The sequence below is a fragment of the Nocardiopsis oceani genome, from assembly GCF_054777395.1.
This window is the reverse complement of record NZ_BAAHAR010000058.1, coordinates 1-44960: the sequence shown is the minus strand read 5'-3', so window position 1 is coordinate 44960 and position 44960 is coordinate 1. Positions and strand designations below refer to the sequence as shown.

Sequence of the window (44960 nt, the reverse complement as noted above, 5' to 3'; positions counted from 1 at the left end):
GCACCGACCTCTGCCCACCGGCCTCCAACAGGGTGCCGGCCGCCTCCAGCTGGGCCAGGCGCAGCAGCATCGCCAGCTGGGCCTGTTCCATGTCCTCGCACACCTGCGAGATCACATCCAGGACCTCACCGGCCGCACCCGCCGGAGGCACCTCCGCCATTTCCGAAGCGATGTTCTTCCGGGCAGCACCCATGGCGGCCACGGCGGGGGTATTGCCCGCCGTGTTCCCACACTGCCCGAAAGAAGAAGTCATGGTTCAAGCATATCAAGAAAGGCACAGAAAGGACCTATCCTGGGGGTGATAAAAACCTTACCCAGCCACCCAGACCCGCCTTTCTGCTTCCCAAGGAGAAGCCTTCCAGGGAAAGGGGGCCGACCCCCTGTTCGCATTCCCAGGCAAAGCGGACATATGCATACCAGAATGGTGGTGATCTTGCCCCTGTCCCCACTCTCGACGGCCGAGGGTGGAGACAGGGGCAAGATCATCGGGGTTTTCGCCTCCCGCATTGACCGGCCGCGACCCCCGACCCGTCAGCGCTCCGGAGGAGTGGCCCACCCGGCCGCAGGCCGCGCTGTTCGGCGTTCGCAGCAGAGCATGACCAGCCGCGACACCGCCAGGCGTCAACGCTCCGGCGCAGGTGCAGGGATCGGCCGCCAGGCCGACAGAATGAGTTTTTCGGGCGAAGCCCGAAATGGCTCGGACCTCAACCACCCGTCCCCCTTTCCCAACAGCCGCCAACCCGCCGTCGTAGCGAAGCGTGTCAAGGTGGAGCGCCAATGACGCGCGAAGCGCTCGATGGCGACGACCTTGACGCGCGTAGCGGAGACGGCCACAATCGAGCGGCGGGAAAGGAGGGAACCCCAACCCGAAAAGCAACCCCAACCAGCCCCACCGAATACATCCCCACCGAACGCATCCCCACGGGATCCAGCCCCACGGGATTGTCGCCCAATCACAGAAAACCACCACCGCGAAAGTCGGGACATGGAACCGAATTCGGCGCTGGAAACAAGATTACGTCGGGAGGAGGCAGGAGAAGGCAAGAGGAAGCAGGTGTCAGCCCCCCGGGTCGCCTCAGCCCTCCGAGTCGCCTCAGTCCCCCGCTGCGGCCTCCAGGGCCTCCGGGGGCAGGATCTCCAACTCCACCAAGAGCTCACGGCCCAGCTCTTCGCGCAGGGCCACGTCGCTGTCCTCCTCGACCTCCAGGCGCAGGGCGAACGTGTGCAGGTCGTCCTCGCCCTCGACCCAGCCGACCCACCAGCCCGGGACCGGATCGGCGTCCGCACCCAGACCGGTCCGGCCGAACAGCTGGTAGCCGTTGCCCTCCTCCATGGCCAGCAGCTCGTGGAGCGCTTCCTGGTGCTCCACGTCGACGGGCAGCTCGGTGCGGGCCAGTTCGGAGATGAACGTGCTCTGCTCCATGGCGGAGATCTCCAGCGGACCGTCGAGCCAGAACCGGTCCATCACGTCCTCGTCGCCGACCTGGCGGTTGCCGTAGTCGAACCGGTCCACCCAGGTGGACATCCGGTCGAACCCGATCCGGTCGGCCACTTCCTGGTGGACCGGCACGTCCGTCGTCGGCAGGGCCTCACGCAGACTCAGCTCGTCCTCGCCCTCGGGTGCGACGACCTCGTCGACGCTCTCCACCGCCCCGGTCTGGAGGGCGATCAGCGTGTTCGGCAGCTTGAAGGTGGACGCGGGCACAGCGCGCTCGTCGGCCTCGTCGAGGTTGACGACGACCGCGGAGCTGTCTCCGGCGTCGAAGAGCACGAACGTGCCGTCGACCCCGGCGTCCTCGAAGACCGAAGCGAGGTCCTCCCGCTCCATGGTCTGTACGTCACCCAGTTCCACAGGATTGCCGGCCAGCCCATCGTCGGGTTCGGCCTCGTCGTCGGTCCCGCCGCAGGCGATCCCGGCGACCAGTGTGAAGGCGCAACCCGCAGCGAGAGTGAGCCCTCGGGCACGCGCGGTCCGCCCGGGAGCGTGTTCGGTCTCGGTACTCACTCGTCTCCTCCACAGGGTGTCCGAAGGAACGTTCACCCCCACACGCTAGGGCATGCGCCCCCTTGGTGGGCCGGGTTGCTCTCGGGGTACCGCCAAGCCGTCAGGCACCCTTGGGCGCCCTGTGTCGCCGCTGCTAGGCTGAGCGTGTTGCTGACCCCGTACGGGAGAGTGCCCGCGTAGCCAACACGGGCCGCCGAAGGAGCAATCCCCTCCCCGATGACAACCTCTCAGGCACAGCGGACCGTACGGGCGAGACCACTCTGGAAAGCAGGGGCAGTGTTCCCTCGCCGAAGGTGCAAACCACGCCGAGCGCGCGGTGAAGCTCTCAGGCACCCATGACAGAGGGGGAGGATGGCAACGCCTTACGCACGACACGACGCCCATCCTCCGGGAGTGCCCATGTCAGACCCCACCTCCGCGCCGCGCCGCACCGCCCTTCACAAGATCCACGAAGAGGCCGGGGCGACGCTGGTCGACTTCGCGGGGTGGCTCATGCCGCTCCGCTACGGCAGTGAGACCGCCGAACACAACGCCGTCCGCGAGGCCGCCGGGCTCTTCGACCTCTCCCACATGGGCGAGATCCGGCTCACCGGGCCGCAGGCCGCCGAGGCCCTCGACTACGCCATGGTCGGCTTCCTGTCCAAGGTCAAGGTCGGTCGCGCCCGCTACAGCATGATCACCACCGAGGACGGCGGGGTCCTGGACGACCTCATCACGTACCGGCTCGGTGAGCAGGAGTACCTCGTCGTCGCGAACGCGGCCAACGTGCCCGTCGTCGCCTCCGCCCTGGCCGAGCGCGCCGAGGGCTTCGACGTCGAGGTGGTCGACGAGTCCGCCGACTACTCGCTCATCGCCGTCCAAGGACCGCGCGCCGTGGACATCCTCGCGCCGCTCACCGACGCCGACCTCAGCGAGATCCGCTACTACGCCGGGTACCAGCACACCGTGGCCGGTCAGCCGGTCCTGCTCGCCCGTACCGGCTACACCGGCGAGGACGGCTTCGAGATCTTCGTCAAGCCCGCCGACAAGGCGCCGGAGATCTGGCAGGCGCTCATGGCCGAGGGCAGCAAGCACGGTCTGGTCCCGGCCGGGCTCTCCTCCCGCGACACCCTCCGCCTCGAGGCCGGAATGCCGCTGTACGGCCAAGAGCTCACCGCCGACCTCACGCCCTTCGACGCCGGAATGGGCCGCGTGGTCAAGTTCGAGAAGCCGGGCGGCTTCGTCGGCCGCGCCGCCCTGGAAGAGGCCTCGCGTACCGCGCGGGCACGGCGCCTGATCGGGATCGCCGCCCGGGGCCGCCGCCCGCTGCGCAAGGGTCAGGACGTGCTGCGCGACGGTGCCGTCATCGGGACGATCAGCAGTGGCGCCCCCTCACCCACACTGGGCCGCCCCATCGCCATGGCCTACGTGGACGGCGACCTCGACACCGCGAGCGGAACGTTCTCCGTTGACGTGCGCGGGCGCAGCGAGGAAGTCGACGTGGTCGAGCTGCCGTTCTACAAGCGGCAGTCGTAGGAAACGGGGGTCACCCACGACCCCTTGAGAACCTGAACGCACCGTCCGGCCGGATCCCCACGAAGGACCGGCACTGTCGGGGCGTGACCAGGCGTAGGCCGGGCCGGTTCGCCGCATCAGGCGCACGGCAGACAAATGGAACACCTCCAAGGAGAGTTGAAGTGAGCGTTCCCACGGAGCTGGGTTACACCGCCAAACACGAGTGGGTCGTGGTCAAGGACGGGATCGCCACCGTCGGGATCACCTCGTTCGCCGCCGAGGCACTGGGCGACATCGTCTACGTCGAGGCCCCCGAGGTCGGCAGTGAGGTCACCGCCGACGAGCCCGCGGGCGAGGTGGAGTCCACCAAGTCCGTCAGCGACATCTACTCCCCCGTGAGCGGGGAGGTCGTGGAGATCAACGAGTCCCTCGAGGACTCCCCCGAGACGATCAACTCCGCCCCCTTCGAAGGCGGATGGCTGTTCAAGGTGCGGGTATCCGAGGAGCCCACCGGTCTTCTCTCCGCCGAGGAGTACAACAAGCTGACCGAAGGCGAGGCCTAGTATGACCAGCGACAACCTGCTCAACCAGAGCCTGAGTGAGCTGGACCCCGAGGTGTCGTCCGCCGTTGACGCCGAGCTGTCCCGCCAGCGCGACACCCTCGAGATGATCGCCTCGGAGAACTTCGCCCCGCAGGCGGTCCTCGAGGCCCAGGGCACCGTCCTCACCAACAAGTACGCGGAGGGCTACCCCGGCCGCCGCTACTACGGCGGCTGCGAGCACGTCGACGTCGTCGAGCAGCTTGCCATCGACCGCGCCAAGGAGCTCTTCGGCGCCGAGTACGCCAACGTGCAGCCGCACTCCGGCGCGCAGGCCAACACGGCCGTGTACTTCGCACTGCTCAAGCCGGGCGACACGATCCTGGGCCTGGACCTGGCCCACGGCGGTCACCTCACCCACGGCATGCGGATCAACTACTCCGGCAAGATCCTCAACGCCGTGGCCTACCACGTGCGCGACGAGGACGGCACCGTCGACTACGACGAGGTCGCCGCGCTCGCCAAGGAGTACCAGCCGAAGATGATCGTCGCGGGCTGGTCCGCCTACCCGCGCCAGCTCGACTTCGCGAAGTTCCGCCAGATCGCCGACGAGACCGGTGCGCTCCTCATGGTGGACATGGCGCACTTCGCCGGCCTGGTCGCGTCCGGCCTGCACCCCAACCCGGTGCCGTACGCCGACGTGGTCACCACCACCACGCACAAGACCCTGGGCGGCCCGCGCGGCGGCATGATCCTGGCCAAGGCCGAGTACGCCAAGAAGCTCAACTCCGCGGTCTTCCCCGGCATGCAGGGCGGCCCGCTGGAGCACGTGATCGCGGCCAAGGCGGTCTCGTTCAAGGTCGCGGCGAGCGAGGAGTTCGGCGATCGCCAGCGCCGCACGGTGGCGGGCGCCCGCATCCTCGCCGAGCGGCTGACCCAGCCGGACGCGGCGGAGGTCGGCGTCAAGGTCCTGACCGGCGGCACGGACGTGCACCTGGTCCTGGTGGACCTGGTCAACTCCGAGCTCAACGGCCAAGAGGCCGAGGACCGGCTGCACGCCGTGGGTATCACGGTCAACCGCAACGCGGTCCCGAACGACCCGCGCCCGCCGATGGTGACCTCCGGTCTCCGGATCGGTACCCCGGCTCTGGCCACCCGCGGCTTCGACGAGGGCGACTTCACCGAGGTCGCCGACGTCATCGCCCAGGCCCTCAAGCCCGAGTTCGACGAGGCCGCCCTGCGCGACCGCGTCAGCGCTCTGGCCGCCAAGCGTCCGCTCTACCCGAACCTGTAGCTGCAACACCCCGCCGTGTGGGCCGCCAGCGGGCCCACACGGCCCGGCCCACGGCCCGCACCCTGTGCTCAATGAGGAGGACAGCCATGGCCATCAGCGTCTTCGACCTGTTCAAGATCGGTATCGGACCGTCCAGTTCACACACCGTCGGCCCGATGAAGGCGGCTAAGACGTTCGTGTCCTGGCTGCGCTCCGAAGGCGTCCTTCCCGAAGTCGCCCACGTGCGCGCGGAGCTGTACGGCTCACTGGCCCTCACCGGCAAGGGGCACGGCAGTGACACCGCCGTGATCCTGGGGCTGATGGGACACACCCCCGAGGACGTGGACGTGGACGCCGTCCCGCGCCTGGTGGAGGAGGTCCGATCGGCCAGGACTCTGTACTTGGGCGGGCCGAACAGCGAGCCGGTCGCGTTCGACCCCAAGGTGGACGTGGACTTCCGCCGCAAGGAGAGCCTGCCGGACCACCCGAACGGGATGCGGTTCGTGGCACTGGACGACGTCGGCGTCGAGGTCTCCGCGAAGGTGTACTACTCCGTCGGCGGCGGTTTCGTGGTGGACGAGCAGGCCGCGGGCGCGGACCGGATCAAGGCCGACGACACCGTGGTCCCCTACCCCTTCGAGAGCGCCGAAGGGCTGCTGGAACTCTGTGCGCAGACGGACATGTCCATCAGCGCCCTGATGCTCGCCAACGAGCAGGCCTTCGGCAGGACCCCGGAGGAGATCCGCGCGGAGTTGTTGGAGATCTGGACGGCGATGCGCCAGTGCGTACGCCGGGGCGTCATGACCGAGGGCAGCCTCCCCGGCGGTCTCAAGGTGCCCCGAAGGTCGCACCGGCTGTACCGCCAGCTGGGCGGCAACTGCGACGAGCACGGGCTGCTCGCGCCCACACACGTGGACCCGGACCCGATGCGCGGCAGCGACTGGATCACGCTGTACGCCTTGGCCGTCAACGAGGAGAACGCCGCGGGCGGCCGGGTGGTCACGGCCCCGACCAACGGCGCCGCCGGCATCGTCCCGGCGGTGCTGCACTACTACCTGCACTTCAGTCCGGGCGCGAGTGACGACGGCGTGGTCCGGTTCCTGCTGACGGCCGCGGCCATCGGCATACTGTTCAAGCAGAACGCGTCGATCTCCGGTGCCGAGGTGGGCTGCCAGGGCGAGGTGGGCTCCGCCTCCTCGATGGCGGCCGCCGGACTCGCCGAGGTGCTGGGCGGCTCCCCCGCGCAGGTGGAGAACGCCGCCGAGATCGCCATGGAGCACAACCTCGGCCTGACCTGCGACCCGATCGGGGGCTTGGTCCAGATCCCGTGCATCGAGCGCAACGCGCTCGCCTCGGTCAAGGCCATCAGCGCCACCCGCATGGCCCTGCGCGGCGACGGGAGCCATTTCGTGAGCCTGGACAAGGTCATCAGGACCATGCGGGACACCGGCCGCGACATGCACGACAAGTACAAGGAGACGAGCCGCGGCGGCCTCGCCGTCAACGTCATCGAGTGCTGAGTTCGATGCGGTGAGGCCGCTGGACAGCGTGCTTTCCGCTCGGCGCATGGAAGCGAAGGAATTCTCCGGACTCGTCCCGAGTTGTACGGGACGCACGGCCGGGAACCGGGCTTGAGCTCCCACCCGCTCGCCCTCTCCGGCCGTCACCCAGGGTCTGGTGGCTTGAGCTCAGCTCGCCGCCAGACCCGCCCCACACCGGAATCACCCTCCGAACCATTACCCGATAAACATGAATCGTGAAGGAAATCCTTTATCCTTCACTGCAAATCGCACTCCTGAAAGCAGGGCCAGTTAAAGGAAAACGGCGCGTTCGTGGTAGAAAATCCTCCCGTGGATACCCTTACCAAACCCCGCTGCTTCACCCTTCTCGCCCCAGTGGCCGCACTCTCCCTCCTCCTCTCCGCCTGCGGCTCCTCTGACGAGGGCCCCGCCTCGCCCGACGAAGGCGGCCCCGAGGCCGAGGAGCACAACGAAGAACCAGACGAGCCGTCGCTGGGCGACCCCGGCATCCTCGTGTCGGACTGCAGCGACGGCACCAGTGTCACTTCCCCGGACTCGCTGTCCCTGACCCTGTTCTCCGCCGAGGACGGTTCCGAGATCCTCGAAACCGAATTCGCGGGCGAGGGCATCGAGCACGGCGAATCCGATGCCCTCTCCCACGGCCGCGCTGTGCAGCCGACCGAAGAAATCGACCTCCCCGTGGACTGCACGATTCTCGAGCGGCGGCTGGTGCCCGAGCACGACCTCCTCCTCGCCACCTACGAGGAAGAGGTCAGCGGGAACTCCGTCACGGGCTTCGGCGCCCTGTCCCCGGACGGCACGTTCACCGCGCTGAGCCCCGAGCAGGAGCTGTCCGACTTCGACGCCGCCGCCGACTACCTCAACCCCGTGTACGACGCCGTGGAGGACCGGGTCGTCTTCGTCGAACAGCTGGACGACGACAGCACCTTCCAAGCCATGGACCTCGAGAACGGTGAGGTCACTGAGCTGGGTACCTGTGGCTCCCAGCAGTGCGAGAACGCCTCCGTCCCGGAAGGTTCCGGTACGCCCGTGATCGTCACGGACGTCCACGGGTCGGACGAGCGCGCTCAGGCCTCCCCGGACGGCTCATCGCTGATCGTGTCCGAGAACGCCATGAACAGCGGCAGCCTCCTGACCGTTCTCGACCTGGACGCCATGGACGACACGGCCCCGCTGGTCCTGGACCGGGAAGTCCTCGATCCTGAAGACGGCCCCGGCGACCCGGTCGTCGTGGAGCCGCCCGAAGGGGTGGCCGCCTTCGTGGACGAGGGCACCGTGCTGATGGACGACAACGAGCTGAGCGTGTGGGAGTTCGACGACGCGACCCTGGCTGACTTCGCCGACGAGTGGGTTGGCGAACCGGAGCACAGCTGGGAGGGCTTGCCCACCGAACGCTCCCTGATCCCCGAGGGCCCGCGTACGAACTCGCACCCCGCCCCGTCCCCTGACGGCTCGGAAGTCGCCTTCCGTTCCGAGTCGGACACCGGCGAGACCAGCCTGTACACGGTCCCCTTCGACGGTTCCGACGACCCCGCCGAGCTCACCGCGCTGAGTGACGACAGCATCGTCCACAGCTGGCACTAGCCCAAGGGTGGACGCGCACCCCCGGCGCGTCCACCCTTGTCCTTCATGGGCGCCCGTCTAGTCGTAGGCGGTGGACCTGTGCCCCACCTGCACGACAACGATGACCAGTTGCCCGTTGGCGACCGTATAGATGACCCGGTAGTCACCTACCCGCAGGCGCCGGTGTCCGGCGACTCCGACGAGAACGGTGGCCCCAAAGGCATAAGGGTCGGCCTCCAGCTCCGCGAGCTTACGCAGAATGGCCATGGCGTGTTCCCTGGGAACCTTGCGGAGCTCGGCCTGGGCTTCGACCTTGAAAATGGTGGTGTACTTATTCATCACGCGCCAAGGTCTCGGCCATGACATCGGCGAGCGGCACCGTCGGGGAATCGCGCCGCTCCTCAATGAGACGGCGGAGTTCCTCCTCTTCGCGCTCTCTCGCCTGTTCCAGGACCTCCATCGGCACAAACGCCCCGACCGCTCTGCCGTTGCGCGTGACCACGGTGGCATCACCCGACCGGGCCCGGTCGATCGCCTCGGAGAGGTGGGCGCGGAACTCTCGAGAAGTCAGCGTCTCAGTCATGTACTCATGATACCTTGAGATCATTGTGTACACAAAGTACGCTTCGCCACGGCGAAGGCCGGTGCCCCGGATACAGGGCACCGGCCTTTACCGCTACGGTTCCGCTCAGGCCAGGCTGCGCCTGGGGTTCTTGGCGGGAGTGGTCATCGACATGCGGATGACCGCGGGCACGCGGTCCAGTTCGAGGGATCCGCGCAGGTTGGCGAGCGCCTCCGAACGCACACGCTTCCACACGCTCGCCACGTCGGCGTCCTCGTCGAGGGTCAGCGCCAGGCGCAGGTGCGGTTCGTCGCTCGACTCGGTGAGGCGGGCGCGCACCCTGCGAACACCCGGGTAGTGGGAGACTTCCTGCTCCAAGGCCCCGCGGGCCACCCCCTCGGACATCTCGACGTTGCCCGCGTCGTTGCGTTCCAGGAACAGTCGGCCCACGGTGTCGTTCATGCCCTGCACCATCAGCCATCTCAGGGCGAGGAAGCCGGACAGGAAGGCGACGGCCACCCCCGCGTACGGGACCCACTGTTGTCCGAGCACCTCGTTGACCCGGTCGCTGAGCAGCGGCGTAGCCGCCAGTTCGGCGCCGAGGAACCCCTGCCCCACCGCCAGTGCGGCCAGGCCCACCGCCAGCAGCACCGCCCCCACGATCACCAGGCCCAGCCGGTTCCCCCGGGCCGACCTCCGGCACCTGTCGCGCGCCATCGTCAGGCCTCCCCGTATCGGACGTAGGTGGCGATCCGCATGCTGCGCAGCGGGGCCAGCTCCTCCAGTCGCTGCTCCACCGCGGCGGTCACCTCACCGGGCATCCCTGTGGAGTCGCGCATGCCGGTACGCACGTGGACCCGGATGCGCTTGCCGCGCACCGCCACGTGCACACCGTCGACCCCGCTGATGCCCTGGGCCGCGGCAGCCACGGTCCGGCGCAGCGCAGTCCTGGTCAGCCCCACGACGAGCGCGGGGTCGTCGGTGCGAAGAACGGTCCACCGGCTCCGGCCGGGGGCCAACGCCACCACGATCAGGGACAACCCGATCAGGGCCAGGACCGCCGAGGCGATCTGCACGGACGGCTCGGACCAGGTGGCGGCACCCGCGTAGTCGGTGGCCGCCCCGACGGGGATCAGCCGTAGCGGGTTTCCAGCCAGTGCCGCGATGACTTCGGCTGCGGCCACAACGGCCACCGCCAGGATCACGATCCCGGTGAGCACCGCGGGCCAGGACCGGCGCGGCCGGAACGTGTGGACGGCGACCCGCCTGGCCCTGCGGTCGATGCCCTGGCTCGGACGGCCGAGCACCTCTTCCACGGTGGTCATGTCAGCGCACCAACTCCGCGATCTCGATGTCGATGTGGTGGACCTGTTTGCCGGTGATCGATTCGACCCGGCCCTTCACGTGTTCGCGTACGGCAGTGGCGATCTGGCGCGCCGAACGCGGATAGCTCACCTCGACACGCAATCTCAGGAGGACGACCTCCCCGCTGACCCGGGCTCGGGCCGCCCGCGAGCGCGCGGCCCGAGCCCCGGGCACCTCCCCACTGGCTCTGGCGGCCACCTTCTCGATGACGGAACCGGGGATCTCGGTGCGCCCTCCGGGGTCCCGTGCGCGCGCGTGCCTTCCAGCGGCCTCCCTCGTGGGTGCGGCCTCCCGCTGGCGAGGGACCGTATCGCTCCGAACCCCGACCACGACTCACCCCTGTCTACGCCGACCGCCGTGTGAACATCTCGGCGAGGTCGATCTCACCCTCCATCGCCCGGCCCGCGACGAACCCGACGAGGCCGAGGACCAATACCAGCGCGAAGGCGAAGAACCCGCCGAATGCCGCCGCGAGCCCGAGCACCGTCCCGTAAGACAGTCCAACGATGGGCCACATGGCTACCCCCTCTCATCAAACGCCCTGCTCATAGCTTTCTCAGCTGGCCGTGCGCGCACCGTCACCGAGTCCGGCGACCACGTCCTCCACTGACACGTGGACGGCGCGACCGCCGGTCAACGGGGTCAGGCCCCGGCGAATCTCGGCGGCGATCTCCAGCAGCGGACGCCCGTAGCGGACCACCACACCGACCTCGACGTACTCGTCGCGTATCGCCACCCCGCGGATCCTTCCCCCCGGCACCGCCGTACTCAGCGTGCCGAAGTATCCGGAGGACAGCTCGACCACGTCCGGAAAGCGTGTGGCCTCCTCCGCGATGGTCTGCGCGGACTCGCCCGGTGTGTCGCTGCCGGCCACGGCTACTTGACCCTGGGCTCGGTGTCGCCGTCGTCGGAGTCATCGTCCTCGGGCAGGTGGATGTCGTCCACGTTGATGTTGATCTCGGTGACCTCGAGTCCCGTCATCCGCTCGACCGCGGTCGTAACGTTGCGGCGCACTGCGGCGGCGAGGTCCTGGATCGCCGCGCCGTACTCGACGACGAGATCGATGTCGACGGCGGCCTGCCGCTCGCCGACCTCCACCGAGACGCCCTGGGCCACCGACCCTCCGGCGGAGCTACCCCTGCTCACAGCGTCGCGTACTGCCCCAACCACGCGTGCGGTTCCGCCGCCCATGGCGTAGACGCCACCGATCTCACGCGCGGCCATCCCGGCGATCTTGGCCACGACTCCGTCGGCGATCTGCGTGTGCCCCTGGTCGCTCTTGCTCACCGAGTCGCGCCTCGCACCCGCCTCGCGGGCGCTCGGCACCGCGGCTTCGGTCTTCATGTCCGACACTGGTCCCCCTACGCAGTGTGCAAACCGGCCTGGTTGTCCCTATTTCTTCTTGAAGGCGTCCTTAGCCTTGTCGCCCGCGGACTCGAAGGCCCCCTCCGCCTTCTCCTTGAGCTCCTCGGCCTTCTCCTTGACCCGGTCCGCCTTGTCCTTGGCCGTTGCCTTGGCCTGGTCGGCCTTACCCTCGGCCTCGGTGCCGCGGTCACCGGCGGCCTTGCCGAAGGCCTCCTTGCCCTTGCCCGCAGCGTCGTCGAAGTGCTTGCCCATTTGTGCCCCCTCTTCGGAGCCTTTTGGCTCAGGGATTGTGGACCGAAACCGGGCCACCTCGCGTCAAGGCGGCCGGTGAGGTTTCGACCTCATCACACCTTATACGCACTCTCTGTAGTCAACAAGGCACTCAAAGCAATAAGAGCCTGGTCGAACAGGCTATGGTCCTACCATCTTTGCCCCAATCCCACCCCCGGAACCCCACCGACACAAGAAAAACGCCAGGGGTGCCCGTAGGCACCCCTGAGCGTCCGAAACCGGTATTGCCCCGGGCCGCGTCGCCGGAGCGGGCGGCCACTGGAAGGCGTCTAGTCGAAGATGACCGTCTTCTCCCCGTTGAGCAGGACCCGTCGCTGGGCGTGCCAGTTCACGGCGCGCGCAAGGGACACCGATTCGAGGTCGCGGCCGATCGCGGTGAGCTGCTCCGGGCTCTGGGTGTGGCCCACCCGGGAGACCTCCTGCTCGATGATCGGGCCCTCGTCCAGGTCGGCCGTGACGTAGTGGGCCGTGGCACCGATCAGCTTCACACCGCGCGAGTGTGCCTGGTGGTAGGGGCGCGCACCCTTGAAACTCGGGAGGAACGAGTGGTGGATGTTGATGATGCGCCCGGACATCTTGGTGCAGAGCTGCTCGGAGAGCACCTGCATGTAGCGGGCCAGCACCACCAGGTCGACGTCATAGGAGTCGACGAGCTCCAGGATCCGCCCCTCCTGCTCCCGCTTGGTCTCCGGGGTGACCGGCAGGTGGTGGAAGTCCACCCCGTAGGAGTTGGCGAGGAACTCCAGGTCGGGGTGGTTGGAGACCACCGCGGCGATGTCGATGTCGAGCAGCCCGCTGCGCTGGCGGTAGAGGAGGTCGTTCAGGCAGTGGCCGAACTTGGACACCATGACGATCATGCGCGGCCGTACGTCACGCGCTTGGAGGGCCCACTCGACGGAGGAGTCGCCGGGGCCACGCCCGAAGTCGCTGGCGAGAGCGGCGAAGGCGCCCCGGAGTTCGTCCTCGCTCACCGGCCCGGAGGCTCCGGCTTCCGTCACGAACTGCATCCGGAGGAAGAAGCGCCCGGTGAAGTTGTCACCGTACTGCTGGCTCTCGGTGATGTTGCACCCGTGGCCGGCCAGTAGGTTGGCCACCCCCGCAACAATGCCCCGGCTGTCGGGGCAGGCAAGGGTCAGGACGTACTCGCGCTCGTTCATGAAGAGAACCACTCCCGGGGTCGACCGGCTGATCAGCCGTGACACCCCAGGATATCGAGGACCGGGATCCTGCGGGGCCGTTCCCGGCGTAGCCCGTGTCACCTGCGGGTGTACCCGAACGCGAGAAATACGCCCCATCAGACAATATGAAAGACATTCATGTTCTGGCATCCTCAGGGGCATGACAAGCCTGCGTGAGAAGTACGAGGCCGCGACGCGCGAAATCCAGGCCCCCTTCGCCATGGTCGACCTGGCCGCCTTCCGCGCCAACGCCGCGGACCTGACCCGGCGCGCCCACGGCCGCCCCATCCGGGTCGCCAGCAAGTCCGTCCGCAGCCGCGCGCTGCTGCGGGAGGCCCTGGCACAGCCCGGCTACGCGGGGATCATGGCCTTCACCCTGCCCGAAGCGCTCTGGCTGGCCACCGACGACCCCCAAGGCCCGCTCAGCGACGACATCCTCGTCGCCTACCCCACCGCGGACCGCGCCGCCCTGGCCGAACTCGCGCGCACCCCCGCCGCCGCGCGCGTCATCACCCTGATGGTCGACGACAGCGCCCACCTGGACCTCATCTCCGCCGCCGTCGCCGACGCCGGCCCCGACGCCCCGCGCGTCCGCGTGTGCCTGGACATCGACACCAGCTGGCAGCCCCTGGGACCCGGCATGCGTATCGGAACCCTCCGCTCCCCCGTGCGCACGCCTTCCCAGGCCGCCGAGCTGGCCCGCGCCGTCGTGCGCCGCCCCGAACTGGAACTCGACGGGATCATGGCCTACGAAGGGCAGATCGCGGGAGTGGGCGACGCACCTCCCGGCAGGCCCCTCTACGGCCGTCTGCTGCGTGCCGTCCAGCGCCGGTCCGCCGTGGAACTGGCCAAGCGCCGAGCGGCCATCACCCGAGCCGTCCGCGCCGTCGCCGACGTACGCTTCGTCAACGGCGGGGGCACCGGGAGCCTGCACACCACCGGTCGCGAAAGGGCCGTCACCGAGCTGGCCGCCGGGTCCGGGCTCTACCAGCCCCACCTGTTCGACCACTACCGGTCCTTCCAGGGCCGCCCAGCGGCCCTGTTCGCGCTGCCCGTCGTACGCCGCCCCGCCCCCGGGGTGGCCACGGCCCTCGGCGGCGGCTACCCGGCCTCCGGGCCGACCGACGCCCAGCGCGCACCGATCCCCCACCTGCCCGAGGGCCTGTCCTACAGCGCCAACGAGGGCGCGGGCGAGGTCCAGACACCGCTCATCGGTGTGCCCGCCCGCGGGTTGGCCCTCGGTGACCGGGTGTGGATGCGCCACGCCAAGGCCGGCGAGCTCTGCGAACGCTTCAACACGCTGCACCTCATCGACTCCGACACCGGTACCTACGAGGGCGCCGTCCCCACCTACAGGGGGGAGGGCCAGGCCTTCCTCTGAGCCGACGCCCCGCGTCGGCAGACCTGGGGCAAGAGCGCGACCAAGAGCGACGGGGCCCGCGCGTGCACCGCGCGGGCCCCGTCGAAGTCATTGCGGGGGTTGGGGCGTGTCCGGTGGATGCTGCCCGACCGTTCCTACTTCCTCTTGCGGCGCACCGCCCAGGCGATGACACCGACGGCAACAACGGTTCCGACACCGGCCGCGAGGATCAGCGCCTCGGGGGGCAGCTGGCCGCGCGACTGGTAGGTGGTCACCACCTTGTCGTCACCCTTGAGCACGATGCTGCCCTCTTCGGGCTCCACCAGGTGGCTCTCTACTCGGACGGCACCGCCGCCGACCACGAGCGCGCGGGCCTCGTCGAAGATCCGGGTCCCGTGGTCCTTGGCCTTCGCGAACTGGCGCCGGGCGATGTTCCCGGGCTTGGCCTGTTCGCTGAGCACGTCCAGGGTCTCCGCCAGCCTCCGCTGTTCGCGGTCGATCTCGGCCTTGACCTCCGCCGGCGTCTGGCGCGGTTCGGTGTCGCGTCCCGTCATATGGGGCTGCCTCTCTCCACTAGCGGGCGGTCGTCTGAGAGCCCGTGTCCGAGCCGGTGTCCCGGTCCTGCTCCTCCGCGCCGTCGGACGGACCAGAGAATCTCAGCGCACCGTCGATTCCGTCGACCACACGGAAGAAGTCCCGTGTGGACAACCACAGTTTATAGATGATGGCGATCTCGAAGGCGAGGAGCAAAACGCCCACAAACGCCGTGATCCAGCCGATCGCGGGGGGCCCGAAGACGACCGCCGCGATCGGGGCCGCCACGAAGACCGCTATCTGGAACTCGATCCCACCCACGAGGTGGGTCCGCACCCGACGGGCGTTGAGGGCCGCCCAGAACCGCTGGTACCAGGGGAAACGGGTGCGGAACTCCTGGTGCAGGTCCACCTTGGGCAGGGTGAGGTCCGGCTGTTTGCCCGCGGCGCGCTGGTTGCGCGCCTCCCGCTCGTTCTGGCTGCGCAGAATGTGCTCCAACACCCCGATGCCGTGTCGCAGCACCGCCTGCTCGCCGCCGTCGCTCATCGTCCGGCCGCCACCGCCGGTCGCGGTACCGGTGGCGTCGCCTTCGGGCTCCAGCATCGACAGGGCCGCCCGGGCGCGCTCCAGTGCCGCCGCCAGGTGGGAGCGCATCTCGCGGCGCACCTTGTACACCTGGAGCGCGTTCAGGTAGCGCAGCATGTCCAGGAAGACCACCGCCAGGGCCAGCCAGACGAACGCCACGTGCCCGGTCTCCCTGTACTGGCCGCCCATGAGGGCCACCACGCACACCAGGACCCGGAAACGGTCCGAGACGTAGTCCATCCAGGCGCCGAACAGCGTTTCCGCCCCCGTCAGCCTGGCGAGCTTGCCGTCCGCGCAGTCCACGAGGAAGCACAAGTAGTACAGCGCCGCACCGAGGATGAGGAGGGGCCAGTAGCCGAAGGCGAAACAGACAGCGGCGCCCAGGCCCAGGAAGAGGGCGGACACGGTCATCTGGTTGGGTGTGACCGCCGTGCGGTTGGCGAGCTGTCGCACGAGCCGGACCGCGAGCGGGTCCGCGAGATAGACCGTCAGCCAGGAGTCGCGCTCCTTGAGGGTACGAGCCCTGACCTCGTCGAGTGTGAATCCAGGCATCGTGGCGAACTACTCCCAAAGCGAAGCGGATGTGTCCCGGTCCGGTGGTCGCCGGACACACCATCGGGTCGTGGGCGACCCGCGCACGCTACGGCATCTCACCGAGAGCGGGCCAACCAAGAGCGCAAGGCCAACGATAGGTGATCGAATCGTTGGTCACTCCCAAAGCGGATGAACCGAACCGGAATCGCAACCGAAGCACCTCCCCCGAGCCGACCAGCACCGACCGTGCTGCCACCCCCGGACCGGGCCCACATCTCGTACTGTGAGGCAGGAACGACGCGGGCCCCTGCCGGGCCCGCCTGAAGCAGACAGGAAGACCACAAGTGAGCGAGCCCATCCGCCTGGAGCCCGGCGACCAGGCACCCGACTTCACCCTCAGCGACGCAGACGGCCAGACCGTTACCCTCAGTAAGGTTCTGGCCGACACCGGAAACAGCGTCGTCCTGTACTTCTACCCGGCTGCCATGACGCCCGGGTGCACGACCCAGGCCTGCGACTTCCGGGACAACCTCACCGAGTTCGCCGACGCGGGCTTCACCGTGCTGGGCGTCTCCCCGGACAAGCCCGAGAAGCTCGCCGAGTTCCGCGAGAAGGAGAGCCTGACCTTCACCCTGCTCGGCGACCCCGACAAGGACACCCTGAGCGCCTACGGCGCCTTCGGCGAGAAGAAGAACTACGGCCGCCTCGTCCAGGGCGTCATCCGGTCCACCGTCATCGTGGGCACCGACGGCAAGGTGCAGAAGGCCTTCTACAACGTGAAGGCCACCGGCCACGTCGACCGGATCAAGAAGGAGCTCGGGCTCTAGGGCGAAAGGGCCGGTCGTCCGGTAACCACGGGGCCGGACGACCGGTCATGTCCCCAATCCCGGTAGAGTGACCCCTCGGGGGCCGTAGTCCAACTGGCAGGAGACGGCAGCTTTAGGTGCTGTACAGTGCGGGTTCGAATCCCGCCGGCCCCACCAGGGCCTCTCCCCGTGTTCAACCAGGGGACCCCGACACCACCGAAGGCGCGCGAAACCGGTTCGCGCGCCTTCGTCGTTCTTCTGCCGCGCGGCTGCTGCCTCGTGGCTGTCAAAGGCCCAGCAGGGCCCACATGACCAGGGCCAGCAGGGCCAGCACGCCCACACCCACACCGGCGACCACCGGTAGGCGGCTCCTCTCGGCGTGCTTGCCCGAGCTGGTCAGGCCCAGCGTGTCAGTGGACTCCCGGATGGAGACCATGATCGAGTTCATCGCGTCAGGACTGTGCCGGAGCCGCTCGCTGATGGACTCCGCCAACACGTGCGCGCCCGCGCGGAAGTGCTCCCGGGCCGACTCCCGCTCCTCCGCCATCACCCCCGTTTCGGAGTCCGAGGACTCCTCCTCCGAGGAACCCTCCCCTGACTCCGCCGCCGACGCGTCCCCGGAGTCCGCGGCACCCGCGTCCCCACTTCCCGCGTCCGAGTTGCTCGCGTTGTAGGGGGGCTGCCCCGGGGACCAGGGCGCCAGGGCCGCGATCCGCAGCATCTTGGTGGTGTTCTCCGCGGTCAGCCGCTCGCCGGGCTCGACCTTGAGCATGCCGGCCAGGACCGGGGCGAGCGGGCCCGCGTTGGCGGCCTCCTTAGGCTCGTCCAACTGTTCCTGGCGCAGGATCTTGATGTAGCCCTTGCGGTCGTAGGGCGGGTAACCCTCGACCGCCGCGTACAGGGTGGCGCCCAGCGACCAGAGGTCGGACTCGGGGCCGACCGGGCCCGCTTTGGCGCGCTCCGGCGGGATGTAGGCGGGGGAGCCGATGATGCGGCCCGAGGAGCTCAGCGCGGACTCGCCGTTCCAGGCGGCCAGCCCGAAGTCGGTCAGCACTACGCGTCCGGCCTCGCTGATCATCACATTGTCCGGCTTGACGTCGCGGTGGACGATGCCCTCGCCGTGCGCGACCTTGAGCGCGTCGATCAGCTGGAGCCCGATCTCGGCCACCCTCTGGTAGGGCAGCGGCCCGCCCACCTGGATGATCTCCTCCAGGGTGGAGGCCTCCAGGAGCTCCATGACGATCCACGGCCGCTCGTCCTCGTCCACGACGTCCAGGACGGTGACGAGGCTGGGATGGATGAGGCGCCCGGCGACCCGGGCCTCACGGGTGGTGCGCTGGACGAGCGACTCGCGCTCGGAGCGGCTCAGGTCCGACGGCAGGCGGAGTTCCTTGACCGCGACCTCGCGCTTCATGACCAGGTCGGTGGCGCGCCAGACCGTGCCGACACCGCCGCGGGCGATTTCGGAGGTCAGCTGGTAGCGACCCTTCAGCAATCGACCACCGGACTCCGGTTCAGCCACGGCGGCCTCCGGACGCGAGGTGTCGAGCGGCGTCTCCGGCCGCTGCGTGTGGGGGTTGTCTAGGGAGGACACGGTTATCCACGGGTCCATTCACCGGCCATGGTGGCCTCCTGCGGAGCATTGCGGTCGCTGTCACCACGTAGGTGCACGGATCACTCGTTATACCAGCACGGACTGCAGGCCAAGTTGGTGGTTGCCTGATGGCAGACACATAGGTTCGTTTTCGTTATGTCCGAGGAAAGCCCTCACATGCCGTGACGAGGGTCTCCCTTGCAAAGCCTTGACCTGGGACGGGTTTCGTGCACGAGCATCAGCGCGTGCACGAAACCCCAGACACTCAGCTCCAGAGGGATTCCGGCGAGCGCACCTCGACCGGCCCGATACCCGTCTTCGTGAGCGGCCCACGCAGAGTCTCCGCGTCCCCGACCGCCACCACGACGGCCTCCTCGGGACGAAGGTACTCGACGGCGGCACTGTCGAGATCCGCCGCGGTCAGCTTCTCGAACCCGGCACGGGTCCGGTCCACATGATCCTCCGGCAGGTCGTGTACCACCATGTCGACGAGCGGCCCCGCCATGGCGCGCGCTGTCGAGTAGCTGACCGGCAGGCCCACGGTGTTGGACTCGCGGACAGCGGCCAGCTCGTCCTGTGTGACGCCGGAGTCGCGCAGTTTGTTCATCTGTTCCAGCGACGAAGTGACCGAATGGGCCGTAGTGCCTGCCTCGACCTGTGTGCTCATGAAGAACACACCGCTGTCGCGGCGCAGGTCGAACCGGCTCCCGGCACCGTAGGTGTAGCCCAGGCGCTCACGCAGCTCCATGTTGAGGCGGGAGGTGAACATCCCGCCGAGGACCTCGCTGACGCCCTCGACGAGCGGCAGCTCCACCCGCGAACGCGCGGGGGCGCGGTGCGCGATGACCAGGGCCGTCTGGACCGAACCGGGGCGGTCGACGATGAGCACGCGCGGCAGCTCGCCGGGGGGCGGAGCCGGCTCACCGGTGGGGCGCTCGGGCGTCGGCGCGGCGTCGCCGAAGACGGTCCGGCCCAGCTCTTCGAGGTCGACGTTGGCCAGGTCGCCCACGACCACGAGAGTCCCGGCGATCGAGGCGATGGAGTCGGCGTGGAAGCTCGCGACCCTCTCGGGGGTGATGTCGGCCAGCTTGACCGGGCCTCCGGAGAGCGGGGTGGCGTAGCGGCCGGTGAACAGCTGCCCGCCGAGGCTGCGCATGGCCAGGACACCCGCGGACGAGGCGTCGAGCCAGAAGCGCTCCAGCAGCTGTTCGCGGCGGCGCACCACGTCGTCGGGGTTCAGGGCCGGACGGCGTACGGCGTCGGCGAACAGGTGGACGGCGTCGCCGAGGCGGTTCGTGGGGGCGTCCAGGCCGGTGATGAAGCCGTCCCAGTTGACGCGGGAGATCCACTCGGCTCCGTGGCGCTCCAGGGCCGGGGCCAGCGAGCTGTTGCCTGCTGGGCCGTCCTCGAGGGCTTCGCTGGTCAGCACGCTGACGCCCATGGCGTCGAGGGGCTCGGCGGCGCCGCCGAAGGGGTGTACGAGGCGGATGGAGGCCAGCTGCTGGCCGGGGACGTCGATGGCGACGATGGTGCCGCCCCCGACGCGGATCCGCTGGGGCTTGGGAAAGGTGTAGGACGCGGCGGCACCGATGTCCGGACGGGTCTGCTGCATGCTCTGCGGCTCTTTCTGCGGCTTGACGGTAACGGAGCTTCGGTGGCTAGGCCTGGTTGGCCGCGGCGTCCGCCTCGGCTTCCACCTCGAGCGTCTCAGCCTCGGTGGCGGCCTCGGGGTCGAAGCGGACGACGAGCATGTTGCCGTCGACGAGCAGGCGCTCGGCGGTGACCCGGACCTCCTCCGCGGTGATGTCGGCCCACCGCTTGGGCCAGGTGTAGGCGAGCTCGGGGTCGCCGAGCAGCTGGGTGCAGTTGCCGATGGAGTCGGCCAGTCCTGAAGGGCTGGCGATGGAGTGCAGGTGCTCGCGCTCCAGGACGGCGCGGGCGCGGTCCAGCTCCTCGTCGGTGATCCCGCTGGCGAGCTTGGCGACCTCTTCGCGGATGGCCTGTTCCAGGACGTCCCCGTCCACGCCCTCACGGGCGAGCATGTTCACCAGCAGCAGGCTGTCCGTGTAGCGGAACGGCAGGATGTCCGCGGAGCCGCCGCCGTCGTCGGCGGCGATGGGCCGGTCCACGACCAGCGAGCGGTACAGGCGGCTGCCCTGCCCCTGCCCGAGGACGGCCGAGGCCAGGTGGGCGACGTCGTGCTCGCGCTCGCCGTAGGAGGGGACGCGGAAGCCGATGAACACGCCGGCGGCCGGGACCGTCTCGGTGACGGAGTCGCGCACCGGACCGCCCAGCGGCGCGCGCAGCGCGGAGTCGGGGACCTCGGGGAGGGACTCCCGGGCGGGGATGCCGCCGAAGTACTTTTCGACCCGGGCGAGCACGTCCGCGGACTCCAGGTCGCTGACGATGGTCAGGACGCAGTTGTCCGGCCCGTAGTGCGCCTTGTGGAACGACTTGACGTAGTCCAGGTCGGCGGCGTCCAGGTCGTCCATGGAGCCGATCGTGGAGTGGTGGTACGGGTGCCCCTCGGGGTAGGCCAGGCGCAGGATGCGTTCCAGGGCCGTTCCGTAGGGCTGGTTGTCGTAGCGCTGGCGGCGCTCGTTCTTGACGACGTCGCGCTGGTTGTCCAGGACCTCCTGGGTCATGCCCTCGCGCAGCGTCGACAGGCGGTCCGCCTCCAGCCACAGGATGGCGTCCAGGGCGTGCGTGGGGACCGTCTCGAAGTAGTTGGTCCGGTCGGTCGAGGTGGAAGCGTTGATGTCACCGCCCAAGCGCTCGACCACGTCGAAGTGCTCGCCCTTGGTGACGTTGCCGCTGCCCTGGAACATCAAGTGTTCGAACAGGTGCGCGAAGCCGGTGCGCCCGGGCACCTCGTGGCGGGACCCGACTCCGTACCAGAGGTTGACCGAGGCGACCTGACCTGTGGAGGCCGGGGCCGTCACCAGGCGCAACCCGTTCTCCAGCGTGTACTGATCGACCCGTCCAGCCGTTCCCATGGTGGTCACCTGCGCATGCACCCCATCAAGTTCCGTTGACCGCTTCAGTGTTTCCGACTCTATGGCCTAAGCACACTGCGAAGACACTCAGTTCCAGCAATCCGTGGGGGCTGGCGGGGGAGGTTGGGCCGTTAGGAGTCGGCCCGGTAGGCGGTGGTGTCCATCGACGCGGCGATCTCTTCGTAGACGGCGCTGTGCTGAGCGTCGGCGGACCAGACGTAGAGCAGCACGTCGCTCTCCGGGAGGAACCACATGCGCACCTCGAAGGTGTCGCCGTTGTCGCAGGTCACGTCCCAGACCGAGTGGTGGGATTTGAGGCCGTCCGCGTGCTCGAAGACGTTGCCGTGCCCGGAGGTGAGCTGGGCGTCGTCGACCCCGATGTTGCCGGAGGCGGCGGTGTTGAGGCTGCGGCAGCTGTCGGTGTTGTCAGCCCAGCCGTCGGCGTCGTAGAAGGCGTCGTCCTCCTTGGGCCAGTCCTCGGGATGGTTCGCGGCCTGTTCGGGAACCAGCTGGATCGACCCGTAGGCGCAGGCGCTCTGCCCGGGAGGCGTCATGCACAGCTCGCCGCCCTCGTTCTGGATCTCCCAGTCCTCGGGCGTGTCGATGGTGATCCCGGCGACGTCGGCGCTGTCGAACCCCTCCGGACCCGGGGGCTCGACCGCGGGCATCATGCCGCTCTCGCCGCGCTCCAGTTCGGCCTCCCCGGACGCCTCAGCCGAGCAGGCACCCACGGCCAGCAGGGCCGCCGCCGCGGCCGCGGCCGCGGTCGCGATCACGCGGCCGCTCCTCGCCCGCTGCCGCACCTTGTCCGTCGTGCCCGCCATCGCTTGCCCGCCCTTCTCTACGTTCTCCGGACCACCCGACTGACTGACCGGAGCACAGTTGACCTTAGCGTCCCCAACACACCTGCCGCACCGGGGAACCTCCATGACTACTCTGGGGCCATGGTGGACCTCGCGAAGATCACGGAACCCTTGTCCCTCAACCGGTTCGGCCCGCGGCGCCAAGGCCCGTTGGTGCTCGAGCTGGACCTGACGGAGGGTGTCGCCGACGAAGCGCCATCCAATCCGGTCAGCCAGATCATGAACCGCCGCAAGCAGCGGTACCTCGACATCATCGAGGGGATCCGCAGAGGCGCGCGCGACCCCGGGGTCGCCGCCTTGATCGTGCGGGTCGACGCCAGGTCCCTCGGTATCGCCAAGGTGCAGGAGCTCCGGGACGCCGTCGCGGACTTCCGTTCCACGGGCAAGCCCACCGTCGCCTGGGCCGACACCTTCGGTGAGGCCGGGGACGGGAACCTGCCGTACTACCTGGCCAGTGCCTTCGCCAAGGTCGTGCTCGCCCCGACCGGACTGGTCGGGCTCAGCGGCCTGGTGATGCGGAGTACCTTCCTCAAGGGCGCCCTGGACAAGCTCGACGTCACCTTCGAGGCCGGGGCGCGCCACGAGTACAAGAACGCGGTCAACGTCTACACCGAGACCGCCTTCACGGACGCGCACCGTGAGGCCTCGGAGCGCATCGTCGTGTCCACGTCGGACCAGCTGGTCGAGGCCGTGGCCAAGGGGCGCGGGCTGACCGAGAAGCGGGTACGCGAGCTGATCGACCGCGCACCGGTCCTGGGGCAGGAGTCCCTGGACGCGGGCTTGGTGGACCGGCTCGCGTACCGGGACGAGGTGTACACGGAACTGAACGAGCAGGTCAGAGCGGAGAACGACGGCCGCGAGCCCGCCCTGCAGTTCGTCTCCCGCTACCACCGCAAGCACACACCGCCGCCCCGCCCGAAGATGGCGGGCGGCCCCGGCTACATCGCACTGATCTCCGCCAATGGTGCCATCAACCTGGGTAGGAGCCGCCGCTCGCCGCTCGGCGGCGGTACGGTGATGGGCTCGGACACCGTCTGCGCGGCCTTCCGCGCCGCGCGACAGGACCCGCAGGTCAAGGCGGTGGTGTTCCGGGTGGACAGCGGCGGCGGTTCCGCGATCGCCTCCGACGCCATCCGCCGCGAGACCGAGCTGACCTCGAAGGCGGGCAAGCCCGTCATCACCGCGATGGGCGACATCGCGGGTTCGGGCGGCTACTACGTGGCCCTGGGCTCGGACTCGATCGTGGCCCAGCCCGCCACGATCACGGGGTCGATCGGTGTGCTCACCGGCAAACCGGTCCTGGGCAAGCTCAAGGAGCGCTTCGGGATCACGACCGACTCCGTCCAGACCGGCGCGCACGCGGCCATGTTCGACAGCGAGGAGGGGTTCAGCGACTCCGAGTGGGAGCGGGTGAACACCCTCCTGGACTCCGTCTACGAGGACTTCGTCGGCAAGGTCGCTGCGGCCCGGGGCATGACCTGGGACCAGACGCACGAGGTCGCCAAGGGGCGGATCTGGAGCGGCGCGGACGCGCGCGAGCGGGGTCTGGTCGACGACCTCGGCGGGATCGAGACCGCGGTGCGTCTGGCGCGCGCCAAGGCGGGCCAGGGCGCGCTGCCGCTGCGGGCGTTCCCGCGCTCGCACCCGTTGGACCAGCTGCGCCAGCACGAGTCCAGCGAGGACCTGGCCTCGTCCGAGCCGCAGACGGCACTCAACCCCTGGGGGTCCTTGGCGCACGCGGCCGCACACCTGGGGCTGCCGGCGACCGGCCCGCTGACGATGCCCTCCCTGGAGATCCGTTGAGTGTTCCGAGCGGCGCCTACCTGGAGAGCATGGCGCTGTTGCCGAGCGGGGTGAGCGTGGTGACCGTCGCGGACGGCCGCGACGACATCGGGGCGACGGTGAGCGCCTTCGTCTCGGTGTCCGCGGATCCGCCGATCGTGATGCTGAGCGTGGCCGGTGACGGCTATGTCGCTGAGGTGGTCGAGGAGGTCGGCGCCTTCGCGGTGAGTGTCCTCGCCGGTGACCTGCGGGCGATCGCCGGCCGGTTCTCCGCCGAGGGCCGGCCGAGTGCCCGGCTGCTGGTGTCGGGCGAACCGCACCACCGCGGCGAGCGCACCCGGGCGATCGTCCTCGACGGGGCCCTGGCCGCCCTGGAGTGCTCGGTGCGGCGCCGCGTGGAGGTCGGCGACCACATGGTGTTCTTCGCCGACGTGATCGGCCTGCCCGAGGTGGGCTCGGGCAGCCCCGCCCCGGCGATGGTCCGCTGGAACGGCCGGTACCACTCCGTCGGCTGACCAACCGCGAACGGCGGGGCCCGGACCGACCAGCATCGTTGTTCGGATCCGGGCCCCGCCGTGGCGGTCGTCCCCGGTGGAGGCCGGGCTGGCGGAGGCCCGCACCGTGCTTGCCGCGGCTACGTCGCAGATACGTCGCGGCTACGAGGCCAAGCCCTGTTCCTCCAACCACTCCTGTGCGACGTCGGCGGGGTTCTCGTCGTCGATGATGACCCGCTCGTTGAGCTCGGTGAGCTCCTCGGTCGTCAGGGCGCCGGACACCGTGTCGAGTGCCCCCCGTGCGGTCTCGTCCACCTGGTCGCCGTTGATGAGCGGTGTGACGTTCTGCGCCCCGAACAGGTTCTCCGGGTCGTCCAGGATCACGAGGTCCTCGACCGCGATCACCGGGTCGGTAGTGAACAGGTTGCCGGCCTGGATGTCGCCGTCCGCCAGTGACTGCGCGATCAGCGCCGCCTCCAGCGAGCGGAAGTCCCCGAACTCGACGCCATAGGTCGACTCGAGTCCCGGCACCCCCTGAGGGCGGGTCTCGAACTCGGCGGGGGCGCCCAGGGCCATGTCGTCGGCCACGTCGGCCAGGTCCCCGATGTCGGCAAGGTCGTACTCGTCGGCGGTCTCCTGTGTGACGGTTACCGAATCCTTGTTCTCGGCGTTGGAGGACTCCAGGATCTCCAGGTTGTCGGGCAGGGCCTCCTCGATGGCGGCGTTGGTCTCCTCGCTCGTGCCGATGACCGCATCGCTGTCGAGGTAGAACAGGATGCCGCCGTTGTACTCGGGGAAGACCGAGAGCGCACCGGACTCGATCTGGTCGTAGTACACCTCCCGGCTGCCGATGTTGAGCTGGTACTCGACCTCCACGCCCTCGGCTTCCATGGCCCGGCCGTAGAGCTCGGCGAGCAGCGCGCTCTCGGGGAAGTCGGCCGATCCGACCACGACGGCCCCGTCCGCGGCTTCGCCGTCGCCGTCCGCCCCCTCCTCGAAGGGGTCGCTACCGCCGCACGCGGTCAACAGTGCGGCCGCCAGGGGGATCCCGATCAGGGTGAGCCTCTTGTCCATATTCGTTTTCCTAACGTTGAGAAGCCGTCGCCCCCTGGTCGTCGACCGGGGCCATACCGCTCAGCGCGCCGCAGCGGCCTCGGCACGCAGTCCGGGTGCGACGAGCAGGCGTCGCAGTCCGGCGAACAGGAGCGTGGTGAGCACGGCCAGTGCCACCACGAGCACGGAGCCGCCCAACAGCATCGCCAGGTCCTGGCGGGCCTGCCCGTCGACGATGTAGCGGCCCAGGCCGCCGACCCCGACATAGGCGGCGATGGTGGCGGTGGCCACGACCTGAACCGCTGCGGTGCGCATCCCGATGAGGATGAGGGGCACCGCCATCGGCAGCTCCAGTTTGAAGAGGACCTCCCGGCCGCGCATGCCCATGCCTAGGGCGGCGTCTCTCAGCCGGGGGTCGACGCCCCTGACCCCCTCATGGGTGTTGACGAGGATGGGCGGGACGGCCAAGGCGACCAGGGCGCTCACCACCGGGACGAGACCGATGCCGGCCAGCAGCACGATGAGGAACAGCACCCCGATGGTCGGTAGCGCACGGGCGAAGTTGGCGAGGCTGGTGGTCAGGAACCCGCCCACTCCGGTATGCCCCGTCAGCAGGCCCACCGGGACGGCGATCGCCGTGGACAGCAGCAGCCCGATCAGGGAGTAGTAGGCGTGCTCCGCGAGCCGGGTGGGGATACCGGCGGGGCCGGTCCACTGGGCCGGGTCGGCGAACCACTCGACCAGCATGGTCAGGATGTTCACGGCGTCTCCCGGTGGTCGGCGGCGTCCCCTGAGTGCGGCGCCGCGTCCCCACTGGGTGGTGCGGCTCCCCCAGCGGGTGGTGCGGCCCTTCCGGCTTGGGCGGCCGCGGGGGCGGCCCCCTCGGCAGCGGTGGCTCTGGCCCGGGCCGCCCTCCGCTTACGGGCGGCGCGCCGGGACTCGGTGTGGGCCCAGGGGGTGAGCAGGCGCTGGGCGAAGACGAGGACGGCGTCGGTGGCCAGGGCGAGCAGCACGGACAGGACGATGCCCACGACGATGGGTGCGTCGAACTGGCGGCGGAACCCTTCGCTGACGATGAGCTGGCCCAGCCCGCCCAGGCCCACCAGGGAGGCGACGCTGACCATGCTGATGGTGGCGACCGACGCCACCCGCAGCCCGGCGATGATCACCGGGACCGCCACCGGCATCTCCACGAACACCAAGCGGCGCAGCGGACCGAAACCCATGGCCACGGCGGCCTGGCGCACGTGTTCGGGGACCTGCCGCAGGCCGTCCACCACGTTGGGCAGGAGGATCACCAAGGTGTAGAGGGCGAGCGGCACGATCGCCGTCCAGTCGCTGAACCCGGTGTAGGGCAGCATCAGGAAGAACAGGGCGATCGAGGGCACCGCGTAGAGCACGTTCACACCCGTGAGCACGGGCGGGTAGAAGGTCCGGAAGCGCACGCACAGAAGCCCCAAGGGCAGCGCGAGGACCAGCCCGATGAGGATCGACAGGTACGCGAGACGCATGTGCTCGGTGAGCCGGGGCAGGATCCCGCGGTCGGGCTCACCGGGGTAGCTCCAGTTGGTGACGGCCCAGTCGACGATCCTCAGTAGCCACTCCAGGGCGGGTGCTCCCCCGGAGCCGTCGGCGGCGCTCACTCGGACACCGACCAGATCGCCGCGCCCAGGTCCGTTTGGGACACCACCCCGACGACACCGCCGTCGTCGTCCACGCCGACAGCCCGTCCCGCCGGGGAGAGCACGGCCGCGTCCAGTGCGGCCCGGAGGGAGTCGACCGCGACGTCGAAGGTGTGCCCGTAGGGGGCGAGTGCCAGGTCCCCGAGGCAGACCCCCGACGGTTCCCTGGCGAGCTGTTCGGCACTGACCCAGCCCATGGGCGCGCGGCGGCCGTCCACCACGAGCGCCCACGGTTCGCCCTCGCCCAGGACGGCGTCACGGGCCCGTTCGACCCGGTCCTCGCCGTCGAAGACCACGTCCTGGCGCAGCGAGAGCTCACGTGCGGGAAAGAACGAGAGGCGGCGCACGCCCCGGTCGTAGCCGACGAAGGCCTCGACGAACTCGTCGACCGGTTGGGCCAGCAGGCGCTCGGGGGTGTCGTACTGGGCGAGCGCCCCGCCGGGGCGGAACACGGCGATCCGGTCGCCCAGGCGTACGGCCTCGTCGATGTCGTGGGTGACGAACACGACGGTCTTGTGCAGTTCGTTCTGCAGCCGGAGGAGCTCGTCCTGGAGGCTGGTGCGCACCACCGGGTCGACAGCGCTGAAGGGCTCGTCCATGAGGAGGACGGGCGGGTCGGCGGCTAGGGCGCGGGCCACACCGACCCGCTGCTGCTGGCCCCCGGAGAGCTGGTGCGGGTAGCGCTTGGCCTGGGCCGAGTCGAGGCCGACCAGCTCTAGGAGCTCGTTCGCGCGGGCGCGGGCCTTGGAGCGGCGCCAGCCGAGGAGCAGGGGGACCGTGGCGATGTTGTGCAGCACGGTCCGGTGGGGAAACAGACCGGCCTGCTGGATGACGTAACCGATGGAACGGCGCAACTGGGCCGGGTTCTGGTCGCGGACGTCCGTACCGTCCATCCGGATCTGTCCCTCGGAGAGCTCCACCATGCGGTTGATCATCCGCAGGGAGGTGGTCTTACCGCTGCCCGAGGGACCCACGAACACCGTGGTCGCACCGGTCTCGACGGTCAGGTCAAGGTGGTCGACGGCGACGGTGCCGTCGGGATAGACCTTGGTCGCGCCCTCGAACGTGATCATCGGGTCTCCAAAGGCGGGGGCTGGTGGTGGAGTGGAGCGGCCTGGTTGGCACGGAGTGCGGAACGGACCGACCTAAGGCCGTTGCGACGCTACCCGAGTACGGCCCGGGCAAACCGGATGCGACGCGCCCACGGCCGCATCACACCCTTTCCAGAGTTTCCCTACCTTAAGGGTGGGATATGACGGAAGTCGAGTACCCGGGCCGACCATCCACGGGGGCGGGGGCCGGTTCAGCCCGCGGCTCGGGTGGCGACCCAGTCGGCGAGCTGGTGGAGGTCGTCCACCACCACGTCGGCGGCCTTGGCGTCGGGCGTGGCCGAGTGCCGGTAACCGTAGATGCCCCGGCGTAGCAGGACGGTGGCCATCCCCGCGCGGCGGGCGGGCAGGACATCGTTGTCGGTGCGGTCACCCACGTAGAGGATTTCCTCCGCGGTGATGCCGGGGCGGGTCCGCGAAGCCAGGTCCACAACCCGGTCGAAGAAAACCGGCTGGGGTTTCTGCACGCCCCAGTCGTCGGAGATCCCGATGCCGTCGACGCCCAGCTCCATGGCGGCCAGGGTCGGCCCGGCCTCGGGCGGCTGGTTCCCGGCGATGACCAGGGACAGCCCGGAAGCGCGCATGTCGGTGAACGCGGGGCGCACGTCGGGGTAGAGGTCGCGCTCGTCGAAGTGCTCGCGCACGCCCTCGGGGTCTTCGGCACGCCAGCGGGCGCTCTCGGCCTCGAGGTCGAAACCTGGCACGAGCAGCCTGAACCCGTCGGTGAGGGTGCCGCCGGAAGCGATCACGCCCCCGATGGTGCCGAAGAACGCCATGTGCGGGATCCCGAAACGGTCCGCCCAGCGCGCGAAGATACGCGTCTCGTCGATCAGCGTCTCGCCGACGTCGAACACCACAGTACGAATTGCCACGGTTAGGGAGTGTACACAGCGGCCCCGTCGGAACCCGCTCCCCCGCGCGGCCCGGACCGCGCCCGCCCTACCCCCGCTCGGGCGGGCGCAGCACCGCGAAGGCGTCGGTGACCTCCATCTCCCGCGCGCGGAAGCGGAACAGCGCGGCCGGCCGCCCCCCGGAGCGCCCGGAGGGCACCGAGCGGCCCGTCTCCTCGATCTGACCGCGCCGCAGCAGGACCCGGCGCAGGTTGGTGGCGGCCACGTCGTGCCCGAGCGCGGCCCGGTAGTGGGCCGACAGCTCCGACATGGTGAACTCGGGCGGCGCCAGCGCAAAGCCGACGTTGGTGTAGCTCAGCTTCGAGCGGAGGCGGCGCCGACCGGACCGGACGATGGAAGCGTGGTCGAAGGCCATCGGGGGCAGGGCGGCGGCGGGGTGCCACCCGGTGTCCTCGGGGACCACCGGGTCGATGTGGGCCGGCACCAGCCCCAGGTAGGCGGTGGCGAGAGTGCGCCGCTGGGGGTCGCGCCCGGGGTCGCTGCGCGTTTCCAGCTGCTCCATGTAGCTCAGGTCGCGGACGTCGACCTTCTGGGCGAGCTGGCGGCGGATCGAGGCACCCAAGTTCTCGTCGGCTCCGAGGCGGCCGCCGGGCAGGGCCCACTCCCCCTCGCAGGGCGGCAGGGCACGCCGCCAGAGCAGCACGCACAGCTCTCCGCCGCGGATCTGCAGGACGACCGCGAGCGCCTCGTGTGCCGACAGCACGGCTCCCCCGCCCCCGCCGCCCGCACCGGCCTCGGGGGGCGCGCTCGCTTCAGCCATCGCGGCCTGTCCGTTTGCCTCCGGGATATCCACCCTGTCCCTTCCGTTCCACGCCATGTTAAGCTTCATCAGGTTTGTGCCTGATAGACAAAAACTTGGACTCCCGCACTGACCTCCCTCGGCACGGCGCCCGTACGACGTGCCCACAGCCTCAAGGAAGTAGTAGGACATGGCATCGGTCACCGCTACGGCAGACACCATGACCAGGCAGGAATGGGCCGCCGAGGTCCACCGCTTGGCGGAGGAGCGCGACGCTGTCATCCTCGCGCACAACTACCAGCGCCCGGAAATCCAGGACGTCGCCCACCACACCGGCGACTCCCTCGCCCTGTCCCGACTCGCGGCGAGCGTCGACGCCAGCACCATCGTCTTCTGCGGGGTGCACTTCATGGCCGAGACCGCCAAGATCCTCGCGCCCGAGAAGACCATCCTGCTGCCCGACCCCAACGCCGGGTGCTCGCTCGCCGACACCATCACCGCCGCGGACGTGCGCGCCTGGAAGGCCGAGCACCCCGGCGCGGTCGTCGTCGCCTACGTCAACACCACCGCCGCGGTGAAGGCCGAGACCGACATCTGCTGCACGTCCTCCAACGCCGCGGACGTCATCCGCTCCATCCCCGAGGACAGGGAGATCCTGTTCCTTCCCGACCAGTTCCTGGGCGCCCACGTCAAGCGGGTCACCGGCCGCGAGAACATCCACATCTGGATGGGCGAGTGCCACGTCCACGCCGGGATCGACGGCCACACTCTGCGTGAGCGCGTGGACTCCGAGCCCGACGCCGAGGTGTACGTGCACCCCGAGTGCGGCTGCGCCACCTCCGCCCTCTACCTGGTCGGCAGCGGCGCGGTGCCCGAGGACCGGGTCAAGGTGCTCTCCACCGGCGGCATGCTGACCGCCGCCGAGAACACCAACGCCCCGAAGGTGCTCATCGCCACAGAGACCGGCATGCTGCACCAGCTGCGCAACGCGAACTCCACAACGGAGTTCGAGGCGGTCAATTCACGGGCCGAGTGCCACTACATGAAGATGATCGACGCCGACAAGCTGCTGAACTCGCTCCGCCACGGCACGAGCGAGATCACGGTCGACGCCGAGACCACGGAGCGCGCCCGCCGCTCCGTCGAGCGCATGGTCGAGATCGGGCAGCCCTCCAGGGGCGGCGAGTAGCCCTCGGGCACCGGTCCGCCGGGGCGGGGCGGGGCACTGGTCCGGGCCCCGCCCCTCGCCCTTGGGGTTGTGAGCTGTTCCGTGTTCCCTCAGCAACCATCCACTCTTGTCAACACACAGCACTACGGCCGCAGGCCACCGTTGAAGAGCCAGGCACTCGGACCGGTTCGCGCCGGAGAAAAAATCAGGGGAGTTCGCCGATTCTCCCCACACGGGCCCGCCCGTCCCGCTAACGTCTTTCTCGAACGTGTGAACGAGACACCGGGAGAGGAGGTGGGACCCGTGGCCGAGACCGCCCCACACCAAGCCGAACAGCAATCGGAAGGCAAGAAGAAGCCGAAGAAGAAGCGGGGGTTCCAGCCCCGCCCCGGGCACGCGGTCCAGGCCTACGTCTTCGCTCTGGACCCGGGGTCCGAGACCGAGCAGCGGCTGCGCTCGCACTGCGGAGGGGCCCGGACGGCCTTCAACTGGGCCCGCAACCACGTCCTGGCCACCTGGGACCAACGCAATGCCGAGGCCTCCTACGGGGTTGCTGAGTCTGAGCGCACCCCGTGGCGGTCCTGGTCGCTGCCCGCCCTGCGGCGGGCCTTCAACGCCAACAAGAGGGAGGATCCCCGGTTCGCGTCCTGGTGGGCGGATAACTCCAAGGAGGCCTACAACACCGGCCTAGCGAACGCGGCGGCCGGCTTCGATGCCTATGCCGCCGCCAAGCGGGGCGATCGCAAAGGTCCGAGGGTGGGGGTGCCGCGGCCCAAGTCCAAGCACCGGGCGCCCCTGTCCTGCCGCTTCACCACCGGGGTAATCCGGTGTGAGGACACCCGTCGTCATGTCACGTTGCCGGTGGTGGGGCGGGTGCGTACCCATGAGTCCACCCGCAAACTCCACCGCCGCCTGACCAACGGGACCGCGCGCATCCTCTCGGCCACCGTTTCGCACCGGCGGGGCCGGTGGCAGGTGGCCTTCCAGGTCGAGATCGAACGCGCCCCCACCACTCCGGCCCGGCCGGAGGGGGTGGCCGGGGTGGACCTGGGGGTCAAGTCCCTGGCGGTGGTCGCCGACTCCGACGGTGGGGTGTGGCACGTGGCCAACCCCCGCCACCTGGAGGGGGCACTGCAGGAGCTGCGCCGGGCCTCGCGGTCGGTGTCGCGTCGCCAGGGCCCGGACCGGCGCACCGGGCGCCCTCCCTCCAAGCGGTGGGTCAAGGCCAACCAGGCCCGCAACAAGGTGCACCACCGGGTGGCGAATGTGCGCACCAACGCGCTGCACCACCTGACCAGCTCGCTGGCGGGCGAGTACGGCACTCTGGTGGTGGAGGACCTCAATGTGGCCGGGATGGTCATGAACCGGCGTCTGGCCCGCCGTATCGCGGATGCGGGGTTCGGGCAGATCCGCCGCCAGCTGGACTACAAGACCACCTGGAATGGCGGGCGCCTGGTGGTGGCCGACCGGTGGTTCGCCAGTAGTAAGACCTGCTCGGGGTGCGGGGCGACGAAAGCCAAGTTGCCGCTGCACGTCCGGGTGTTCGACTGCGACGCATGTCCCCTGGTGTTGGACCGGGATGTGAACGCAGCACGCAACCTCGCCGCCCTGGCGGCGCAGGTGGGCAGTACCGGTACCGGAGTGGCCGGAGACCGGGGAGCGAGGGCTCTGAAGGCCCGTGGAGCCGACCGTAAGACCCGCACCACCCGCACCCGCCGTTCGGCGGGTGCGGGGCGGGCTGGTGGCGCAAGACCGCACAGGCGGAAAGAAGCTCCGGCACCGTCGTCAGGACACCCAACCCCGGTTGTGGTGACACCGTCACGGACCTTTCGTGCAGAAATGCACGGGATGCTGATGTTTGCTTAAGACATCAGCACCGGTAACAGAAGTCTTACCTTCAGGCCACAGCTGATCGATTCACCCACGCCATCGGCCTCCTCCCGCTAGCGTCGCCACAGAAGTGGGGGGAGAATCGTGACCAGAGGCAACGAAACAGACGTACCGGCAGTCGGCACCGTCGAGGCGGTCCACGACGCCTTCGCGCAGCCGCTGTACCGGTACGCGTGGTCTCTGCTGGGCGGCGGTTCCCCCGGCATGGACGACGACCCGGTCACCGACGCGGTGCACGAAGCACTGGTGGCCGGGGTCGGGCTCGACTCCGAGCGCGCCGATCCCGCCGACCGGGGTCCCTGGCTCTACGCCCTCGTCCGCGCCGCCTGTCAGCGCCGCGGCTTCGCGCAGACCTGCCCCTACACGCGCCTGGCCACCGTGCCCGAGGAGACCCCGGTCGCGCGCATGTTCTCCAGGTTGCCCGCGAGCCACCGCGAACTGGTCGAACTCAACCTGCGGCACGCCCTGCCCGCCTCTGCCGTGTCCCGGGTCCTGGGCCTGGACCCACGGATCTGCGCTGAGCTGTCCCGCTCCGCGATCCGCCGAGCCGCAGAGGGGATCGAGGACATACCGGCGAGCGGACCCGACCGCCCCGGCGGCCCCGGCTCCTCCCACGAGACCCGCGACCCCGGCGATGCCGAGGGCTCCGGCGATACCGATGCTCCCGAGGATGACCCCGACGTCCCCGAGGAGGAATTCCCCGGTGCCGTCTGGCGCACCCAGGTGCAGCAGGTCTCCTCCGCGCTGGCCCTGCTCCGGCCGCCCGGGCCCCCGCCCGGCCTGCGCGCCCGGGTCCTGCACACCTGCACCGCGCCCGAAGCGGCCGAGGACCGCTCGCGGATCGCCGCGGACATGCGTCCCCTCACCTCCGACGGTTATCCGATCCACCGCGCACGCCCGCTCACGGCCCCGGTGGCCGAGGTGCCCGCGGGGAACGGCAGCGATGACGTCCCGCTCCCCCGCGCCCTGCCCGGGGACCGGGTGACCAGCGCCGACCATCCCGTGCACGACGACGCGCGCTCGCCGCTGCCGGCACCGGACCACGACCCCCTCGACGAGGTCACCGGGCCCGAGCGGCGGCGCTGGCCCCTGCCCGCGGTCTCCGGGCTTGCCACGGTCGTGGTCGCGGTCGGCCTGTGGTGGTGGGCGAGCGCTGTGGGCGACCCCTCCACCGTGATCGACGCGGGCCCCGCCGACACAGGGCAGCGCCCGGGCATGTCCGAGGTGGAGGCCGCTTCGACGGCCTCCGACGGCAAGCCGGGGGCCGAACCGACCACGGCCTCGAGTTCCGGCGGGTCCGTGGAAGAGGAGGCGGAGCGGGAGGACGCGGCGCCTGAGGAGCCCGGCACACCGCAGCCCGAGGCCGAGCCGACCGACAACGAATCCCAAGAGGGCACGGAAGAGGAACCGGAGGGGCAGCCGAGTGCCGCGCCGGAACCGCCCGAGCCCTCGGGGCCCGGCAGTCCTCCCGACGACGGCGGAGGCCAGGATCCCGAGGACGACGAAGCCCCCGGGGACGAGCCCGAGGGCGAGAATCCCGATGAGGGTTCGGGAGGACTGCTCAGCGGACTGCTGGGGTTGCTGACAGGCGGCGGCTGAGTCCGGGGCGGACGGAAACGAGCAGGCGTCAGAAAGAGGCGAGCAGGCGCTCGGCGGCGATCTGCAGGCGGCGCTCGACCTCGTCGACGTCGCGGCGGCCCTTGAGCACCTCCACCAGTTCGAAGGTCCACACGCTGGTGAGCGAGCCGATCAGGACGTAGCCGGTGCTGTCCCGGTCCACGTCGTCGTCGACCCCGCTGTCGGCCGCGGTGGTGTCCGCTGCCTCGAGGTTGCCGGTGGCCACCCGCCACACCAGATCGCTGATGCGCACGTCGAGCTCGAACTTGACCTCGGCCATGATGAGGGACCGTACGAGGGCGTCGGCGAGCTCGGGCTCGCGCATGAGGCCGCGGGTGGCGCGGAGCAGCACGTCCACGGCGCGCCCCGCCGCGGTTTCTGCGGTGGGGGGACGGCGGACGATGCCGCTTTCCAGGAGGTCGAGTTCCTCGGTGACCACGGCAACGACGAGGTCCATCTTCGAGGGGAAGTAGCGGTAGAGCGTCCCGAGCGCGACTCCGGCGCGTTCGGCGACCGAACGCATCTGCATGGCCTCGACGCCACCGCGCACGGCCAGCGCGGCCGCGGTCTGGACGATGCGTCGACGACGTTGGGTCTGACTCCTCGTCATCGTTCCGATCGGTGCCTGCACCGCCACAGGGTCTCTCCCATTCGTCACCGGTCCGCGCGCCTACACTGCGCGTCTGACCGAGGGCCAGCTCTCCGGGCCGGTCTTACCCTGACAACCGGCCTTGCGAGAACACGTTATCTAACGGCTTCCCTCCCGTGCAGCGCTTCGAACCCATGATCCACACCTCATTGCCCGACGTAGCAAAGGCAATACGAGTCCTTGGCCCAAGCTTTCAGGTCGGCCTTCCCGCCTTTGTAGAATATGTTCTATTTTACCTGGCGAAGAAGGTACAGACCACTCTTCCGCGACAGGAGACCCTCCGCCCTCCGCCCACGCGGACCCCTTCCCTAGAATCGAACCAGATTCGGTTTCCAGCGGAGAGGTCGCCCAGGATGCGAGAAGTACCGCCAGTAGAAGACCTAGGCGGGGGACTGTGGAGCGTCCCCGTGCCCGTCCCCGGCAACCCGATCGGGTTCACCTACGTCTACGTCATCTCCGCGCCGGGCGGCCCGGTCCTCGTCGACACCGGATGGAACCACGACGACTCGTGGGACGCACTGGTCAGCGGCCTCAAACAGACCGGGCACAGCGTCGGCGAGGTCCAGGGCGCCGTCCTCACCCACTTCCACCCCGACCACTCCGGACTCACCGGCCGCCTGCGCGAGGCCTCGGACGCCTGGGTCGCGATGCACCCCTCCGACATCGACGTCCTCCGGCGGCTGTCCGAACGCAGCGACGACGAGCGGGGCGCCTCTGTCCTCGACCAGATGACCCGCGCGGGCTTCCCCGACGAGGACATCGAGGAACTCCGAAGCTCCCCCAACGCCTTCCAGTCCCCCGCGCTTCCCGATCTCCCGCTCGGGGACGGCGAGCGCGTCGAGGTCCCGGGCCTGGACCTGCGCGCCGTATGGACCCCCGGCCACACCCCTGGCCACCTGTGCCTGCACCTCGCCGAGCGCGACTTCCTCTTCACCGGCGACCACGTCCTGCCCCGCATCACACCTCACGTGGGCCAGTTCCCGATCGACTCCACCGAAGGCGACCCCCTCGGGGACTTCCTCGCCTCCCAGGCCCGGACGGCACGCATGCCCGAGGCCGATCGCATGCTATGCCTTCCCTCACACGAGAAGCGCTTCTCCAACCTCGCCGCGCGCACCGACGCGATCATCGAGCACCACGAGGAGCGCCTGGAGTCCATGGCCCACCTGGTCTCCCAGGGGCCCACTACCCTGTGGGAGCTCACGTCGCGCCTGGAGTGGCGCCGCCCCTGGGAGAACATGCGCCTGTTGGCCCGGCACATGGCCGCCTCCGAGACCGCGGCGCACCTGCGCCTGCTCGAGGAGCGCGGCGTGGTCAGGCGGAACGACTCGCCGGACCTGCCCCGTTGGGCCAGCGTCGCCGGGTAGCGCGACCCCGAATAGGATCCCCTGTACCGGCAGCCCGGCGCCGACCCTGATTGAACTCACGAGTAACATATGGGGGCGCCCACCGTCCCACCGGCGACCCCACTCGCCCTTCGGACGACGCCCTTCGCTCCGCCTGCACCTTGGCGGTACACGGCGGCGACCGGGCACGACCCAACGAAGAGGTGGACTCTTGACCCAGTCGGGCACAAGCACGGGACCGACCCCACGGCCATCCGGCGACCGCCCTCTGCGCGTCGCCCTCCTGTCGTACCGAAGCAAGCAGCACGTCGGTGGACAGGGCGTCTACGTACGCCACCTGTCACGCGAACTGGCCGCACTCGGGCACGAGGTCACCGTCTTCTCCGGACAGCCCTACCCCGTACTCGACGAGGGCGTCACCCTGGAGAAGCTCCCCTCCCTCGACCTCTACAACGACGTCAACCCGTTCAAGGCGCCGCCGGTACGCCAGTGGCGCGACTGGATCGACGTCCTCGAAGTCGCCACCATGTGGACCGCCGGCTTCCCCGAACCCCTCACCTACTCCCTGCGGGCCAACCGCGAACTGCGCCGCCGCCTGGGCGAGTTCGACGTCGTCCACGACAACCAGACCCTCGGCTGGGGCCTCCTCGGCATCAGATCCGCGGGCATCCCCCTGGTCACCACCATCCACCACCCCATCAGCGTGGACCGCCGCATCGAACTCGAAGAGGCCAAGGGCTTCCAGAAGCTCTCCAAGCGCCGCTGGTACGGGTTCGTCAAGATGCAGGCCAAGGTGGCCCGCAGACTCAACCCGATCCTGGTGCCCTCCCAGTCCTCGGCGGACGACATCGCCCAGGAGTTCGGCGTCGACCCCCACGCGATGGAGGTCACCCCGCTCGGGGTCGACACCCGCTACTTCCACCCCCGCCCCGAAGTGGAGCGCGTCCCGGGCCGCATCGTGTGCACCGCCAGCGCCGACAGCCCGCTCAAGGGCGTGGCCATCCTGCTGCGCGCTGCCGCCAAGCTGGCCACCGAACGCGACGTCACCCTGACCATCGTCAGCAAACCCAAACCGGGTGGCCCCACCGACCAGCTCGTCGACGAACTGAACCTGCGCGACCGGGTGGAGTTCGTCAGCGGCATCGGCGACCAGGAGTTGGGCGAACTCATCTCCAGCGCACAGGTCGCGGTCGTCCCGTCCTTCTACGAGGGTTTCTCCCTCCCCGCCGTGGAGGCCATGGCCTGCGGCACCCCGTTGGTCGCCAGCCACGCGGGAGCCCTGCCCGAAGTCGTTGGTACCGACGGCGACGCCGGGCGCCTGATCACGCCCGGCGACCCTGAACTGCTGGCCGCCGAACTCACCTCCCTGTTCGACGACGACGCCGAGCGCGAGCGCATGAGCGCCGCGGCCTGGCGCCGTGTCCAGGAGCGCTTCACCTGGAGGGCCGTGGCCGAGTTGACCGCTCAGCGCTACGCCTCCACCATCAAGGCCGTCACGGGGGCCGGTGCCGGTGCCGGCGACGAACAACACCGACCCGCGCCCGCGCGGGCCCGCGCGAACGGTGCCTGACCCGGCAGGCCGCGCACACCACGACCCGCAGCACCATCCTTAGGGAGCCTCCACTGATCACCGTCGACTTCAACCTGTTTCCCGTCGGCCCGGGCCACCGTGTTCTCGACCTCGGTTGCGGCGGCGGCCGCCACGCCTTCGAGATCTACCGTCGGGGCGCCGACGTCGTGGCCTTCGACCAGAACGTGAGCGACCTCGCCGAGGTCGAGACCATGTTCGCGGCCATGGCCCAGGAGGGCGAGGCCCCCGAGTCCGCCAAGGCCGAGACCGTCAAGGGCGACGCCCTCGACATGCCCTTCGACGACAACAGCTTCGACCGTGTCGTCGCCGCCGAGATCTTCGAGCACCTGCCCCACGACACGGCCGCCATGAAGGAGCTCTACCGGGTCCTGAGGCCCGGGGGTATCGCGGCCGTGACCGTGCCCAGCTTCCTGCCCGAGCGCCTCTGCTGGGCCCTCTCGGAGGATTACCACACCAACGAGGGCGGCCACATCCGCATCTACACGCGCGCCGAGCTGGAGGCCAAGCTCAAGGCCACCGGGTTCGCGATCGGCCCGCACCACCACGCACACGCGCTGCACGCGCCGTACTGGTGGATCAAGTGCGCGGTGGGCACCGACAACGACGACCACCCGATGGCCAAGGCCTACCACGAGCTGCTGGTGTGGGACATGCTCCAGGCTCCGAAGGTGACCCGGGTCGCGGAGCGGCTGCTCAACCCGGTCATCGGCAAGAGCGTCATCGTGTACGTACGCAAACCGCACCTCGACACGGACTCCTGATGGCCGCCGCGCACCGTCCCGTGCCGACGACCTCCGACCCCGACGCACTCCACCTGCCCGGCGTTCTGAGCGCTGACCAGCTCTACCGGTCCGCGGACTACCTCGCGACCAGCCAGGAGCCCGACGGGTCGATCCCGTGGTTCCCCGGCGGCCACACCGACGTGTGGGACCACGTGGAGTGCGCCATGGCCCTGACCGTTACCGGCCTCCTCGTCCCCGAGCACGCCGAAGCGGCCCGGCGCGCCTACCTGTGGCTCGACGGCAGCCGTCACGCGGACGGCGGCTGGCCCGCCAAGTTCCGCCAGGGATCGGCCGCCACGGAGCTGCGCGAGGCCAACCACGCCGCCTACCCGGCGGTGGGCCTCTTCCACCACCTCCTCACCACCGGCGACACCGAGTTCGCCGAGCGCATGTGGCCGGTGGTCGAGGGCGGCCTGGAATTCGTGCTCGCCCTGCGCGGCACGCGCGGAGAGATCCTGTGGGCCCGCGACGAGGACGGCTCTCCGGGCGACCACGCACTGCTGACCGTGTGCGCGAGCGTGCACCACGCGCTGCGCTGCGGCGCCGCCCTGGCCTCGCGGCTGGGCCGTGAGCGGCCCCAGTGGTCGGCCGCCGCGGACACCCTGGCCGACCTCATCAACGAGGACGAGGGGCTGTTCGCCGACCGCTCCCGATTCTCGATGGACTGGTTCTACCCGGTACTCGGCGGTGCCGTGCGGGACGAGAGGGCCAAGGCCCGGATCGCCGAACGCTGGGACACCTTCGTGATGCCCGGCCTGGGCGTGCGCTGCGTGAGCGACCAGCCCTGGGTCACCGCGGCGGAGTCCTCGGAACTGGTCATGGCCCTGGTCTCCATGGGCGACACGGAGACGGCTGTGCGGATCCTGCGCGAGGTCCAGCACCTGCGCGACGCCGACGACGGCGTCTACTGGACCGGCTACCAGTTCGCCGAGCAGGTGCGCTGGCCGGTGGAGCGCAGTACCTGGACGTCGGCCGCGATCATCCTGGCCGTGGACGCGCTCACCCGGACCACGGACGGTTCCCGGGTGTTCCTGCACACCTGGGAACAGGAACCCGTAGGCGTCTGACCCCCGGCAGAGCAAGGGCCCCGGCACCGAGCATTTCACCTCGGTACCGGGGCCCTCTCTCACTACGCCCTAGCCGTTGTCACCGTTGCGGCTCGGCGGGGCCTCGGGGATCCCGGGATCCTCCGGGTCCTCGGGCTCCACCGGCTCCTCCGGCTCGACCGGCTCCTCCGGGTCCTCGGGCTCCACCGGCTCCTCCGGCTCGACCGGCTCCACGGGCTCTTCGGGCTGGCCGTTGTCCACGGGGTCCTGAGGCTCCTGCGGCTCCTCTGCGGCAGGCTCCGGCGCCCAGTTCTCCGTGGTCCCGTCGAACTCCGGCCCGGGGAACGACTCGCGCTCGTAGCCGTCCATCGCGCGGCTCATGTACGAGTTCCACAGCGAAGCGGGCAGGCCGCCACCGGAGATGTTGTGCCCCGGGATGCTGAAGCTCTCGTTGTTACCGCTGTAGACACCGACTGCCGTGGACAGCTGCGGTGTGTACCCGGCGAACCAGGCAGCCACACTGCCGTCGGTGGTGCCGGTCTTACCGGCGACCGGGTGGTCGTACAGCCGCGCCGCGGTACCGGTGCCGCTGTTGACCGCCTGCTCCATGGCGTAGGTGACGTCCGCGGCGGTCGACTCCTCGAGGGCGCGCTGTCCCTCGATCTCCGGCCGCTCGTTCTCACCGTCCGTGTTGACGATCTCCTTGATGACGTGCGCCTCCATGTGGACGCCGCCGTTGGCGAACGTACCGAACCCGCTGGCCTGGTCGACCGGGCGGACGCTCGTGGCGCCCAGCGGCATGACCGGGACCAGCTGGTCGTCGCCGATACTGCCTTGGGGCAGGCCCACGTCGTAGGCGGTGTCGCGGATCTCCTCGAACCCGACCTCCTGGGCCAGCTCCACGAAACCGAGGTTGTTGGAGACCGTCGTGGCCTGAGTGAGCGTCATGACGCTGCCCGGGTCGTTGTCGGCGTTCTGCACCCGGGAGCCCCCCACGTCCCGCGGACCGGTGCCGTCCACCCTGGAGTTGAGGCCGTAGCCCTGTTCCAAGGCGGTGGCCAGCACATAGGGCTTGAACGCCGAACCGGCCTGCGCGGCACCGCGGAAGGCGCTGTCGTACTGGTTCTCCACGTAGTCGTGCCCGCCGTAGAAGGCGAGGACCTCCCCGGTAGAGGGGTCGACCGTGGTCAGGCCGAGGTTGACGCCCTCGGGCACTTCCTCCGGCGAGACCATCTCCTCCACCGCCTCGTAGGCGGCGTCCATCATGTCCTCGTCGAAGGTGGTGACGACCTTGAAGCCCTGGCGGTTGATGTGGTCCTCGGTGTACCCGAGGTCCTCCAGCTCGCTCATGGCTTCCTGGAGCATGTAGCCCTTGTAACCACTGATGTCGGCGCCGTCCATCGGACGGTCCGGCTCAGGGGCAGGGAACTCCATCTCGTCGGCCTCGGCCTGGGTGATCGCCCCCGTCGTCACCATGCCGTCGACGACGTACTCCCAGCGGTTCTCCATCGCCGGGGTGGTCTCCACGTCAGCCTGCCCGAACCGGGTCGGCTGCTGGATCGCGGCGGCCAGGAAGGCGGCCTCCTCGGCCTCGAGCTCGTCGACGTCCTTGTGGTAGTACGCCTGCGCCGCGGCCTGGACACCGTAGGACATGCGACCGAAGTAGATGGTGTTGAGGTACTGCTCCATCACCCACTCCTTGTCCTCGCTCTGGTCCACCTTGATGGAGATGATGATCTCCTGGATCTTGCGGGCCACGGTCTGGTCGAGAGAGACGCCCTCGTAGTAGTTGCGCACCATCTGCTGGGTGACGGTCGAACCGCCCTGGACCTGTTCACCGGTGATCGTGGACCACACAGCGCGTGCGGTACCGCTCACCGAGACCCCGGGCTCCGTCCAGAATCCGCGGTCCTCGGCGGAGATGACCGCCTCCACGACGTGGTCGCCGCCCGCGACCATCTCGTCGTAGTCGATGACGTCGCGGTCCGTACCCCGGTAGGCGAACTCGGTCTCGCCGTCCGCGAAGTAGAAGGTCGAACCCTGCTCGACCGCGTCAGCCTTGGCAGCGTCCGGGACCTCGACGGTGGCATAGAGGAACGCGAACCCGCCGACGCCCGCGATGAAGAGCAGGCCGGTGACGATCAGGGAAACCGTCAGGATCCGCCGCCACAGCGGCTTCTTCTTGCTCTGCTTCTTCTTTTTGGACCCCTTGGGGCCAGCAGGCCCCCCGGCAGCTGCGGCACCGCCAGCAGCAGCAGCGGTACCGCCAGCAGCAGCGGCAGCGGCGCCCGCTTCCTCCCCTTCGGGCTGCTCTGAGACGTAGTCGGACAACCGCTGGGGCTCGGGCCACATGGAAGCATCCGACTCAGCGGCTTGGCTTGCCCCCTCCGGCGACTCAGGGGACTTACCTGCCCCCTCCGGCTCCGCAGCCTTGCCCTCGCCTTCCGGAGGCGGAGCAGCAAAGGGGACCGCCCCGGCCCCGGGAGCGGGCATGGCCTCATCAGCCCTGCCATCGTCCTCAGGGTGCAAAGCCTCAGTCTCGGGACCGGCATCAGTCTCGGGACCGCCATCGGCCACATCTGCAACAGCAGCCGCAGCAGCCACTGCCTCGGGGTCTCCCCCGGAGTCAGCCTCGCTCTCAGTGACCGGTCCCTCCCCCGAAACGGGTTCGGTCACCGTTTCGGCTGGGGCCTCCTGGCTGCTGTCCTGCTCAGCGGAATCGCCGACAAGCGGCATCGCCTCAGTAGCCGGGGCCTCATCCCCCGCACCCTCAGGCTCAGCAGCCACCTCGGACACCGCCTCTTCAGCAGCTTCCGCCGGGGCCTCCTCGGTCACCGTTTCGGCTGGGGCCTCCTGGCTGCTGTCCTGCTCAGCGGAATCGCCGACAAGCGGCATCGCCTCAGTAGCCGGGGCCTCATCCCCGGCCTCCCCAGCTACGCCCTCTTCGGGCACCGTTTCGTCGTCCGCGCCAGCCGAGGCCGTCTCAGTTTCGGCTTCCCCGGTCACGTCCGGCGAAGGCTCGGAAGCCTCCTCGGTGACCGCTTCAGCAGCCGTCTGCGCGCCCTCAGAACCTTCCTCCGGGTCACTCGCGCTCTCCTCAGGCTCAGCGGCCTGGTCCCCCTGGTCGCCCGAGTCCGCGGAACTCACATCACCGGGTTCGAAGCCCTGTGACGCAAGGGTTTCCGCCACACGGTCACGGAAAAACGTACCGCTTGTCTTGAAAGTGATCGCCCCAGGAAGGAACTCCGGTTCGGGTTGGTCACCGGAGTCAGCGTCCTCCGCTGGGGTTGCCCCGTCGGGCCGTTCCTCACTAGAGGTGGGTTCGTCATCACCCTGGGGCTTCGCTTGACTGGACAGCTCCTCAGCAGAGGTGTCGTTCGTCTCCGGCGTGTCCGAGTCGGGACGCTGTCCATCCGTCCCGCCACCGCCGTATGTGCTCTCGCTCAGCTCCCCGCCCCCATGGCAAATCACGTCCGGCACCGTGCCGTCCTGGTGTTTGACGCGCGGGTGCCCCTGATTGGTTCAGTTCGAGTCAGGACTGAAGCGGTATTTCGGGGAAATCGCCACCATCGCTCCACCCTCACCGCCACGATACCCGCACGTAACCGCGTCAAGGCCGAATCTGTAACCGCACGATCACTTCTTACCGAAGGCTTACCTTCCGAAGAGGTGTCGTTACCCTCATGTTGGGTAGCTCACATTTCGGCAGTGTGCGGGAACGATCACCGAAGGTACGTATTCGTCGGGCGCATCGGCTCCGGCGCCGAAAACCCTACGTCAGGCGACCCGCTCTAGAACCCGCATAGAACCGACCACGCGGACCTCCCTGAACCTCCCGGAGTCGAGCGCCCGGCAGTAGATGTTGTACGGCGGACGCCCTCCGTCCTCCGGGTTGGGGAACACGTCATGGATCACCAGCGCACCCCCTACGGCGACATGCGGCGTCCAGCCCGCATAGTCGTTCTGCGCAGCCGCCTCACTGTGGCCGCCGTCGATGAAGAGCATCCCGAGCTCTGCACCCCAGACAGCAGCGACATCGACCGACGCACCCGCGATCGCGATGACCACATCGTCCAAACCCGCCTCGGTCATCGTGCGCCTGAAGTGCGGAAGGGTGTCGAACTTCCCAGTAACCGGGTCAACAAGCGAAGCGTCGTGGTACTCCCAGCCCTCCTGGTGCTCCTCCGACCCCCGATGGTGATCCACCGTCATCACCTTGGCCCCCGTCACCCGCGCAGCAGCACCCAGGAACACGGTCGACTTACCGCAATAGGTCCCGATCTCCACAATCGGACCATGGTCGGCATACTCCAACGCAGTCTCGTAAAGGGCCAGCCCTTCATCCGTAGGCATGAAGCCCTTCGCCGCTTCAGCAGCGGACAACAACTCACCGGGAATCTTCTTCGTCATAGCAGAATTCTGCCATCCGCCAATAAAGCACCCACCAGCACCCCGGGATCGCAGAGTCCGCGTGCGAACCCAGCAGATTTCCTTCAATTCACATGTTCACAAGCCCACAAAAAAAGGGGGTTGCCCCCGCAGGAACAACCCCCCCAAAGAAAAACCGTGGCAGCGACCTACTCTCCCACCCCACCACAGGGCAGTACCATCAGCGCAAGGAGACTTAACGACCGGGTTCGGAATGAGACCGAG

The 44960-nt window shown here is 69.3% G+C and carries 42 protein-coding genes, 1 tRNA gene, 1 rRNA gene, 1 pseudogene and 1 riboswitch; of the genes and pseudogenes, 17 read left to right on the top strand and 28 right to left on the bottom strand.

Going from position 1 to position 44960, the window contains the following annotated elements; genetic code table 11:
• Nucleotides 1-253: pseudogene (locus ACYVDG_RS28670) on the bottom strand (HNH endonuclease signature motif containing protein); the annotation flags it as partial.
• 840 nt (nt 254-1093) lie between these two features.
• Nucleotides 1094-2005, bottom strand: a complete 912-nt coding sequence (locus tag ACYVDG_RS28665; RefSeq protein ID WP_460761109.1) for a penicillin-binding transpeptidase domain-containing protein — start codon at nt 2003-2005, stop codon at nt 1094-1096.
• A 151-nt stretch (nt 2006-2156) separates the two neighbouring features.
• Nucleotides 2157-2259: riboswitch (glycine riboswitch) on the top strand.
• A gap of 145 nt (nt 2260-2404) precedes the next feature.
• Between ACYVDG_RS28665 and gcvT the strand changes: the two genes are divergently transcribed.
• The 5 genes from gcvT to ACYVDG_RS28640 all read left to right on the top strand — a co-directional run bounded on the left by gcvT (nt 2405) and on the right by ACYVDG_RS28640 (nt 8436).
• Entirely contained in the window at nt 2405-3520 is a 1116-nt protein-coding gene (gcvT, locus tag ACYVDG_RS28660; protein ID WP_460761104.1) for a glycine cleavage system aminomethyltransferase GcvT, read from the top strand.
• 161 nt (nt 3521-3681) lie between these two features.
• Nucleotides 3682-4062, top strand: a complete 381-nt coding sequence (gene gcvH / locus ACYVDG_RS28655) for a glycine cleavage system protein GcvH (RefSeq protein ID WP_460761099.1) — start codon at nt 3682-3684, stop codon at nt 4060-4062.
• A 1-nt stretch (nt 4063) separates the two neighbouring features.
• Nucleotides 4064-5332, top strand: a complete 1269-nt coding sequence (locus ACYVDG_RS28650; protein ID WP_460761096.1) for a serine hydroxymethyltransferase — start codon at nt 4064-4066, stop codon at nt 5330-5332.
• Between the two features lie 86 nt (nt 5333-5418).
• On the top strand, nt 5419-6831 hold the full coding sequence (locus ACYVDG_RS28645) for an L-serine ammonia-lyase (protein WP_460761093.1): 1413 nt from the start codon (nt 5419-5421) through the stop codon (nt 6829-6831).
• A gap of 330 nt (nt 6832-7161) precedes the next feature.
• A complete protein-coding gene (locus tag ACYVDG_RS28640; protein WP_460761090.1) occupies nt 7162-8436 on the top strand; it encodes a hypothetical protein in 1275 nt (424 codons plus the stop codon).
• A gap of 57 nt (nt 8437-8493) precedes the next feature.
• On the opposite strand, the gene ACYVDG_RS28635 is transcribed toward ACYVDG_RS28640, so the two are convergent.
• The 10 genes from ACYVDG_RS28635 to purU all read right to left on the bottom strand — a co-directional run bounded on the left by ACYVDG_RS28635 (nt 8494) and on the right by purU (nt 13155).
• A complete protein-coding gene (locus ACYVDG_RS28635; RefSeq protein WP_460761088.1) occupies nt 8494-8754 on the bottom strand; it encodes a type II toxin-antitoxin system RelE family toxin in 261 nt (86 codons plus the stop codon).
• Nucleotides 8747-8998 carry a type II toxin-antitoxin system Phd/YefM family antitoxin gene (locus ACYVDG_RS28630; protein WP_460761084.1) on the bottom strand — a complete coding sequence of 84 codons (252 nt, stop codon included), beginning with the start codon at nt 8996-8998 and terminating at the stop codon, nt 8747-8749. Before ACYVDG_RS28630 ends, ACYVDG_RS28635 begins: the two co-directional genes overlap by 8 nt.
• Before the next feature lie 105 nt (nt 8999-9103).
• Nucleotides 9104-9694 carry an Asp23/Gls24 family envelope stress response protein gene (locus ACYVDG_RS28625; RefSeq protein WP_460761081.1) on the bottom strand — a complete coding sequence of 197 codons (591 nt, stop codon included), beginning with the start codon at nt 9692-9694 and terminating at the stop codon, nt 9104-9106.
• A gap of 2 nt (nt 9695-9696) precedes the next feature.
• Complete coding sequence (locus ACYVDG_RS28620; RefSeq protein ID WP_460761076.1) at nt 9697-10302, bottom strand: DUF6286 domain-containing protein; 606 nt, start codon at nt 10300-10302, stop codon at nt 9697-9699.
• A 1-nt stretch (nt 10303) separates the two neighbouring features.
• A complete protein-coding gene (locus ACYVDG_RS28615) occupies nt 10304-10672 on the bottom strand; it encodes an Asp23/Gls24 family envelope stress response protein (RefSeq protein ID WP_460761070.1) in 369 nt (122 codons plus the stop codon).
• A gap of 13 nt (nt 10673-10685) precedes the next feature.
• Nucleotides 10686-10859 (bottom strand): hypothetical protein, encoded by a 174-nt coding sequence (locus ACYVDG_RS28610; protein ID WP_460761066.1) that lies wholly within the window; start codon nt 10857-10859, stop codon nt 10686-10688.
• Between the two features lie 39 nt (nt 10860-10898).
• Nucleotides 10899-11216, bottom strand: a complete 318-nt coding sequence (locus ACYVDG_RS28605; protein WP_460761063.1) for a hypothetical protein — start codon at nt 11214-11216, stop codon at nt 10899-10901.
• 2 nt (nt 11217-11218) lie between these two features.
• Entirely contained in the window at nt 11219-11686 is a 468-nt protein-coding gene (locus tag ACYVDG_RS28600) for an Asp23/Gls24 family envelope stress response protein (protein WP_460761060.1), read from the bottom strand.
• A gap of 48 nt (nt 11687-11734) precedes the next feature.
• A complete protein-coding gene (locus ACYVDG_RS28595) occupies nt 11735-11959 on the bottom strand; it encodes a CsbD family protein (protein ID WP_460761057.1) in 225 nt (74 codons plus the stop codon).
• A gap of 308 nt (nt 11960-12267) precedes the next feature.
• A complete protein-coding gene (purU, locus tag ACYVDG_RS28590) occupies nt 12268-13155 on the bottom strand; it encodes a formyltetrahydrofolate deformylase (protein WP_460761054.1) in 888 nt (295 codons plus the stop codon).
• Between the two features lie 181 nt (nt 13156-13336).
• Between purU and ACYVDG_RS28585 the strand changes: the two genes are divergently transcribed.
• Entirely contained in the window at nt 13337-14557 is a 1221-nt protein-coding gene (locus tag ACYVDG_RS28585; protein WP_460761050.1) for an amino acid deaminase/aldolase, read from the top strand.
• A 134-nt stretch (nt 14558-14691) separates the two neighbouring features.
• Here the strand turns inward: ACYVDG_RS28585 and ACYVDG_RS28580 are convergent, their stop codons facing one another.
• Nucleotides 14692-15090, bottom strand: a complete 399-nt coding sequence (locus tag ACYVDG_RS28580) for a DUF3618 domain-containing protein (RefSeq protein WP_460761047.1) — start codon at nt 15088-15090, stop codon at nt 14692-14694.
• A 19-nt stretch (nt 15091-15109) separates the two neighbouring features.
• Entirely contained in the window at nt 15110-16207 is a 1098-nt protein-coding gene (locus ACYVDG_RS28575; protein ID WP_460761042.1) for a CDP-alcohol phosphatidyltransferase family protein, read from the bottom strand.
• Between the two features lie 326 nt (nt 16208-16533).
• Between ACYVDG_RS28575 and bcp the strand changes: the two genes are divergently transcribed.
• Nucleotides 16534-17016, top strand: coding sequence for a thioredoxin-dependent thiol peroxidase (bcp, locus tag ACYVDG_RS28570; RefSeq protein ID WP_460761038.1), 483 nt, complete (start codon nt 16534-16536; stop codon nt 17014-17016).
• 78 nt (nt 17017-17094) lie between these two features.
• Nucleotides 17095-17172: transfer RNA gene (locus ACYVDG_RS28565), tRNA-Leu, on the top strand.
• Nucleotides 17173-17281: 109 nt separating this feature from the next.
• On the opposite strand, the gene ACYVDG_RS28560 is transcribed toward ACYVDG_RS28565, so the two are convergent.
• The 4 genes from ACYVDG_RS28560 to ACYVDG_RS28545 all read right to left on the bottom strand — a co-directional run bounded on the left by ACYVDG_RS28560 (nt 17282) and on the right by ACYVDG_RS28545 (nt 22409).
• Nucleotides 17282-18517: a serine/threonine-protein kinase gene (locus ACYVDG_RS28560; RefSeq protein ID WP_460761123.1), complete on the bottom strand. Its 1236-nt coding sequence runs from the start codon at nt 18515-18517 to the stop codon at nt 17282-17284.
• A 337-nt stretch (nt 18518-18854) separates the two neighbouring features.
• Complete coding sequence (locus ACYVDG_RS28555) at nt 18855-20201, bottom strand: M16 family metallopeptidase (protein ID WP_460761035.1); 1347 nt, start codon at nt 20199-20201, stop codon at nt 18855-18857.
• Nucleotides 20202-20247: 46 nt separating this feature from the next.
• A complete protein-coding gene (locus ACYVDG_RS28550) occupies nt 20248-21585 on the bottom strand; it encodes a M16 family metallopeptidase (RefSeq protein ID WP_460761032.1) in 1338 nt (445 codons plus the stop codon).
• A 131-nt stretch (nt 21586-21716) separates the two neighbouring features.
• Nucleotides 21717-22409: a hypothetical protein gene (locus tag ACYVDG_RS28545; RefSeq protein WP_460761029.1), complete on the bottom strand. Its 693-nt coding sequence runs from the start codon at nt 22407-22409 to the stop codon at nt 21717-21719.
• A 120-nt stretch (nt 22410-22529) separates the two neighbouring features.
• Between ACYVDG_RS28545 and sppA the strand changes: the two genes are divergently transcribed.
• Nucleotides 22530-24251 (top strand): signal peptide peptidase SppA, encoded by a 1722-nt coding sequence (gene sppA, locus ACYVDG_RS28540; protein ID WP_460761026.1) that lies wholly within the window; start codon nt 22530-22532, stop codon nt 24249-24251.
• A gap of 29 nt (nt 24252-24280) precedes the next feature.
• On the top strand, nt 24281-24745 hold the full coding sequence (locus tag ACYVDG_RS28535) for a flavin reductase family protein (RefSeq protein ID WP_460761118.1): 465 nt from the start codon (nt 24281-24283) through the stop codon (nt 24743-24745).
• 141 nt (nt 24746-24886) lie between these two features.
• Here the strand turns inward: ACYVDG_RS28535 and ACYVDG_RS28530 are convergent, their stop codons facing one another.
• The 6 genes from ACYVDG_RS28530 to ACYVDG_RS28505 all read right to left on the bottom strand — a co-directional run bounded on the left by ACYVDG_RS28530 (nt 24887) and on the right by ACYVDG_RS28505 (nt 30239).
• Nucleotides 24887-25798 (bottom strand): ABC transporter substrate-binding protein, encoded by a 912-nt coding sequence (locus ACYVDG_RS28530; RefSeq protein WP_460761022.1) that lies wholly within the window; start codon nt 25796-25798, stop codon nt 24887-24889.
• A 60-nt stretch (nt 25799-25858) separates the two neighbouring features.
• Nucleotides 25859-26539 carry an ABC transporter permease gene (locus ACYVDG_RS28525; protein ID WP_460761018.1) on the bottom strand — a complete coding sequence of 227 codons (681 nt, stop codon included), beginning with the start codon at nt 26537-26539 and terminating at the stop codon, nt 25859-25861.
• Complete coding sequence (locus tag ACYVDG_RS28520; RefSeq protein ID WP_460761013.1) at nt 26536-27420, bottom strand: ABC transporter permease; 885 nt, start codon at nt 27418-27420, stop codon at nt 26536-26538. Before ACYVDG_RS28520 ends, ACYVDG_RS28525 begins: the two co-directional genes overlap by 4 nt.
• Entirely contained in the window at nt 27417-28532 is a 1116-nt protein-coding gene (locus ACYVDG_RS28515; RefSeq protein WP_460761008.1) for an ABC transporter ATP-binding protein, read from the bottom strand. The genes ACYVDG_RS28520 and ACYVDG_RS28515 overlap by 4 nt, the downstream gene beginning before the upstream one ends.
• 230 nt (nt 28533-28762) lie before the next feature.
• Complete coding sequence (locus tag ACYVDG_RS28510; RefSeq protein WP_460761002.1) at nt 28763-29440, bottom strand: HAD family hydrolase; 678 nt, start codon at nt 29438-29440, stop codon at nt 28763-28765.
• A gap of 67 nt (nt 29441-29507) precedes the next feature.
• Nucleotides 29508-30239: an NUDIX hydrolase gene (locus ACYVDG_RS28505; RefSeq protein WP_460760997.1), complete on the bottom strand. Its 732-nt coding sequence runs from the start codon at nt 30237-30239 to the stop codon at nt 29508-29510.
• A 169-nt stretch (nt 30240-30408) separates the two neighbouring features.
• Here ACYVDG_RS28505 and nadA point away from each other — a divergent pair, with 169 nt between their 5' ends.
• The 3 genes from nadA (at nt 30409) to ACYVDG_RS28490 (ending at nt 34875) form a co-directional block, all read left to right on the top strand.
• On the top strand, nt 30409-31407 hold the full coding sequence (gene nadA / locus ACYVDG_RS28500; RefSeq protein ID WP_460760994.1) for a quinolinate synthase NadA: 999 nt from the start codon (nt 30409-30411) through the stop codon (nt 31405-31407).
• A 282-nt stretch (nt 31408-31689) separates the two neighbouring features.
• A complete protein-coding gene (gene tnpB / locus ACYVDG_RS28495; RefSeq protein ID WP_460760991.1) occupies nt 31690-33252 on the top strand; it encodes an IS607 family element RNA-guided endonuclease TnpB in 1563 nt (520 codons plus the stop codon).
• A 108-nt stretch (nt 33253-33360) separates the two neighbouring features.
• Nucleotides 33361-34875 (top strand): RNA polymerase sigma factor, encoded by a 1515-nt coding sequence (locus ACYVDG_RS28490; protein ID WP_460760988.1) that lies wholly within the window; start codon nt 33361-33363, stop codon nt 34873-34875.
• 28 nt (nt 34876-34903) lie between these two features.
• On the opposite strand, the gene ACYVDG_RS28485 is transcribed toward ACYVDG_RS28490, so the two are convergent.
• On the bottom strand, nt 34904-35530 hold the full coding sequence (locus tag ACYVDG_RS28485) for a TetR family transcriptional regulator (RefSeq protein ID WP_460760983.1): 627 nt from the start codon (nt 35528-35530) through the stop codon (nt 34904-34906).
• A gap of 365 nt (nt 35531-35895) precedes the next feature.
• On the opposite strand from ACYVDG_RS28485, the gene ACYVDG_RS28480 reads away from it, so the two are divergent.
• The 4 genes from ACYVDG_RS28480 (at nt 35896) to ACYVDG_RS28465 (ending at nt 40328) form a co-directional block, all read left to right on the top strand.
• Nucleotides 35896-36909, top strand: a complete 1014-nt coding sequence (locus ACYVDG_RS28480; RefSeq protein ID WP_460760980.1) for an MBL fold metallo-hydrolase — start codon at nt 35896-35898, stop codon at nt 36907-36909.
• A gap of 190 nt (nt 36910-37099) precedes the next feature.
• On the top strand, nt 37100-38458 hold the full coding sequence (locus ACYVDG_RS28475; protein WP_460760975.1) for a glycosyltransferase family 4 protein: 1359 nt from the start codon (nt 37100-37102) through the stop codon (nt 38456-38458).
• Between the two features lie 53 nt (nt 38459-38511).
• On the top strand, nt 38512-39240 hold the full coding sequence (locus tag ACYVDG_RS28470) for a class I SAM-dependent methyltransferase (protein ID WP_460761114.1): 729 nt from the start codon (nt 38512-38514) through the stop codon (nt 39238-39240).
• Nucleotides 39240-40328: a glucosidase family protein gene (locus ACYVDG_RS28465; protein WP_460760971.1), complete on the top strand. Its 1089-nt coding sequence runs from the start codon at nt 39240-39242 to the stop codon at nt 40326-40328. The genes ACYVDG_RS28470 and ACYVDG_RS28465 overlap by 1 nt, the downstream gene beginning before the upstream one ends.
• A gap of 69 nt (nt 40329-40397) precedes the next feature.
• Here ACYVDG_RS28465 and ACYVDG_RS28460 read toward each other — a convergent pair whose 3' ends face one another.
• The 3 genes from ACYVDG_RS28460 to rrf form a co-directional block, all read right to left on the bottom strand.
• Entirely contained in the window at nt 40398-43454 is a 3057-nt protein-coding gene (locus tag ACYVDG_RS28460) for a transglycosylase domain-containing protein (RefSeq protein WP_460760967.1), read from the bottom strand.
• Between the two features lie 630 nt (nt 43455-44084).
• Entirely contained in the window at nt 44085-44717 is a 633-nt protein-coding gene (locus ACYVDG_RS28455) for a class I SAM-dependent methyltransferase (protein ID WP_460760963.1), read from the bottom strand.
• 154 nt (nt 44718-44871) lie between these two features.
• Nucleotides 44872-44960, bottom strand: a 5S ribosomal RNA gene (rrf, locus tag ACYVDG_RS28450); the annotation flags it as partial.

Bases quoted from the DNA above. Each gene is read 5' to 3' on its own strand.
- gcvT (WP_460761104.1), top strand. From the start codon at position 2,405: ATGTCAGACCCCACCTCCGCGCCGCGCCGCACCGCCCTTCACAAGATC.
- ACYVDG_RS28650 (WP_460761096.1), top strand. From the start codon at position 4,064: ATGACCAGCGACAACCTGCTCAACCAGAGCCTGAGTGAGCTGGACCCC.
- ACYVDG_RS28645 (WP_460761093.1), top strand. From the start codon at position 5,419: ATGGCCATCAGCGTCTTCGACCTGTTCAAGATCGGTATCGGACCGTCC.
- ACYVDG_RS28635 (WP_460761088.1), bottom strand. From the start codon at position 8,754: ATGAATAAGTACACCACCATTTTCAAGGTCGAAGCCCAGGCCGAGCTC.
- ACYVDG_RS28630 (WP_460761084.1), bottom strand. From the start codon at position 8,998: ATGACTGAGACGCTGACTTCTCGAGAGTTCCGCGCCCACCTCTCCGAG.
- ACYVDG_RS28625 (WP_460761081.1), bottom strand. From the start codon at position 9,694: ATGGCGCGCGACAGGTGCCGGAGGTCGGCCCGGGGGAACCGGCTGGGC.
- ACYVDG_RS28620 (WP_460761076.1), bottom strand. From the start codon at position 10,302: ATGACCACCGTGGAAGAGGTGCTCGGCCGTCCGAGCCAGGGCATCGAC.
- ACYVDG_RS28610 (WP_460761066.1), bottom strand. From the start codon at position 10,859: ATGTGGCCCATCGTTGGACTGTCTTACGGGACGGTGCTCGGGCTCGCG.
- ACYVDG_RS28600 (WP_460761060.1), bottom strand. From the start codon at position 11,686: ATGAAGACCGAAGCCGCGGTGCCGAGCGCCCGCGAGGCGGGTGCGAGG.
- ACYVDG_RS28595 (WP_460761057.1), bottom strand. From the start codon at position 11,959: ATGGGCAAGCACTTCGACGACGCTGCGGGCAAGGGCAAGGAGGCCTTC.
- purU (WP_460761054.1), bottom strand. From the start codon at position 13,155: ATGAACGAGCGCGAGTACGTCCTGACCCTTGCCTGCCCCGACAGCCGG.
- ACYVDG_RS28585 (WP_460761050.1), top strand. From the start codon at position 13,337: ATGACAAGCCTGCGTGAGAAGTACGAGGCCGCGACGCGCGAAATCCAG.
- ACYVDG_RS28580 (WP_460761047.1), bottom strand. From the start codon at position 15,090: ATGACGGGACGCGACACCGAACCGCGCCAGACGCCGGCGGAGGTCAAG.
- ACYVDG_RS28575 (WP_460761042.1), bottom strand. From the start codon at position 16,207: ATGCCTGGATTCACACTCGACGAGGTCAGGGCTCGTACCCTCAAGGAG.
- ACYVDG_RS28555 (WP_460761035.1), bottom strand. From the start codon at position 20,201: ATGCAGCAGACCCGTCCGGACATCGGTGCCGCCGCGTCCTACACCTTT.
- ACYVDG_RS28550 (WP_460761032.1), bottom strand. From the start codon at position 21,585: ATGGGAACGGCTGGACGGGTCGATCAGTACACGCTGGAGAACGGGTTG.
- ACYVDG_RS28545 (WP_460761029.1), bottom strand. From the start codon at position 22,409: ATGGCGGGCACGACGGACAAGGTGCGGCAGCGGGCGAGGAGCGGCCGC.
- sppA (WP_460761026.1), top strand. From the start codon at position 22,530: ATGGTGGACCTCGCGAAGATCACGGAACCCTTGTCCCTCAACCGGTTC.
- ACYVDG_RS28535 (WP_460761118.1), top strand. From the start codon at position 24,281: ATGGCGCTGTTGCCGAGCGGGGTGAGCGTGGTGACCGTCGCGGACGGC.
- ACYVDG_RS28530 (WP_460761022.1), bottom strand. From the start codon at position 25,798: ATGGACAAGAGGCTCACCCTGATCGGGATCCCCCTGGCGGCCGCACTG.
- ACYVDG_RS28515 (WP_460761008.1), bottom strand. From the start codon at position 28,532: ATGATCACGTTCGAGGGCGCGACCAAGGTCTATCCCGACGGCACCGTC.
- ACYVDG_RS28505 (WP_460760997.1), bottom strand. From the start codon at position 30,239: ATGGCTGAAGCGAGCGCGCCCCCCGAGGCCGGTGCGGGCGGCGGGGGC.
- nadA (WP_460760994.1), top strand. From the start codon at position 30,409: ATGGCATCGGTCACCGCTACGGCAGACACCATGACCAGGCAGGAATGG.
- ACYVDG_RS28480 (WP_460760980.1), top strand. From the start codon at position 35,896: ATGCGAGAAGTACCGCCAGTAGAAGACCTAGGCGGGGGACTGTGGAGC.
- ACYVDG_RS28465 (WP_460760971.1), top strand. From the start codon at position 39,240: ATGGCCGCCGCGCACCGTCCCGTGCCGACGACCTCCGACCCCGACGCA.
- ACYVDG_RS28455 (WP_460760963.1), bottom strand. From the start codon at position 44,717: ATGACGAAGAAGATTCCCGGTGAGTTGTTGTCCGCTGCTGAAGCGGCG.